Consider the following 53,731-nt stretch of genomic DNA (forward strand, 5'->3'; position numbering starts at 1 on the left):
CGGTGCTGGGGGGCTTGGCGCACGCCCCGGATGCCCGCGGGGGCGGGGCGGGGCCCGGCCCCCCCCCCCCCCGCCCCGCCCCCCCCCCCCCCCCCCGCCCCCCGCCCCCCCCCCCCCCCCCCACGTCCACGTCCCCGAACTCACGGAGCCGGCTCAGTCCGACATTGCGGCCACCGGGGCAGCCGAGGTTGTCGTCCAGTTCGATGACGGTCACCTCTCCCGGCAGGCCGAGGCGTTCGGCGAACTCGGGCAGCGGGCAGCCGTTGCCGACGATCACGATCCGGGTGGGCGCCACATCCTGCTTGGCCACGGAGGTGAGCAGTGCGTCGACCTCGACGGGCCGGTTGCCCATGGTCACCACGGCAACGGCGATCCGCGGCCCCTCCTCCGCCTGTGACACGACACCCACCCCATCCCGGCCGACAACTGTGCCGCGATGCTAGTCGTTCACCGGGATGACTCCTCAAGTACGCCCACACGTCCGCCATGTGTACGTCCTGATCTACGGGCATACGTCCACCGTCAGGGGCGCCGGTTCTCCTTGCGCCGTACGAATTTCAGTCCCGACCAGTCCTCCCCCAGCGCCGCCACCTTCACGTCGACGACACCGAGGGGCAGGAAGAGGTCCCGCAGATCGTTCTCCGTGATGTCGCTGCGATGCCCGGCCGCACGGCGGGGCCAGGCGATCCAGAGCATGGCCGTGTCGGACAGGTCCCGGACCAACCCGGCGGCCTGTGCCGCCAGTTCGGCGTGTTCCCGGAAGAAGGCGACGGTGACGTCCGCGCCCTTCGGGCCGCCGTCCTCGACCGCGCAGTCCTCGGGCAGTCCGGGGATCTCGAAGCCCCGCGGCCCATGGGTCAGCCGGACCGACTGCCCCGCCTTGATGCCGATCTTCCGGGCGAGCGGCGTACCGGAGTATCCGCCGCCCGCCGCGCTGGATCCCGTCATCCCTGAAGGATGGCACCGTGTGGACCGGTCGGCCCGCGGGGCCGGAAAGAGGGTGGGAGGCGTTCCACGCGGGGCGGCGGACGCTCGATTACCGGTTGTCGGCGAGCGGGTTCATGCTGGTGGGAGCGGCCCGGCGTCCCCGGACTCCCCTGGTGTTCCCGGGGATGCCCGAGGTCTCCGGAGCCGGGAACAGCGGGCGCCCCGTCCACCGACATACGGGCGCAAGAAGGTTCCGGAGGGCGCCATGAGCTCACCAACCGTCCCGCCGCCCGCACCGTTGCCCCCACAGGGGCCCGGGGCCACGGACAAGGGCCTCAAGGGCGGCGCCCTGGGCCTGTTCTCCAGCATGGTGATCGGGCTGGCCTCCACCGCCCCGGCCTACAGCCTCGCGGCGACCCTCGGCTTCATCGTCGGAATCGTGGGCTTCCAGTCACCGATCGTGATCGTGCTCGCCTTCGTCCCGATGTTCCTGATCGCCTACGGCTACAAGGAACTCAACCGGGCCGATCCCGACTGCGGCACCACGTTCACCTGGGCGGCCCGGGCCTTCGGCCCCCGTACCGGCTGGCTGGGCGGCTGGGGCATCGTCGCGGCCGACATCATCGTGATGGCCAACCTGGCCCAGATCGCCGGCTCGTACGGCTTCCAGCTCGTGGGCGCGGACGGACTGGCGCAGGACACGTTCTGGGTCACCCTGGTCGGCGTCCTGTGGATCGCCGTGATGACCCTGATCTGCTACATCGGCATCGAGCTCTCGGCCAACCTGCAGAAGTTCCTGCTCACCATCGAGATCGTGGTGCTGTGCCTGCTGGCGGTCACCGCACTGGTCAAGGTGTACGGCGGTACGGCGCCGAGCGTCTCGTCGGAGGTCTCGTGGTCGTGGTTCAACCCCTTCGAGATCAACTCGTTCGACGACCTGACCAAGAGCATCCTCGCCGGAGTGTTCATCTACTGGGGCTGGGACACCGCGGTGTCCGTGAACGAGGAGACCCGCGACCGCGACCGCACCCCGGGCCGCGCCGCCGTCCTGTCCACCGTCATCCTGCTGCTCGTCTACCTCATGGTCACCACGTCCGCGCAGGCGTTCGCCGGTGTGGGCGAGCACGGCATCGGGCTGGGCAACCCGGACAACTCCGGAGACGTCCTCTCCAGTCTCGGCTCCGAGGTCTTCGGCACCGGAGGCTGGGGCACGGTCGCCACCAAGCTCCTGATCGTGATGGTCCTCACCTCGGCGGCGGCCTCCACCCAGACGACCATCCTCCCCACGGCCCGCACCACCCTGTCCATGGCGGCGTTCAAGGCCATCCCGCAGCGCTTCTCCCGCATCCACCCCCGCTTCCTCACCCCGACCTGGTCCACCGTGGGCATGGGCCTGGCCTCGATCGCGTTCTACGTCCTGCTGACCCGGGCGAGCGAGGACGTCCTGGCCGACTCCATCGGATCGGTCGGCCTGATGATCGCCTTCTACTACGGCCTCACCGGCTTCGCCTGCGTCTGGTACTACCGCAGGGTCCTGACCCGCAGCCCGCGCGACCTGTGGACGCGCGGGATCATGCCGGGCCTGGGCGGCGCCATGCTGCTCTACTTCTTCATCAACGCCTGTGTGGTGTACGCCGCCGCGGACTACGGCAGCACCTCGTGGACCATGCCGTTCCCGCCGCACTGGCACCTCGGCGGCGTCTTCGTCACCGGCATCGGCGCCCTCCTCCTCGGAGCCGTCCTGATGCTCCTGTACAGCGCGTTCCGCCCGGCCTACTTCCGCAAGGAGACCATCCCGGTCTCGTCCCACGACGTGGACGGGAACTGACGACACCCGCCTCCGGTGGATCCGGAGGCGGGTGATCGCGGGTGTTCTCGGGGGATCGCGGGTGATGGTGCCGGACAGCGGGGAGCCGCCCCGGTGGCGCGGGGGATGAGCCACCGGGACGGTGTTCCGGGGGGCGGCGTCAGGCCGATGCGCCCACCGCGACGTCCGGCGACCCGTCGGGCCGCACCTCGCCGTCCTCGTCGACGTCCGGCGGAATGGTCGACAGCGCGCTGGCGTGCAGGTCCTTCGTACGCAGCATCGTGAAGCCGATGACCGCGGCGACGAACCCGAGGATCGCGCTCAGGGTCATGGCGCCGTGGAAGGCGCTCATGAACGCGTCCTGCCCGGTGGCCAGCACCTTGTCGCGCAGCGGCCCCGCGGCCTGGGCGACGGCGTCCAGGGAGCCGGCGCTGATGCCGTGGGCGGCCTGCTCAGCGGCGTCGTTCCCCATCTGCTTGCCGACCGCGGAGGACGTGAAGTCCTGGGACACGCTGTGCTGGAAGTACGCACCGACGCCGGCGATGCCGACCGCGATACCGACCTGCTGGAAGGTCTCGTTGATGCCGGAGGCGACACCGGCCTTGGCCGGTTCGGTGACGCCGATGGCCAGCGCGGCCCGGGCCGGGTTGAAGGCGCCCATGCCGAAGCCGGAGATGACCAGCGCCGGAACGAGCACGGTCCAGGACGAGTCGGCCTCGGTCAGGTTCAGGAACAGGATGCCGATGGCCATGACCAGCGTCGAGCCGCCCAGCAGCACCCGGAAGGGGACCTTGCCGATCAGGCCGCCGCCGAGGGCACCGGCCACGAACATCGCGCCGGTCAGCGGCAGGAAGCGCAGCCCCGTGCCCCAGGCGTCCACGTGCAGCATGTTCTCGAGGTAGCTGGTCTCGAAGAACACCGACGGCAGGGCTCCGGCGTTGCCGATCATGGCGACGAGGGAGATGCCCACGAAGGTGGGGCTGCGGAAGAACGCGAGGTCGATCAGGGCACGCTCGCCCATCCGCCGCTCGATGACCACGAAGAGAACCAGGAAGAGCGCGCTGGCCGCGTAGAGGCCGAGCGTGGTGCCGCTGGTCCAACCCTCCACGGGTCCGCGGATGGTGGCGAAGACCAGTGCTCCGAGCGCGAGGCTGAAGGTGGCGAGACCGGTCCAGTCCGTGGGGTGAGCCCGCTTGTTGAGCGACTCACGGACGCGCAGGGCACCGATGAGGATCGCGATGATGCCGACCGGCACGTTGATGTAGAAGATCCAGCGCCAGGACAGCGTGTTGATCAGCGAGCCGCCGATGAGCGGGCCGGTGGCGACGGCGAGACCGACGGCGGCGCCGAACGCGGTGAACGCGGTCGCCCGCTCCTTGCCGTGGAACTCGTGGCTGAGCATCGCCGGACCGACCGCGAACATGACGGCGGCGCCGACACCCTGAATGGCGCGGAACCAGCTCAGTTCCCCGGAGCCGTCGGCCAGACCACAGGCCAGGGAGGCGGCCGTGAAGATGGCGAAGCCCACCTGGAAGAGCTTCTTGCGGCCGATCCGGTCGGCGAGCGAGCCCGCCGCCACCAGGAAGATCGCCAGCGTGAGGGCGTAGGCGTCGAACACCCACTGCAGGTCGGCGAAGCTGCCGCCCAGGGACCGATGGATCTGCGGGAGCGCGATGGAGACCACGCTCAGATCGAGCATCAGCATGAACGAGCCCAACGCGACGATCCCGAGTGTCCACCACCTCGTGGGCGATGGTGCGCGTTCTGCGGACATTGCGGGAACCTTCCAATCAACGGGATCTCTAGATGATGGAAATCTAGATGATTGGAAAGCCGTACGTCAATGGTCGTGACGGTCGGTAGCGGCCGACGGGGTGACCGATCGGCATCTCACCTTCGGCTCACAGGTGGCCACCTGGAGTGACGGCCGCAGCTACGACGAAGCCCGCGGCGCCGTTTCACACGGCGCCGCGGGCGTCTTCGAGGATGAGTGCGTCAGTCGGAACAGACGGACGCGGGCCAGCGGCCCGCCAGCAGTACGCCGAGCATCTTGCGCAGCGCCTCGCGCTCGTCCTCCGCGAGCGCGCCGAAGAAGGCCGACTCGACCTCCGTGGCCACCCGGTCCGCCGTCGCGAGCGCCTCACGGCCCGACTCGGTGAGGATCAGGTTGTAGCGCCGCCGGTCGGCCGGGTTGCGCCGGCGCTCGACGTGCTGATTGCGCTCCATCTCGTCGATCACCGTCACGACCGTGGTCGGATCGAGGTTGAGCAGTCGGCTCAGGTCCTGCTGGGAGAGTTCGGGCCCGCCGGCGAGGGCGGCCAGCACGAAGAAGTAGCGGATGCGCATGCCGACCGCGCCCAGCGCCTGCTCCACGTCCTCCACCAGCACCAGCCCCGCCTTGTGGAGCAGGTAGCCGGGACGCTCGGCGATGGGGAAGTCCTTCCGGGGGGACACCCCGTGTTGCTCGGCGTTGCCGCTGCGCACCATGAGCCGACTCCTTCGATCGTGGCAGTCTCCACCATCGAAGATACAACGATTCCCGGGCAACGAACCCATACCCCCGAGGAGATCGTCCCGGCCGCGGTCCGCCGGCACGAGGCCGCGGTCCGCCTCGCGGCGGGTTCCGAGCCAGCAGGAATTCACCGCTCCGCAATCATGTGCAATCGGCGGCGGAACCTCGTCCCGTTACATCGACGCAAAATTCACCGGAACGTAGCGGTCCGCATTCCGCCAAATGGAACCGGTCATTCTCCGGAGACGGGCGAGGTCAGCCCTTCGATGATCTCTTGCGAAATCCAACATTCGAGCATGATTACCGAGAACCCCTGTGACCCGGACCACATGGGTCGAAGTTGCGCGCCTGCTAGGCTCCAGAAGTGCGTGGCCAGAACATTGCTATCAGCGACCAGGGTCACGCAAACGGGGAAAGAAACGCGCTTAGCGCAACGGGGGAATTCAGAGTGGTTTACCTTACTATTAGATCTTGTCGCGGACAACGCTGACGTCGAGGAGCGAGCGCGCATTCGCGCTGGTCCGACACCGCTGGTCCGACACCACCGGCTCAAAGCCGCTGGTCTGACCTCTTTTCGCACTGCACCGACCGCGCTCACCTCGCGTCGCGCCGTGCGCTCTTTTGTCCTGCACCCCTCCATCACCACGGACATTTGACGGACAAGGCTGCCGTACGGCGCCCTTGTCCTCTCAAGCATGGAATGGAAGCGTTCAATGGAACTGTCAAGCACTGCCGTCGCGGAGGCCCTGGAGGACTGGCTCGGCGACCCCGCGGTGGAGTCGAACTCCTTATCCTTCGCCGGAGCCCTGGAGCTCGACGAGCGGGATGAATTGCCGGTCGCCGGAATCGATCAAGTCCGTGCTTTCGGATTCAACCGATATTTCGTTCCCGAGCGGCTGGGCGGCGATCTCCGGGCCACCGAGGACATCCTCATGCTGACCCGGGTGATCGCCCGCCGGGACATGAACGTCGCGGTGAGCGAGAGCACCCAGGTCTGGATGATGCTCGCCTGGATCGGCGGCGACGCCGAACAGCAGGCGAAGTACGCGGCCACGGTCCTGCACGGCGGGGTCATCCCGTGTCTGGCCTACTCCGAGCCCGGGCACGGCGCCGACCTGGCCGCCAACCGGTTCACCGCCACCCCGGACGGCGGACAGTACGTCCTGTCCGGCGAGAAGTGGCCGATCAACCGGGGCCGGACCTCCACCCACGTGGTGCTGCTCGGAACCACCGGCGACGAGGAGACACCGGCCAAGCGCCAGCAGTCCATGTTCCTCGTGGACCGCTCGCAGGTCATCTCCGGCGAGGTGACCGGGGTCCCCCGCGTCCCGACCTACGGTCTGCGCGGCTGCGACATCAGCGGAGTCGCCTTCGACGGCGCCCGGGTGGACGCCTCGGCCCGGCTGGGCTCCGAGGGCGAGGGACTCGAACTGGCCCTGCGGGGACTCCTGATCACCCGGACCTTCTGCACCGGGCTGTCCCTCGGCACGGGCGACACCATGCTGCGGACCGTGGCCGGATTCCTGTCCGACCGGGTCCTCTACGACGGCCCCGCGAACGAGATCCCGTACGTCACCGAATCCCTCGCCAACGCGTACCTGAGCCTGCTCGTCGCGGAGTGCGAGAGCCTCGTGGCGATGCGCGGACTGCACCTGTACACCGAGCAGTTCAGCATCTGGGCGAACCTGGCCAAGGTGCAGGTGGCCCGCCTGGTCGACTTCAACAGCAAGGTCCTGTCCCGCACCCTGGGCGCCCGCTACTTCATGCGTTCCGCCGAACACGTGGGCACGTTCCAGAAGATGCTCCGCGACGGTGCCGTCGTGTCCGTCTTCGACGGCAGCGAGCCGGTCTGCCTGGACAGCCTCGCGCTCCAACTGCCCGCCCTGGCCAAGGCACATGGGCAGGACGCGGACGAGGACTGGCGGCCGCTGTACGACCTGCGGGCCGACCTGCCGCCCTTCGAGCCGGACCGGGTGAGCGTGTTCGGGCGCGGCAGGGACGCCACGTTCGCCAGCCTGCCCGCGCTCATCAGCCGCCTCGCCGGGCTGTCGCCGTCCACCGGCTGCGACGAGGACCGGCTCGCCGTCCTGCGCGGCCAGACCGAGGAGCTGCGGCAGGAGCTCGACGCGCTGCTCGCACGGGTCCAAGAGGTGCGGCGGTGGGCGGCCGCCCGGCCCGCGCGGGCCTCGGCGTCCGCCAAGTCCACCCCGCCCCGGCTGATCCGGGTGGCGGAGGAACTGAGCGCCCTGCACGCCAAGGTGGCGGCCCTCGGCATCTGGCTGTTCAACCGGGATCACCTCGGTGAGTTCTTCGCCGACGGCGAATGGCTGCAGGCCGCGCTGGCCCGCAGGCAGGTCCACCAGTACGAGGTCGGTGACCTCGACCCGGCGACCGCCTGGCGGCTCTTCAGCCGGATGAACTCCCAGCACGCCGACAACGAGTTCTTCTCCGTCCGCCGGATGCGCATGGCCGAGCCCGGTGCGCGCGCGGCGGCCAAGGACCACGCGTCGACCGCCGCCTGAACATCCCCCCACCGCCGAACACCGAAAGGTACCGACCCGCTATGAACACCAAGATCATGACGATCGACGACGTCAAGAGGGTTCTCCTCGAAGCGGTTGCCACCGAAGCCGGGATCGCTCCCGACGAGCTGGCGACCGACCGGCCCTTCACCGACTACGGCCTGGACTCCATGGCGGCGCTCACCGTCGGCATGGAGATAGAGGACGCCTGCGGCCTCTCCGACCCGCCGGTGGATCTGCTCTGGGACCACCCGACGGTGGACACCCTGGCCGAGGCGCTGTGGAACCTGATGAACGCCGAGCCCGTCTCCGCGGCCGCGGACGGTCAGCGATGACGACAGCGCACGCGGCCACGACGACGGATCCGAGTGATTCCGTGAGCTCCGTCAACGCACAGCAGGCCGGCCTCTGGTTCATCCACGAGACCGACCCTGAGTGCTCCGCCTACCACATCGTGTTCGGCGCGGAAGTCACCGCCGACGCCGCACTCGGCGTCCAGGTGGGGGACATCCTCGCCGACCTCACCCGTGAGCACGACGCCCTCCGCGTCGGCTTCCGCTCCGGCCCGGACGGGCCGGAGCAGTTCGTGCGGGACGCGTTACCGCTCGACATCCGCCGCACCGACGCACGGGGAACGGACCCAAAGACGCTGCGGGACCGGGTCAGGACGGACACCCGGACCCCGTTCGACCTGTCCCGGCCGCCGCTGTGGCGCGTACACCTCTACCGCACCGGCGAACGCACCTGGGTGTTCACCCTCGTGATGCACCACATCGCGGCCGACTTCTGGTCGCTTGCCCTGCTGCTCTCCGAGGTGCGCAGCCGACTGGAAGGCACGCCGAACCGGTTCACCCTCGACGGCGGTGCCTTCGCCGCGTTCGCCGAGCGCCAGCACTCCTTCCTGACCGGCGAGAAGGCGCGGGCGCTCCTCGACGGCGAGGAGAAGCGGCTGGCGGACGTACCGCCCGGCCTCGATCTGTACGGCGACCGGCCGCGACCGCCCGCGCCGTCCTACGACGGCGGCTCGGCGCCCTTCGCGCTGTCCGCCGCCGCGACCGAAGCGGTACGACGCCTGGCGCGGGAGACCTCGGCGACGCCGTACACGGTGCTGCTGTCCGCCTACTTCGTCCAGCTGAGCCGGCTGAGCGGCCAGTCGGACATCACGGTCGGCACCCCGACCTCCGGACGGCTTCAGCGGCAGTTCCGCGACGCCCTCGGCAACTTCGTCAACACCGTCGTCGTACGCGGCGAGGTCGACGAGGAGTCGACGTACCGTCAGCTGCTCGCGGCCTCCCGTGAGCGGGTGCTCGAAGCGATGCGGGCGCAGGAGCTGCCCTTCCCGTGGCTGGTGCGGGAACTTGCCCCGCCGCGCGACCCGAGCCGGACGCCGCTGTACCAGGCGGGCTTCGCCTGGGACCGGCTGCCGTTCCTCAACGACATGGACGCGTTCTTCCTCCTGGAGCCGGGCCCGGACGCCGAGTTGGGCATCGCGGGCGCCACCCTGCGGCCGTATCCGCTGCCGCAGCAGGAGGGCCAGACCGATCTGTGGATCGAGATGGGCGCGGAACGGGACGGTGCCTTCGCGGGTGTCCTGCGCTACAACACCGACATCTTCGGTGCGGGCACGGCCCGGGAACTGGCCGCCACCTTCGTCACCACGGTGGAGACCCTGGTCGCCCGGCCGGACGAACCCCTGCGCGATCTCGTACGGGGCGACGAACGGCAGCGGGCGCGGCTCGCCGAATGGGGCTCCGGACCCGAGCGCGAGATGCCCGCGGCCCGGCTGCCGGAACTCTTCCGGGACCAGGTCCGGCGGGCTCCCGACGCGACCGCGCTCGTCACCGACGCCGAGGAGTGGAGCTACGCCCGGCTCCTGGCGGCGGTCGAGGAGACCGCGACGGCCCTGCGGACGGCCGGTGTCGCGGCGGGTGACCGCGTCGCGGTGATGGCCGAGCGCGGCGCGCCACTGGTGGCCGCACTCCTGGCCGTCCTGGACGTCGACGCCGCGTACGTCCCGCTGGACCCGAAGCTCCCCGTCGAGCGGCTGACCTACATGGCCGAGGACTCCCGCGCCCGGCTCCTGATCAGTCAGACCGACCTGAGCGACAGCCGGCTGCCCGGCCTTCCGGTGCTGAACCTGGACGACCTCGGCGCCGGGCTGCTGAGCGCCGACGCCGATGTCGACGGCGGGGACGAGAACGCGACGGCTGCCGCACCCTCGGACCCGACGGACGGTCCCGCCGACCTGGCGTACATCCTCTACACCTCGGGCTCCACAGGCCGCCCCAAGGGTGTGGCGATCCCCCATCACGCGCTGACGAACCTGCTCCTCGCGATGCGGGACGACACCGGGTTCACCGCGTCGGACAGCCTGCTCGCGGTCACCACGATCTCGTTCGACATCGCCGGCCTGGAGCTGTACATGCCCCTGGTGGCCGGCGGCCGGGTCATCGTGTGCGACAGCGGGACGGCCGCCGACGGTGCCGCCCTCGCGGCCCGGATCGACGATTCCGGCGCCACCTGGATGCAGGCGACCCCCACCTCGTGGCGCATGCTGCGCGACGCCGGCTGGGGAGGCTGCCCGCGGCTCCACGTGCTGTGCGGCGGCGAGGAACTCCCCCTGGACCTGGCCGAGTTCCTGGCCGGCCGGGTGACGAGCCTGCGCAACGTGTACGGGCCGACCGAGACGACCGTATGGTCCACCGCCGGTCTGGTGGAGCCCTCGTCCGGCATCGACATCGGCGCGCCCCTCGCCAACACGCAGCTGTACGTCCTCGACCCGCAGGGCCGTGGCGTCGAGCCGGGCTTCCCCGGCGAGCTGTGGATCGGCGGCGACGGCCTGGCCCTCGGCTACTGGGACCGGCCGGAACTGACGGCGGAGCGGTTCGTCACCGGACTGCCGGCCGCCCCGAGCCGGCGCCTCTACCGCACCGGTGACCGGGCACGCTGGACCAGCGACGGCCGGCTGCTGCACCACGGCCGCCTGGACAACCAGATCAAGCTGCGCGGTTACCGCATCGAACTCTCCGAGGTCGAGGCCGTCCTCGGAGCGGTCGACGGCGTCTCCACGGCCGTCGTCGTGGTCCGGGACGACCGGCTCGTCGCCTATCTGGTGGCGGAGCCCGGGGCCGAGTTGCGGACGGCGGACGTCAAGTCGGCCGCGGCGGTGTCCCTTCCGCCGTACATGGTGCCCGGCATCGTGATGGTCCTGGACGAACTGCCGCTGACCGCCAACAAGAAGATCGACCGGGGCCGGCTGCCGGAGCCCGTCCTCGCCTCGGACGCCGGTTTCGAGAAGCCGCGCGACGCCACGGAGATCACGCTGGCGCGGATGTGGACCGAGATCCTGGGGATCTCCCAGGTCGGCATCCGCGACAACTTCTTCGACGTGGGCGGCCACTCCCTGCTCGCCGTCCGGCTCAGCTCGGCCATCCGCGCCGAGTGGGACGTGGAGGTACCGATCTCCGTCATGCTGCGCCAGGGCACCATCGCCGAACTGGCCGCCATCGTGCGGTCCGGTGGCCAGGAGACTTCGCGCGCCCCGCTCGTCACCCTGCGGGAAGGGGACCCGGAGCAGCGGCCCGTCTTCCTGTTCCACCCCTTCGGCGGCACCGTGTTCTGCTACGTCGAGCTGACCCGCCACCTCCCGCCGGGCAGGCCGGTCCTGGCGATCGAGGCCCCCGGCATCCAGAACGAGGGCGAGGCCGAGATCAGCGTGGAGGCCATGGCCACCCGCTACATCGACTACCTCAGGGAGGTCCAGCCGGCCGGCCCGTACGCCCTCGGCGGCTGGTGCTTCGGCGGCGTGATCGGCTACGAGGTGGCCGGACAACTGCGCGCGGCGGGCGAGGAGATCGAGTTCCTCTTCGGCATCGACAGCCGGGCGCCGATCGAGGACAACATCCCCGAGTCCGCGGACGACTCGACGATCCTCTCCTGGTTCGCGCGGGACCTCGCCGTTCCCGCCGGGAAGACGCTCGACATCCCCGCGGACGATCTGCGGGCACTCGGCGGTGACGCCGCGTTCGACCACATCCTCCAGCGGGCCGCCGCCATCGGCGTCCTCGCCGAGGACGCGGACCGCGCTCAGATCCTGCGCTACTTCGAGGCGTACCTCGCCAACGGCATCGCCCTGCAGACCTACCTCCCCGAGCCCGCCGACCTGGACCTGGTGCTGCTGCGCGCGGCCGACGAGCCGGCCGAGTACGGGCCGAAGCTCGGCTGGGAGGCGCTGATCAAGGGCTCACTGCACGTCATCGACGTCTCCGGGGACCACAACTCGGTGATGTATCCGCCGCACGCCGAGATCGCCGCCCAGGCGATCGCCGCACACATGGAAGGACCCACCGACGATGGCCAAGAGTGAGCTGGTGAAGGCCGAGTACGCGTTCCACCTCCCGGTGCCGCCGAAGGAGGCGTTCGCACTGATCTCGGACCCGGTCCAGGACCCCGTGTGGCAGGCGGCGTGCGTGGACGTGAAGCTCCTCGACGGGGAGCCGCGGCCGGGCGGCCGGTACGAGATCACCTTCCAGCTGATCGGCAAGCGGATGGAATTCACCGTCGAGATCAGCGAGTTCGAGCCGGGCCGGCGCTCGAAGTTCCACACCCTGCAGGGACCGTTCCACTACGTCGGCACCTACGACTACGCCGAGAACGGGGACGGGACCACCACCGTGCACTGGACGTTCGAGGTGGAGCCCGGGGACTACTTCGGGATCATGCCGAAGTCCCTGCTCCGGAAGGTGCTCATCAACTCGGTCAAGAAGGACTCCGGAAAGCTCGCCGCACAGGTCGGACAGGGAGCGCACAACCGATGAACACACGTCAGGAAGAGACCACGAACGTCGTCGTCACCGGCCTCGGGGAGATCACCCCACTCGGCGGGGACGTCGCGAGTACCTGGGACGCGATGCTGCGGGGCGAGAGCGGCTTAGGCCTGCTGGACGAGGAGTCCTGGGCCAAGGACCTGCCACCCCTTCTGGGCGGGCGGGCGAAGGTGGAACCCGGTCAGGGGCTCGACCACCAGCAGCGCCGCCGGCTGAGCCGCTCCGCCCAGTTCGCGATGACGGCCGCGGCGGAGGCGTGGGCGGACGCTGGCCTCGACGGGGTGTCCGTGGCCCCGCATCGGGTCGCCGTGGCGGTTTCGGCCGCGCTGGGCGACATGACCTCGATCATCGACGGCTGGGAGGCGCTGAAGACACGGGGCTGGCGGCGCGTACCCCCGATGACCGTGCCGATGTCCATGGGCAACGGCTCCGCGGCGGCCGTCGCCCTGCTGGTCAACGCGCGCCTCGGCGTGCACGCCACGGTGAACGCCTGCTCCTCCGGAACCCAGGCGCTGGTCACGGCGGCCGACCTGATCCGCCGCGGAGACGCGGACATCGTGGTGGCGGGCGGCGCGGAGGCGCCCCTGCATCCCTTGGTCCTGTCCTCGTTCGCGGCCATGCGGGCGCTGTCGCAGCGGGTGGACGACCCCGCGTCCGCCTGCCGCCCGTACGACGCGGAGCGCGACGGGATGGTCCTCGGCGAGGGGGCGGGCATCCTCGTACTGGAGTCCGAGCGGCACGCGCGGGAGCGCGGCGCCCGGATCTACGCCGAGCTCGCCGGGGTGGGTATCTCGTCGGACGCGTACCACATAGTGCAGCCGGAGCCGAACGGCACCGGCACCGTCGCGGCCGTCCGCTCCTCGCTCGCGGACGCCGGGGTGACGCCCGCGGACGTCGCGCACTTCAACGCCAACGGCACGGCGACCGGGCCCGGCGACGCGGCCGAGGCACGCGCGGTACAGGCCGTGTTCGGGGACGCGGACCAGGGTCCGGCGCTCACCGCGAACAAGTCGATGACCGGGCACAGCCTCGGTGCGGCGGGCGCGATCGAGTCGATCACCACGATCCTCAGCCTGTACCACGGCCTGGTGCCCCCGACCCGTAACTTCACCCGCCTCGACGAGGGGCTCTCGGTCGACGTGGTGCACGGCAGCCCGCTGAAGCTCGGGCCCGAGCAGATCGTCGCGGTGAAGAACTCGGCCGGGTTCGGCGGCCACAACGTGGCTCTGACCTTCCGCGGCCTGGTCAGCCGCGCCCCCGACACCCTGGCCGAGAAGGGGAAGTGACGTGTCGCTGACCCTGGAGGCCGACGGCACAGCCACCGCCACGACGCACCGCACCGGGCACCTCCACGCCTCCCTGACCGTCCGGGGCAAGGACCGGCCGGGCATCGTCGCGGCCGTCGGCTCGGTGCTCGGCGAGCACGGCGCGAACATCGTCTCCCTCGACCAGTACTCGGACAATCCGCAGGGCGGCGCGTTCTTCCAGCGGACGGTGTTCGGTCTCGACCACCTCAGGGCCGCCCTGCCCGCGATCGACGACGGACTGCGGCAGCGGCTCGCCGGGGACTTCGAGCTGGAGTTCACGTTGCGGGACCTGTCGGTGCCCAAGCGGGTGGCGATCTTCGCCTCGAAGTCCGACCACTGTCTGCTCGACCTGCTGTGGCGGCACCGGCGTGGGCAGCTGCCGGTGACCGTCGCCATGGTGATCTCGAACCATCCGGACACCGCCGAGGAGGTCCGCTCGTTCGGGATCCCCTTCTTCCACGTCCCGTCCGCGGGCCCGGACAAGTCCGCCGCCGAGGCCCAGCATCTTCGTCTGCTGCGGGGCAACGTCGACTTCGTCGTCCTGGCCCGCTACATGCAGATCCTGTCGCCGGACTTCATCGAGCAGGTGGGGGTACCGATCATCAACATCCACCACTCCTTCCTGCCCGCGTTCATCGGCGCCGGCCCCTACGCCAGGGCGAAGGAACGCGGCGTCAAACTCGTCGGCGCCACCGCCCACTACGTCACCGAAAGCCTCGACGAGGGCCCGATCATCGAGCAGGACGTGGTCCGTGTCAGCCATGCGGACACCGCCGCCGACCTCCAGCGACGCGGCGCGGACGTGGAACGGGCCGTGCTCACGCGCGCGGTGCAGTGGCACAGCGAGGACCGGGTGATCCGCCATGGCAACCACACGATCGTCTTCGCATGAGCGGCCGACGGACCGGGAGAGGACGGCGATGAGCCGAGACTGCGGCGTACTCGTGACGGGGCTGGGCGCCATGACACCGCTCGGAGGGAACGCGGCCGACTCGTGGCAGGCGTTGCTCGACGCACGGTCGGGTGTGCGCTCCCTTTACGAGGGCCACACGGGGCACGAGGGCCGGCCCGAGGAACTGCCGGTGCGGATCGCGGGGTCGGTGTCCGCCGACCCGGTCGAGGTGCTCGGCCGGGTGCACGCCCGCAAGCTGGACCGCGGGGAGCAACTGGCCGTGGCGGCCGCCCGGGAGGCCTTCCAGGACGCGGGCCGGCCCCAGGTGGAACCGGAACGGCTGGCGGTGGTCGTCGGCACCGGGATCGGAGGCGTGCTGAGCACGCTCGGACAGAACGAGGTGTACGAGCGGTCGGGCATGCGGAAGCTGTCCTCGTACGCGGTCCCCATGCTGATGCCGAACGGACCGGCGGCGTGGGTCAGCATCGACCTGGGGGCGCGAGGCGGCGCGCGCTCCCCGGTCAGCGCCTGTGCCTCGGGCGCCGAGTCGATCGCCCTGGGACTGGACCTGATCCGTCTGGACCGCGCCGACGTCGTGGTGGTCGGCGGTACCGAGGCGAGTCTGCATCCGTTCATCGTGGCCGCGTTCGCGCAGATGAAGGCGCTGTCGCGGCAGGAGGGCGACCCGGCCGCCGTGTCCCGGCCGTTCGACGCCGCCCGCTCGGGGTTCGTGATGGCCGAGGGCGCCGCCGTCCTGGTCCTGGAACGCGCCGAGTTCGCCCGGGCCCGGGGTGCCCGCGTCTACGGCGCGGTGGCCGGCGCGGCCGTCACGTCGAGCGCCCGGCACATCTCCGCGTCCGACTCCGAGGGGCAGGTCCTCGCGATACGGGCGGCGCTGCGGGACGCGGAACTGGAACCGCGCGACATCGGCCATGTGCACGCCCACGCCACCTCGACCCCGGGCGGCGACCTCGCCGAGGCCGAGGCGGTCGCGAAGGCACTGGGTGACCACCCGGTGGTGACCGCGACCAAGTCGATGACCGGTCACATGCTCGGCGCCTCGGGAGCGTTCGGGGCGATGTCCGCCCTGCTCGCGCTCCACCACGGGGTGGTTCCGGCCACCCGCAACCTCGACGAACTCGACCCGGGCGTCCAGTTGGACGTGGTCAGCGGCGAGAACCGTACGGGCCGGTGGGACGCGGCGCTCGCGAACTCCTTCGGCTTCGGCGGCCACAACGTCAGCCTGGTGCTGACGCGTACGGCATGAGCCAGGACCAGGAGCGGAGGAGCGCTGCGATGACGATCGGGGTACTGGGAACGGGCGGTATCGCCGTCACCCTGGCGACGATGTTCGCCCGGGCCGGGCACGAGGTGCGGCTCGGCTCGGCCACCGGAGCGAGCGGGGCGCCCGGAGTGACCGGCGGGTGCTGCGAGGAGGTCGTCGCACAGTCCTCGGTGGTGATCCCCGCCTTCCTCGGCGTGCAGGGAGCGGTGCAGCAGCTCGGGCCCTGGCGCGCCGGTCTGCGCGGGAAGATCCTGGTGGACATCACCAACCCGTTCACCGGCGGTCACGTCGACTTCGTGGGCCCCTGGGCGGCCGGCGGCACCGAGGACCTCGCCGCCGCGTTCCCCGAGGCGCGGCTGGTGGGCGCCTTCAAGAACGTGTGGTGGGAGGCGTTCGACGGGGGCCCCGACTCGGTCGTCCCCGACATCCGCGTGATCTCCGACGACGCCGACGCGAAGCGGACGTTCCTGCGGCTGTGCGCCGGCACTCCCTTCACCTACGTCGACGGCGGCGGCCTTGACCAGGCACGGCGGGTGGAACGAATGGCGTTCTCCGGAGTGAGCTCCGCCGGACTGTTCGCGGCCTGACCCGGCCCGCCGACCCGTCGCGGCCGTCCCCACCCCGGTCGGGGAGTGGGGACGGCCACCGGTGTTCAGGCCGCGCCCCCGGCAACACCTTCTCGACCGGCCGGAGCGCAAGGGCCCCGCGTCCGGCGAACAGAGCCCACCGCGTCCGGAAAAAGCAAAAGCCCCAGGTCACGGCGAGTGAGTCCTGAGGCTTCCACAGAGCCGCCTTCGGGATTCGAACCCGAGACCTACGCATTACGAGCTGTCCGATCTAGGTCCATGTACGTCCGAGGGCATCTGCGAAGTAGGCGTTCTCCCTGATCAGAGAGATTCGCAAACATCCTTGGACCCCAGTGAACGGTGCCGGACCAAGTATCAAATGGGACTGCAACTGAGACTGGCCCTGAACTCTCATCACGCGCGACGAGCAGTCCGCCATCGGTAGCTGGAGACGGCTACCGAAATAGCCAGACGCGCTCGGCCCCGTCCGACAGTCCATACAGAACGGGTGCACCGGTTCTCAAGATCGTCGAGCACCTATTCCACAGATCAGGTGAGACCTGGACTCTTCCCGACTGCGCCTTGTGGTCTCAGGCCGTGTCCGCGGGGACTGCCTGAAGAAGGTTGGGGACGCCGCATGCGTGGGCGAGAAGGTCGGCGTAGGCGGTCAGGGTGGCACGGGTGTCACGCAAGGCGATGCGTAGATCGGCGGCGTCGTTCCAGGCCTGTTCGTGCTCGCGGCGGCCACCGTCGGTGGAGCGTTGGCTCTCCCAGTCCTCCAGGGCAGGATGCCAATGGGCGAGCAGGGGGCGGATGCCGTAGTTGAGCATGGCCACGGCGAGGTAGCCGAAGTTGTACTGGCCGTTCTTCTTGGGTTCGGCGACCTCGGGGCCGTACTTTCGCAGGATCTCCCGGGTGGTGGTAAACAGGGAGTACAGGCTGCTCAGTGCTTCCCGTAGCAGTCCCTCATCGGCACGCAGGGGCACGACCGAGACACGGGTGACCAGCTCGACGTACAACTCCCAGGCGGCTCGCCGTTCAGCGTCGTTGGGCTCCCAAGTACCCGAGATCTCCACCACACGCAGGTTCAACTTCACGTCGATGCATTTTGGCGCCCGCACCATGCTCTGCCTCCCTGTGCCCAAGTTTCTAGATTCACGCCCAAGTCCACCGTATAGGCATGACCATGGGTGGGCGTCCGTGGCAGACGCGCGGAGACACACGTACAAGGGGGACTGACGATGTCGGAGCCAGCGGAGTCGGTATTCGTCAGCTACGCCGGAGCCGACGGGGCCTGGGCGGAGTGGGTGACGTGGCATCTGCGTGAGGCCGGCCACCGCGTGGAGCTGGACATGTGGGACTGGCGCACCGGCGACAACTTCGTCGAGCGGATGGACCAGGCACTTCGGCGGGCCACCGCTGTGGTGGCGCTGTTCTCCAACAACTATTTCGACCCCGCGCGCTGGACTCATGAGGAGTGGACCTCTGTCGTGGCGGGGAGGCGCAGGCTCGTCCCGCTGACGATCGCACCCCTCAGCGGCATCGAAATCCCCGACATCCTGACCGCGGCAATCCGCAAGGATCTGCACGGCTTGGACGAACAGGCCGCAATCACCGCGCTGCGGGACGCCGTCGACGGCCCCACCGGCCCGCTCACACCCCCGCAGTTCCCCGGCACGACACCAGCGTCTGCCCCCGGCGGACGTCCGCGGCTGCCCAGCAGCGCGGACATGCCGGGGGTATGGAACGTGCCGAGCCGCAATCCGCGTTTCACCGGCCGCGAGACTTCGATGACGCGGGTCCGGGAGAACCTGCTGGACGGCGGGCAGGCGGTGGTGCAGGCCGTGCACGGCATGGGCGGGATCGGCAAGACCCAGCTCGCCCTGGAGTACGCCCACCGTTTCGCCAGCCAGTACGACATCGTGTGGTGGATCGACGCCGAGCAAGCCGACCAGATCCCCGTCCACTACACCGAACTGGCCACCCGGCTGGGCATCGCCACGCCCGAGGCCGGTACCGGCCACAGCACCCATTCACTGCTCGAATATCTACGCACCCGGGATCGCTGGCTGATCGTCCTGGACAACGCCGACGACCCCGGCGCCTTCAAGTCAGTGCTGCCCACCGGACCCGGCCACGTTCTGATCACCTCACGCAACCCCGGCTGGAAGGACACAGTCCTCAGCCACGGCCTGGACGTGTTCACCCGCAGCGACTCCTTGGCCTACCTGACCACCAGCATCCCCCGCATCGGCGCACAGCAGGCCGACGCGCTCGCAGACGACCTCGGCGACCTGCCCCTGGCCCTCGCCCAAGCCGCCGGCATCATCACCACCGGCATGACCCTGGACCGCTACCGCCACCTGCTCACCAGCAAGACCACTGCCCTGATGGGCAACGGCGGCCCGCCCAACTACCCCGCCTCCCTGGCGGCCACCGTGGACATCGCCACCGCGCGACTGGCCGACGAGCACCCCCAGGCCGCCGACTTGCTGCGCTTGGCCGCGTTCCTGGGCCCCGATCCCATCCCCACAGCCTGGCTGGAGACCAGCCGTGACCGGCTGGCCACGCTCACCGTCGACCCCGACGACTTCATGTGGCCCCAGACCGCACTTCAGCCCCTGGCCCGCTTCGGGCTGGCCAACGTCGACCACGAAACCTTCCAGATCCACCGGCTCACCCAGGCCATCGTCCGCGACCACACCAGCGAAGCCGACACCACCGCGGCAGAAAACGACGTCACCGCCCTCCTTACCACCATCGCGCCAACCGACACAGACGCCCCGGCCACATGGTCGACGTGGGCCTCCCTAACCTCCCACCTCGCCGCCCGCCTGCACGCCATCGCCCAGCACCCCTCACTGCACCAGACAATCATCAGTACCGTCGGCTACCTCTGTGTGAGCGGGCAGGCACCCGCCGGCCGCGACCTGGCCAGAACTCTCCGCCCCCTCTGGACGGCCGACCTTGGCGAGGACCACCCCGACGCCCTCTCCATCACCTTCGCCCTCGCCACGACCCTGGCCCACCTTGGGGAGTACGAGCAGTCCCACCGCTTGCACGAGGACACCCTCGAACGCCGCCGCCGCACCCTGGGCGACGACCACCCCGACACCCTCAGCTCCGCCAACAACCTCGCCAGCACCCTGAACCGTCTCGGGAAGTACGAGCACGCCCACCGCTTGCACGAGGACACCCTCGAACGCCGCCGCCGCACCCTGGGCGACGACCACCCCGACACCCTCCAATCCGCCGGCAACCTCGCCAGCACCCTGAACCGTCTCGGGAAGTACGAGCACGCCCACCGCATGGACGAGGACACCCTCGAACGCCGCCGCCGCATCCTGGGCGAAGACCACCCCGACACCCTCATCTCCGCCGGCAACCTCGCCACCACCCTGAACCGTCTCGGGAAGTACGAGCAGTCCCACCGCTTGCACGAGGACACCCTCGAACGCCGCCGCCGCATCCTGGGCGAAGACCACCCCGACACCCTCAACTCCGCCAACAACCTCGCCGGCACCCTGGACAGTCTCGGGAAGTACGAGCAGTCCCACCGCTTGCACGAGGACACCCTCGAACGCCGCCGCCGCATCCTGGGCGAAGACCACCCCGACACCCTCACCTCCGCCAACAACCTCGCCAGCACCCTGGACAGTCTCGGGAAGTACGAGCAGTCCCACCGCATGCACGAGGACACCCTCGAACGCCACCGCCGCACCCTGGGCAACGACCACCCCGACACCCTCCAATCCGCCGGCAACCTCGCCAGCACCCTGGACCGTCTCGGGAAGTACGAGCAGGCCCGCCGCATGCAGGAGGACACCCTCGAACGCCGCCGCCGCATCCTGGGCGACGACCACCCCGACACCCTCAACTCCGCCAACAACCTCGCCAGCACCCTGGCGAGTCTTCGGCAGTTCGCAGAGGCAGAGCAGCTCCTCAGGGACACTCGCGCGCGGTGCCGTCGCGTCCTGGGCGTAGACCACCCCGACGCTCAAAGGGTCACCCAGAACCTCGCCCAGGTACTTACCGCCCTGGGCAGACCATTTGAAGCTCAAAAATTGCGCGCATCCGGTAGCAAGGAAGGGCAGCGCCGAGCGCGGCGGAAGCACCGGTAGCGAGCCCTGACCGCCGTACTGACGCGCTTGAGCAGAGAATCGGGGTGTATCGGTTTCCTGTGGTCCCCGGAAAACGCAATCTCAAGATCGCCTTCAGTGTTCCCCATAGGAGCAGGGCAACTGTGGTGCGGGTTCTCTGCTCTGGCATCCACACGTGTCACCACGCATCGCGGCTGACGGCCGGTAGGCAAGGGGGACCAACACTTACGCATTACAAGCTGTCCGGGCTTGTTCCGGAGTGGTCCGGGGACGTCCGACAACGGGCTCGCGCTGCAGGTCAGGCGACGTGCCATACGTCCACGGACGAGGGCGTACCGCACCGGATTGAGCGGCAATGGAGACTAAAACTGAGACTAAGGTCCATCTCAGAACCCGAGCTTTGCTTGCGCCTCAGCCGCACCCTGCACATCCCCCGCAAGGCCCCGCCACTGGGCGAGGTCGCGCCGGACGGCGAGGATGTCGAGGTGATCCGGGCCCAGCCCCAGGATGTGGTCGGCCAGCAGCACGGCGGGCGCGTCGACCGTACCCCGCGCATCCTGGAGGCGAGGTCAGCAGATTTACAGAGGGCTGGCTACATACCCGCTGACCAGCCCAGCGCCTCTAGGCGCCCCACGCGGGGGAAGAGAGATTCGCGCTAGAACTCAGGCCGCGACAAGCTCCTTTAGCGGACGAGCCGCTACCACAGGACGAGCAGGCAGAACAGGCTTCGATGCCTACTCCCGAGTATGAGCCCAGCAACCGTCTGCCATGTGGTAAGCACTCCGAGTGACAAGCACAGGGGATCGTCAGCTCTTCCACTTCACTCACATACGCAACCTGCCGGGCATTCTCAACGACAAGTGCCTGGTCTCGGACTCCGAGATGCAGAGCCGCGGCGGCGTGCCAATGGAGTGCGGCGACACTGAGATCAAGTCCCAGCGACGCCTTCGGCCGATCAAGGTTTCGCCTGGCGGTGTGCCGGCCGACTACGTGCCCTTCTATTACGCACCGCGATCGCCGATGCTGTACCGCATCAGCAAGGGCGGCGTGCGCACTTATCCGGACGGCCAGCCCCCGCTGGTCTACCTCGTCAGCAACGTGGCGGCAGCATCAGGCGTCGGCCAGCCGTATGTCGTCAGCGATGGCAACTGCGCGAGCGCGATCACCGATCACTTCAACAGCCTGGAGTCCATGGAGCAGGTAGTCGACTGGTCCATCATTGGGGCACAGATCTGGGCAAATACAACCAATGATGGCGACCGCATGAGGCGTCGCATGGCGGAGTTCCTCGTCTATGAGCAGCTTCCCGTCTCGGCCCTGACCGAAGTTGCGACGTACGATCGAGAGCACGCCCTGCTGGTTGAGCGGCTCCTGGACGATGCATCCGTTGACTTGCCTGTGACTGTCAGACGCGAGTGGTACTACTGACGAACGGGCACACTGAAGACCCAGGCGTAAGGAAGGGACGACATGATCACCCGCGGCACCGGCAATCTGCTGATCGCAGACGTCGATGCTCTTGTTAACACGGTCAATACCGTGGGAGTCATGGGCAAGGGCATCGCCTTGCAGTTCAAGCGCGCATTCCCAACAAACTATGCCGACTACAAGGAGGCGTGCGAGCACGGCGAAGTGACAGTTGGGCGCATGCACGTGCATGAGCTTCCGCAATTGGGAGGTCCCCGCTTCGTCGTAAACTTCCCCACCAAGCGCCACTGGCGCTCACCTTCCCGCCTAGAGGATGTGACAGCGGGACTCACCGCACTGCGCGACGAAATCGTGGAACGTGGAATCAAATCCATCGCAGTTCCACCTCTAGGCTGCGGCAACGGCGGCTTGAACTGGGCCGACGTAAAACCCATGATTAATCAAATTCTGGGGACTATCCCCGGAGTTGAAGTTCGCGTCTGGGAGCCAGCCGGGGCCCCTACGGCAAAAGAAATGCCGAACGCGACACCCACACCTCCGATGACTCGCGAGAGAGCGTCATTCATTGTCGCATTGAGTCGCTATATCGATGCCGCCGTGGAGCGCGGAATGGCGTTCGATCCTCGCGTTTCACTGCTCGAAGCACACAAAGCAGCATACTTCCTGCAAAAGTTCGGATTGCCGCTCGGCCTTCATTTCGAAAAAGGAATCTACGGCCCCTACTCACCCCAGTTGGACCGAGCCGTTTCCACCATGGAAGGCCACTTTCTCCACGGCTACGGCGATGGAACCAGTGGCGCGCAGGCAATCCTTGAGCTGGACAAAGAAGCCGTACACGAGGCCAAACTCAGGCTTCAGGATTCCGCTGAATTCGACCGTATCTCCCGCGATTTTCAGTCACTCACCGCAGGCTTCCAAGACGCCTTCGGAATGGAGCTCCTGAGCACGGTGCTATTCGCGGCCGATGAGCTAGTGCCTCCCCCTGCGACGTCAGAGAAGGTACTATCCTGCATCCAAGGCTGGAATCACCGAAAGAGTCGGATTTTTACGGATGCCCACATCCAAACCGCATGGAATCGGCTACGCGAAGCTGGGCTAATCGAAGGCGCCCCGAACGCCTAAGGTCCGAAATTGAACCCGTCACCAGACTTCGATCCCAAGCAGATGCCTGATGACTGCGCCCGAAGGACGCAGTCATCTTTCTATCGACATTCCTTGATTTTTCGACCTGCCGGGTCTCATCTACACGCGGTAGGTGCCCTTAACCTAGGCGCCACTTTTCATGTCGCAACGTGCTACTTTTTGCCGCTGCAGTCCAGTTCGCCAGAGGCGCTGTCCCTCTTGACGTCGACGCTGGCAACCACACGGGCTCCCGGTAGCCACTTGCTGCTCGCAACGTCGTAGAGCGAACGCTTGTCCTTGACGGATCGCAACCAGTCCGCCGCTTCAGGGCCGACGAGGACCGCGTCGAGCTCGCGCTGTTGCATGCGATCCTGCTCACGACCGATGGAAATGCTCGCCTTATAGGAGCCATCCCCGGAGGAATCCATCGGTTCCACTAGTGCCTTACGTCCACGCAGGTTCGTGCCGAGCCATAGCTCCTGACCTTCGGGTACATCTCCAGCGACGTGCACAGTTACTGCAGTACAACGCCTCACGGTGACTGGCTGATCTTTCAGGGAAGGACTCTTGAACGAGTAGGACGCATCCTCCTTGCCAAGATCTTGAAGCTTCGGGACCAGATCGTCTTTGATGGTGTATCCGGTCGCCGCACTGACGGCACCGATGCAGGCGAAGATCACAGTAAGGATCGTTACCCCCCGCGTAAACGCCTTCTTCCCTGTGGCGGGTTCTCCTTCACCGGCAGGGATACTCTGCGATGGGTCTGGTTCCGGTGCACCCGGCATAGCATCCGGCGACTGAGTGGTCGTCACTTCTCCCCCTCGAACTCGATCGCGAGGAGGTTACCCGGTTCATACCCGTGAAGTAATCACAGTTTCCAAGCTATTACACAGCGAACGGAAGACGGCCGGGCTCCGGTGTCCGATCTACGAATCCGTGATGAGCCGGACGAGCGTCACGTTGTCCCAGCCACCCGGACACCCTAGGTCCGCCGTTCACTGCAGCACCTTCAAAGACGGTACGGATATGCGCGAAGCCGTGGGCGCGGTAGTACCGCTGAAGCCCTGCGTTTGTCGTCCAAGCGTCCAAGCGAAGCCAATGCGCACCCGCTCTGTGTGCCCGGTCGCCAGCCCAGTCGAGTAGACGGCCGCCGAGGTCTTGCCCGGCGTACGCACGGCCGACGGTCAACTTGTTGACGAACATCGACGGTTCCGCCAATTCATCCTCTGTCCAGAGGCCTTGTTCGGCGTCCGGAGTGAGCGTGATCGTGCCAGCCGTCGTGCGTCCATCACGGAGCATAAACACGACGCCCGCTTCGATCGTTGCCAAGAGCCTGTCTGCGGGATACGGCCGGCTCCACTGGTCAGACCCAAGGGCCCGCAACCACGCTGCGGCTTCCTCGCGAAAGGCGAGCAGCTTGTCCACGTCGTGCGGTTCCGCGAGAGCGATGATCACGCGGTCTCGTTTCGGGCGGACAGTTCACCGATCTCGTAGTTCATGCGGTTTAGGTCCCCTCGGAACGTCGTGATCGTGCAGCGGATCGGACGGTCTGCGGAGTAGCCCGTACGCGTCCAGAGCATCACGGGCACACCGGCTCCGATCTCCAAAAGCCGGGCTTCCTCCGGCGTGGGCATCCGGGCGGCGATCTCATCGAAGTACCCGACCTGCTCGATTCCTCGCGATGCGAGATAGCGAGTCGTGCCCTCCTCGATGTCTCCCGGCTCAGCCAGTCGCGGTGATGCGTCGACCAGCCACGACGGATAGTAGGTCGCCTGTGTGGACCACGGAACGTCGTCCACATAGCGATGACAGAACCGCAATACAGCCGTCGTACCTGCGGAGACCTTGAGTCGCTCAGCGACATCATTAGGCGCCGGGAGCATCTCCACTCGGAACGTCTGGTGAGGCCGGCGGCCAGCATTCGTTACGTCGGTGCTGTAGGCGTCGCCGCTCTGCGGGAACTCCAGGTTTTCGAAGCGGGACGCGTTCAGCTCGAAGACCTCGTGCTTTGCGACCTCATATCCAAGCCCTTGGCTTGAGGTGATGAGCCCCTGCGCGACCAGCAGCGAGAGACCTGAACGCACAGTGTTCCGCGACGCGTCGAAGCGGGCTGAAAGCTCACTCTCCGACGGCAGTCGAGACCCCGGCGGATGGGTGCCGTTGTCGATCTCACGGCGCAGGGCGTCGGCCAACTGCCGGTACTTCGGCTGCTTGCTCATGCCCCCATCATGGACCACTCGCGCAACTTGTTGGTACATGCGGTTCCCCAAACGCTTGACGACTCACCCTCCGTGGGTGCAGCATCACTGCATCAGCTTGTACCAACAAGCAGAGCAGGTGGTGCAACACCATCGAGTGTGCACTGCCTGCACTGACAGTGCTCGGTGAGTACCCGTGAAGACGGGAGCCTCTGATCAGGGGGTTACCAGGCTCATCGGAGCGGCCGTTCTTTGACAACTGAATGGGGATCACGCCGCCTCTCCTCGGCCAAGTAGGCGGCCTCGCAGGTTCTCCCGCGTGACGTACAGCGCAAATCGACCTCTCCGCAGCTCACCTGCTGCGGGCCAGCTGCCTCCGCTGCTCGTCTCGTACGAGCAGCGCTGAGGGGAGCCGGATCTACCGACTTCAACGGCGCGCGGCCCCGGTGCTGGAACACCGGGGCCGCTGTTCGGGCCGTTCCTGTGTGAGAGGAACACGACCCAATGAGTCCCATCGTCACTGTTCAGGAAGCTGTTACCGCGTTCGCCGACTTCATGGAGCCGACGGACGCGGAGCTGGACGCGATCGAGCTGGAGATGCCCGCGATCCTCGCGGACGTCGACCTGATCGACGCGCAGATCATCGCCATTGACCACGTCCCGAACGAGGTCGACACCCGCCGGGTGCGCCGGGCGCTGGCCCGGGTGCTCGCGGAGCGGGCCAAGCTGGCCAACCGCACGGCCGGCACGATCCCGGCGGGGGTGGCGTGATGGCCCGTCCGACCGCTCTGCCCGCCGTCGCCGTGACGGCGGTGTCCCTGGTCCTCACCCTGGCCGTGGTCGTGATGTGGCTAGGGTCGGCGATGCCGTGGCCCGTCGCTCTCGTCGTCGGTCTGGGCATCGACGGGGGATGGCTCGCCACCCTCGCCTACGAACGGCGTCTCGCCGCCCAGGGCGACCACTCCACTGCCGTGACGGCGGTCGGCTGGTCGTTCGGGCTCCTCGCCACCGCCGTCCTAATCGCCCACGCCCTCACCGCCGAAGCTGACACGGGCGCCTGGCTTGCGGTGGCGTGGCTGCCGCTCGCGGCGAAGGCGCTGTGGCTGGTGCACGGATTGTGGGAGCGGACCGCGCTGACCTCGAACGCGCTGAACGCCATCACGGGTATCCAGCAGAAAGCCCGGGATGAAGCGGCCGTGGCTCGTGCCCGGCTGCGGGCCGAAGCCAGCACGGAGGAGACGCGGCTGACGGCCGTGACGCAGGCAGGGGCGCGCGTCGCCCGGGTCCAGGCCGAGACCGCCAAACGGCTCTCCGACGCGTGGTCGACGCTGGAAGCGGCCCGGAACGGCGAGGACACCGGACGGGCCTTGACCAGCGTGACGCACCGCGTCACACCCGACGTCACAGCCCAATGGGAGCTCCCCATCTGGGGGCCCACCGAGCCGCTTACCGCACTCGAATCCGGACCCGCTCTCAGCGACGCCGAACTTGATGCGGTCGTGGACGAGATCCGCACCAGCCGCGTTCCGGCCCTGTCCTACCGCGAGATGGCCACCCGCTTCCGCACCGCCGGCCACTCCGCATCCGAAGTCCGCCTGCGGGCGGCATGGAAGCGCGTCGCGTGATGGCGGCGCTGCCGGTGTTCCGGTGGCGCCTCGCCCCGGACGGCTACGCCACCCGCCGCCAACTCCGCGCCCGCGGCCTGCGCCCCGGTGGACAGGCCGTGGCGGCGCAGCTCGAACGGCCGCGCCGCCGCCGTGGACCGCTAGTCGCCTACCTCTACCGGATCGATCTCGCCCGGCCGGTGCGCCCGATGACGGCCGCGAAGTGGGCGGCAGTGGCCAAGGCCAACGCCGCCCGCCGCACCTGCCCGCAGTGCCGCACCGACGCCGGATACGTCATCCCCACCTCGCTCGGGACCTGCGTGCCCTGCGCCTACCCCGAAGACCAGTGCACCGCCTGAACCCTCCGTCCACACCTTGGAGTTCCGCTGTGACCAGCACCAACGCTGTTCCGACGGTCACGTACGCGTGGCACGCGCATGTGACTGTGCCGGGCGAGGGCCGCGCGTTCGCCCACGGCACCGTCACCGTCCCGCTCGACTACTGCTGGGACCGCGTCACCCGCGAAGTTGCGGCGTGGCTCGGGTCCCAGGGCGCGACGGGCCAGCTCGCCGACATCCACCTCATCCTCGCCCCCGACGCCGGAAAGGCGGTCTGACCATGTCCAAGCCCGACACCCGTCGCCTCGACCGGGCGATCCGCGAGACCAATCGCAAACTCGAAGCCGTCCGCCGCGGCGAACTGTGGCCGCTCACCGGCTCCGAGCGGCGCCAGATGCTCGCCGCCGTCGCGGGCGGTTCCTACCGGGTCATGCGCGGCAAGAGCACCGGCCGCGCCGAGAACCGGATCGACTCGGTTTCGACCTCGGCGGAGACGCGGCTGATCGCGGAGATGACCGCGTTGCAGATCGAGCGTCAGCGCGTCGTCACCGAGGCCGCCCGCGCCAAGGCCGCGAAGAAGTCGTCCGGCTGGTGGTGACCCGCACCGCGCCACGCGCCCGGCCCGCACGGCATTCCTCCCCTTCACTTTCACCCCGTTCCGGGGCAGTCAGGAGTCCGTTTCACCATGAGTGAGAACGTAGTTCACCTGCACAAAGACACCAACCCGTCCGCCGTGACCACGCTGACAGTGGTCCCCGAACCGGCACCCGCGCCGCCCGTCCCGCTGTGGGTCCGCTCCGGCCGCGCCATCCGCACGGCGGTCATGCACGAGACCACCAAGACGACCGCCCGCGCCGTTGCCCGGCACACCCTCTACGTCGCCGGCGGCGCGAAGATTGCGGCGAGGCGGACGTGGGACGGGCGGACCGCCTCCCGCTACGAGCGGATGCTCCGCGCCGCCGAAGCCGCCGGGAACCACGAGGTCGCGGCGGAGTGGGAGGAGCGGGGCCAGCACTTCCGCGAGGCCCGCCACCGCCGCCGCATGGACCTCCTTCACTCGCCTCTGGACGCGGCCAAGGGCGTGGCCGTTACCGCTGGCATGGGTGTCGGGTCGTTGGTCGCGCTCGGGGTCGTGATGGCGATCGCGACGAAGGACGTCACGCAGGTCGTCACGCCGTTGATGGCCACGATCGAGTTCATCAACCTGATCATCACCATCGTTCAGGTCGTGTGGGGCCCCGCCCTCGCCATCGGCCCGTTCCTGGCCCTGCTCGCCTTATGGGCCGTGGGCAGCAAGCAGCAGGCCGCACCCCAGTGGGCCCTTCCGGCAAACGTCCGCGACAGCGAGGGTGAGCCGATCACCCCGTCGATCGTGGTCAAGGCCCTGCGCGACCTCGGCGTACCCGCGCTCCGCAACGCCATCAAGGACATGGGCGACGCCGGCGCGTCGATGCTCGGGCCGATCCGGATCGCCGGATGCGGCGTCGAGGTCGACGTCACCCTCCCGTCCGGCGTGTCCACGATCGAAGTGCAGAACCGCCGACGCAAGCTCGCGGAGAACCTGACCCGCCACGAACACGAGGTGTTCATCACCATCCCGCAGGCCGCCCGCACGGTCCGCCTGTGGGTCGCCGACTCCGGGGCGCTGGACGAGCCGATCGGCCCGTCCCCGCTGGTCACAGACGAGACGATGACCGCCGACTACGCCAAGGGCCGCGCCCCCTGGGGGCAGGACCTGCGCGGGGATGCCGCCGCCCTGTCCGTCTACCAGCGGCACCTTCTGATCACGGGTCTGTCCAACCAGGGCAAGACCGCCGCACTGCGAGCGCTGGCCCTGTGGGTCGCGCTGGACCGGTCGGTGGAGTTCTGGATCGGTGACCTGAAGGGCGTGGGCGACTGGGCCATGTTCGAAGGACTCGCCACCCGCTTCATCCAGGGCCCGACCGACGACCACGTCATCCAGGTCACGAAGATGCTGGAAGACGCGGTGGAGGAGATGAACCGGCGTCTGATGGCGCCGCCCGGAACGCAATTCCCCGCCCTGATCGTGAACGTGGACGAGGCGCAGGTCGCGTTCATGTGCCCGCTCAAGGACGAGGACAAGCGGCCTTACGGCGGATCGTCGTCCAACTCCCGCTACTTCATGGCCGCCCGCAAGATTCACAACCAGGGCCGTGCCGTGAACGTGCTGCTGTGGCAGGGAACGCAGGACCCGACCGACCAGAACCTTCCCAAGCTGGTCCGCGAGGGAGCCCACACCCGCGCATCCCTCGCGCTGGGCACCGAGTCGCAAGCCCGCATGGCACTCGGGGACAAGGCCGTGAACGGCGGCGCCGCCCCGCACCTTCTGCGCCCCGGGCTCGACAAGGGAACGCTGGTCGTCGCGTCCGACGGCATCCAGGCCCCGGCCGGGCAGTCGTCCATCACGGTCCGCACGCACTACATCAGCACCGAGGAAGCGACCGAGATCGCCGACCGTGCCAAGGCCCTGCGGGACGGAGTCACCACCCTGACCGTCATCGAGCGGGGCGAGGACCGCGACCCGCTCGCCGACATCCTCGCCGCCCTCGGAGACGCCCCGAGGGTCCGCACCAAGGACGTCCTCAAGCGGCTCGCGACGCTGAACGAGCAGGCATACGGCGGCTGGTCGTTCCTCGACCTCAAGCGCGTGCTGGACGACGCTGGCGCGGAGCCCCACAAGTCCGACGGGGTCATGGTCGTCAGCCGCGACCGCGTCGCCCAAGCGCTCGCCAACCGCGATGGGGACGGTTCCGCTTCCATCGATGGATGACAGGGAGCCAACCCCGCCCGGGTCAGGGAGGCAGGGAGAACTCCCTGACCGCCTCCCTGACCGCCTCCCTGGCTCTGAGCTGCATAAATGATCGCTCAGGGAGTCAGGGAGGCACCCCAGGTCAGACCCCGAAAACCCCCTCCACAGCCCACCCCCAAGGGTGTGCCTCCGCCTCCCTGACCGAGCACCGGAAGGGATTCCGCATGTACCCCGAACACCCCGCCACCAGCAGCCCCGTGACCGCCGTGGAAGTCCACCAGCCGACCCCGTTGGCACCCGTCGCCATGGCGCCGGCGCCCCTCGTGCCGGTGCAGCCGGGCAGCGTCCCGACGGTGGCGAGCGTGGTCCTGCCCGACGGACGGGTCGTCACCGGATACGCCATCAACCCCGTCCAGCCCGAACCGCTCGCGGCCAAACCGGCCGTGTCCCGCACGGCAGTGAACATCGCCCTCGGCGGGATCGGGTTCGCCGCCGTGTGCGGCGGGCTGCTGGTCCTGACGACGTTCATCGCCGCACTCACCGCGCTCATCACCCAACTGATCACCCTCGCCGCCGTCATCTTCGGCGGCTGGATCGCCGTACAGGTCTTCTCCGCGCCCGGCCCCAAGCGGGGGACCACGGTCAACATCCGCAAAGCCGTGATCAAGCGCAACCGCTTCCACAGCTAGCTACGCCAAGGGCGGCCCCCACTCCGCCAAGAACCGGGGCCGCCCTTGCTCACCAGCAACTCATCAAGGAACTGGAGACATCCAGCATGACGCAACTGACCGACATCCGGCGAGCACTCGTCTTACAGCTCCGACGCGGAGACGTGTTCCGTGTCCTGGACGCCTACTCGTGCATCGGCGGAGCCACCACCGGCTACCGGCGCGCGTTCGGCGCCAACTGCCACATCACCGGCGTCGACATCCAGGCACAGCCGGACTACTGCGGTGACGCCTTCCACCAGGGCGACGCCATCGAGTACATCCGCACGCACGGCCACGAATTCGACTTCATCCACGCCTCCCCGCCCTGCCAGGGCGAGGGCGCCCCGACCAAGGGCACCAACGCCGCCCGCAACGCCGCGATCGGCCGGACCTACCCCCGGCTCATCGCCCCGACCGGCGCCGCCCTGGAAGCGACGGGCCGGCCGTACGTGATGGAGAACGTGGCTGGCTCCGACGTCCGCAAGGACATCCGCCTGTGCGGGGAACAGTTCGGGCTCGCGGTGCTCATGCACCGCTACTTCGAACTCGGCGGCTGGACGTTCCCGCAGCCCGTCCACCCCCGTCATCGCGGCTACGTGCGGGGCTACCGGCACGGAGTCTGGCGTGACGGTCCGTACGTCGCCGCGTACGGCAAGGGTGGCGGCAAGGCCACCGTGGAGGAGATCCGCACGGCCAAGGAAATCGACTGGTCCACCGACCACTTCCGCCTCCGCGAAGCCCTCCCGCCCGCATACACCGAGTGGATCGGCGCTGCCTACCTCACCACCCTCGCCCCCCGGCTGGACGTGGCCGCATGAGCGAGCACCTGCTGAACGCGGCCCTGGCCGCCGCCGCTCGCGGCTGGCACGTCTTCCCCCTCCGTCCGGGCGTCAAGTTCCCCGCGCTGCACGGGGAACGGATGTGCACCGGCACGGGACCGTGCGAGAACGGGCACCGGAAGTGGGAACAGCGCGCCACGACCGCCCCCGACCGCATCCGCGCCACCTGGTCCACGGGGCCGTTCAACGTCGGCATCGCAACCGGTCCTTCAGGTCTGTTGGTCGTCGACCTGGACACGCTCAAGCCCGAAGACCCGAAAGGAACGCCTGACGGCGCCACTTCCTTTGCAGCGCTCTGCGAGCGCGCCCGGCAGGCAGCACCGGACACCTACCGGGTGCGGACCGCACGCCGAGGGGAGCACCTGTACTTCACCCAACCCCCCTCAATCCGGCTGCACTCCACCAAAGGACGCCTCGCCAAAAAGATCGACACCCGAGGATGGGGCGGATACGTCGTCGCCGCCGGCAGCACCACCCCCACCGGAGGCTACGAGCCGCTGTGCGGCCCTGAGACGGCCTGTCTGCCCTCGTGGCTCCAAAGCATCCTGCAACCCGCTCCCAAGCGGCCCCAGGCGTCTCCTGTGGCCGTAGCGGGGCAATCGCGCCGATATGCGGATGTAGCGCTTGCCGCTGAGGTACGGAACGTCGCGACGGCTCAAGTCGGTGAGCGGGAGGCGAAGTTGTTCCGGGCTGCACGCGCGGTGGGGCGGTTCGTCGCGTGGGGCGACCTCCCCCGGCACGTGGTCGAGCAGGCTCTTCAGGAGGGGGGCGAGGCGGCCGGACTGTCCGCGTCCGAGTGCCGCTCCACGATCCGGAGCGCGCTCGACTGGTCCGTCGCCCACAACCAGCGTCGCCGGGATGCGGCATGAGCAACCGCCAGCATCCCCATCTGAAGAGCATCACCACCACCCCGGACGGTCCGCCGGCCGCTGCACAGCCTGTGGACAGTCCGGCCGTGGGCGAGCCGACGGGCGTCGCCGAAGGCGTCCCCATTGCTGTTCGCCCTGACCCGAGGAAGGACGACGGGCGCCGCTCCGCGGCCTGGCTCCACATCGTCGCGCCGCCCTCGTGGAGTGTCACCCCGTCCGCCCGTTCCTGGTGCACCTGCGGCTACGAGCGGCACGCCATCGGCCGTGCCGCCGTGCTGCAACTGGTCGCCGCACACGGCGAACACCGCATCGCATGCCCGCTGTTGACCCCCGACTCGGAAGGCAGGACCGCCGCATGACGACCAACGACGTACGCGCGGATCTGTGGGAAGGGTTCGAGGACATCGAACCCGAGCAGATCACCGGCCCCGCCTGGGACGAACCCGTACCCCTGCGGGCGCGCCCGCCGCTCCCCAACTTCCCCGTGAACGCCTTCCCGGCTTGGCTGGGCGGCATGGTGCGCGGTGTCGCCGAGGAGACCCAGACCCCGGCGGACCTCGCCGGATGCCTGGCCTTGGCGGTCCTCGCCACCGCCGCCGGCGGACGCGTCAAGGTCTGCGTACGCGGGCACTGGCGTGAGCCCGTGAACATCTACACCGCCATCGCCCTGCCTCCCGGCAACCGGAAGTCGGCCGTGTTCGACCTGATGGTCAAGCCGCTGCTCGATGCGGAGAAGGCCCTGATCGAACTCTCCGGGCCCGTCCGGGCGGAGGCGGAGACCCTGGCCAAGCTGGCCAAAGCAGCCGCCGAGAAAGCCGCCGCCAAGGCAGCGAACGCGGAGCCCGAACACCGCGACGCCCAGACAGCCGAAGCCGTCCAACTCGCCCAGGACGCAGACAAGATGCGGATTCCTGCGGAACCGCAGCTCGTCGCGGACGACGTGACGCCGGAGAACGTCGGCACGCTCCTGGACGAGCAAGGCGGGCGCATCTCCTGCCTGAGTGCCGAGGGAGAGTTGTTCGACATCATTGCCGGCCGCTACACGGGCAAGCCCAACATGGGCATGTTCCTCAAGGGCCACGCGGGGGACATGCTCCGGGTCAATCGACAGGGCCGCAGTGCACAGCACGTCGACTCCCCGGCGGTCACGATCGGCCTGGCGGTGCAGCCGGAACTTCTGGACGCTCTCAGCCGCATCGACGGGGCCGACGGGCGCGGGCTCCTCGCCCGCTTCCTGTACTCCAAGCCCCTGTCCCTGGTCGGTTTCCGCAACCTGACGCCCGCCCTGCTGGACGAGCAGGTGGCCGCCACCTACGCCAAGTACCTCGCGGGCATGACGCTCGCCCTGGCGGACTGGACCGACCCCGCCCTGATTCAGCTCACCCCGGAAGCCGATGCGGTCTTGCTGGCCTTCCAGAAGGTCACCGAGTCGCGTCTCGGTCCGGACGGGAGTTTCGCTCCGATCGTGAAATGGGCGTCCAAGCGGGACGGCGCTGTCGCCCGCATCGCCGGGCTCCTGCACCTCGCCGGCCACCCCGAGGACGGATGGCACAAGCCCGTCGAGGCGTCCACCATGGCCGCCGCCACCGAACTGGGGGACTACTTCACCGCGCACGCACTGGACGTGTTCACCGTCATGAGCGCCGGCCCCGCCCACGAATCCGCGGTATCCGTCCTCGCCCAGCTCGTCTCCAGCAACCCCGCGCAGTTCACCAAGCGGGAGCTGTATCGGTCGCTGCGCCCGGCCGACTTCCCCGAGATCGGCGACCTGGACCCCGCGCTGGCTCTGCTCGAAGAACACGGCTGGATCCGCCAACTCCCGCCCCCGCCTCGTTCCAGCAAGGGCGGCCGACCGCCCTCGCCCCGCTACGAGACCCACCCGCGCATCGCGCGCGGAGCCTGACAGAACCCCCAGACCGCTGACAGAACTGACACAACCCCCCGCGCAAACCGCTGACCTGCGCGAACGACCATGATCGCGGTTCTGGCAGAACTGAGTCAAAACCTGACAGAACTCCCGGCAGCACCGCCGGGAGTCCTGTGACAGAACCTCCCCCGACGAGGTTCTGTCAGGTTTTAACTCAGTTCTGCCAGAGATCCAGAACTCGGCAAAACCGCAGGTCAACGGATTGCCGGGGAGGTTCTGTCAGTTCTGTCAGCGGATTGCGGCCCTTCCGTCAGAAATTGCCGAGGAGGCAAGCAGCATGAGCACCGCCGTTCGCCCCGTTGAGCCCCTTCTCTACACCCCCGAGGAAGCAGCCGAAGCCCTACGGCTGGGTCGGTCCACCGTCTACGAACTCATGGCTGACGGCGTCCTGGCCTTCGTCAAGCAGGGCCGGTGCCGCCGCATCAAGGTGGCCGTCCTCAAGGCCTACGTCGACAGCCTCTAACCCCAGCCCCCTCAAGGCGGCCCCGGACGATTCGTCCGGGGCCGCCTCTGTCTTGGAGAGCCACATGAGCCCCCGCAAGTCGAACCTGGAATCCACCATCTACTTCGGCGATGACGGCTGGTGGCACGGCCGCGTCACCATGGGCGTACTCCCCGACGGGAGCCCCGACCGCCGGCACCGCATGGCCCGTACGGAAGCCGCGGTGCGCCGCAAGGTCCGTGAGCTGGAGAAGCTGCGTGACGAGGGGCGTGCGACCAAGGCGGGCCGTAAGCCCACGGTCGGACAGTGGATGGAGACCTACCTGACCGACATCGCGAGCCTGAAGCTCAAGCCCCGGTCCCTGGACGACTACTGGTCCAAGACCCGCAACGACATCGTTCCCGGCGTCGGCAAGCACCGCATCGACAAGCTCGCCCCCGAGCACCTTGAGCAGATGTACCGGGCCATGCTCGACGCCGGGCGCGCGCCGTCCCACGTGGTCAAGGTGCACCGCATCCTGTCGCGGGCCCTGAAGATTGCCCACCGCCGACGGATGATCGGTGAGAACGTCGCCACGCTGGTCGACCCGCCCAGCATCGAAGAGACCGAGACGAACCCGTTCACCCAGGAAGAGGCGAAAGCCTTCCTGGAAGCGGCTGCCAAGCGGCCCACGTTCATGCGGTGGATCGTCGGGGTCGGAATGGGCTTCCGGCAGGGCGAGACCCTGGGACTGCGGTGGTCTTACGTCGACCTTGCGGCGGAGCTGTTCCATCCTCGGTGGCAGCTCCAGCGGCTCACGTGGCGGCACGGCTGCGGTGACGCGCACGCCTGCGGAGCGCGCCTGCACCGCTTCGAGCCCTGCCCGGCGAGCTGCGCCACGCACAAGGGCTACAAGCGTGGTTGCCCGAAGCCGTGCACCAAGTCGTGCACCAAGCACGCGAGCATCTGTCCCGACCGCAAGGGCGGAGGTCTGGCCTTCACCCGGCCCAAGACCAGGAAGAGCACGAACCCGGTACCGATCCCGCCCGCGTTCATCCCCTACCTGATCGCGCACAAGGCACAGCAGGACGAACTGCGGGAGGCGGCCGGCGAACTCTGGCAGGAGCACCAGGCCGTGTTCACGCGGTCCGACGGCCGGCCCATCGACCCGCGCGACGACTGGGAGGAGTTCAAGGAGTTACTGGCGGAAGCGGGCATCGGTGACCGTCGCCTCTACGACGGGAGCCGCCATACGGCGGGCACGATCCTGAACGAGCTGGGGGTCGACATGCCGACAATCATGGAGATCCTGCGGCACACCCAGATCAGTCAGACGCGCCGCTACGTCAAGGGCCGCTCTCATCTCTCGAAGGACGCGATGCGCCGCATGGGAGACGCCTTCATGCCCGCCCCGGAACCTGTCCCCGAGCCCTCAACTGAGACTAGGACTGAGACTGGAGACCGCCGCGCGGCTCGTGCCCGCGCCCGCCGCCGCATCCGGTAAAAGCAAAAGCCCCAGGTCACGGCGAGTGAGTCCTGAGGCTTCCACAGAGCCGCCTTCGGGATTCGAACCCGAGACCTACGCATTACGAGTGCGTTGCTCTGGCCATCTGAGCTAAGGCGGCGCGCTGCCCACACCTATGGTGCGATCAGCAACGTCGGTAAGTCTACACAGTTTCCGGGGGTGCTCCGCACACGCTCCGGGGCATGCGCTCCGGGGGTGCCCGGCAGGGCTATGAGCAGCGCTTTCCCTTCTGGGGAGGGGTGCCCTGGAGGAGGTAGCGATTGATCGTGGAGTCGATGCAGGCGCTGCCGCGGCCGTAGGCGGTGTGGCCGTCGCCGACGTAGGTGAGGAGGGTCCCGGAGGAGAGCTGGGAGGCGAGGGACCGGGCCCAGGGGTACGGGGTCGCCGGGTCGCGGGTGGTGCCGACGACGAGAATCGGCGCCGCGCCCTTCGCCTCGATGCGGTGGGGTTCGCCGGTGTTCTTCACGGGCCAGTACGCGCAGTTCAGGGAGGCCCAGGCCAGACCCTCGCCGAAGACGGGGGACGCCTTCTCGAAGGCGGGCAGTGACTCCTCCACCTGGTCCGGGCCGGAGAACGCGGCCGGCAGGTCGAGGCAGTTCACCGCGGCGTTGGCGGACATCAGGTTCGCGTACTGGCCGTCGGCGTCCCGCTCGTAGTAGCTGTCGGAGAGGGCGAGCAGACCCGAGCCGTCGTTCTTCCTCATCGCGGAGGTGAGCGCGTCGCGCAGCTGCGGCCAGGCCGTCTCGTCGTACATCGCCGCGATCACCCCGGTCGTCGCGAGCGCCTCTCCGAGCTTGCGGCCGTCCGCGTCACCCGCCGGGATCGGCTCCTTGTCCAGCTGCTGGAAGAACGCCTTCAGGTTCCTGCCCACCTGATCCGGGCTCGTGCCCGCATCGCCCAACGGGCAGTCGCTGTGCCGCACGCAGTCCTTCGCGAAGGACTGGAACGCCGTCTCGAACCCCGCCGTCTGCTCCTCGTTCAGTTTGCGCGCGGTCAGGGACGGGTCCAGGGCGCCGTCCAGGACCAGCCGGCCCACCCGGTCCGGGTAGAGGCCCGCGTACGTCGCCCCCAGGAACGTCCCGTACGACGCCCCGACGTAGTTCAGTTTCTCGTCGCCCAGTACGGCCCGCAGGATGTCCATGTCGCGAGCCGCCTCGACCGTGGAGACATGCCGGAGCAGATCGGGCGAGTGCTCTCCGCAGCCCTCGGCGAACTTCTTGAAGGCGTCGACGAGCTGGTCCGTCTCCTTGCCGTCGTCCGGCGTGGTGTCCGTCTGCGCGAACGCGTCCATCTCACGGCCGTTGAGGCACTCGACCGGCTCGCTGCGGGCCACTCCTCGCGGATCGACCGCGACCATGTCGTAGCGGGCACGGACGTCCGCCGGGTAGCCGATCCCGGCGTACGACTGGAGATAGCCGACCGCCGAACCGCCCGGCCCGCCCGGGTTGACCAGCAGCGAACCGAGGCGCTTGCCGGGCCCTGTGGCCTTCTTGCGGGAGACCGCCAGCCTGACGTCGCCCGCGCCCGGCTTCGCGTAGTCGAGCGGCGCTTTCATCGTGGCGCACTCGAAGCCGGGGACGCCGCAGCTGCGCCAGTCCAGCTTCTGCCCGTAGTACGGCGACAGCGCCGTCGGCGTGGCACGCGGCAGCGCGGTGAGCACCGCGCTCGTCGTCGCGGCCGTCGTCGTGGAGCTCCCGGAGGAGCAGGCGGAGATGAGCAGCGCCGCGGCGGCCAGCAGCACGCCGCTCGCACGGAGGGGTCGGGTCGGCCGAGAACTGCGCCTCTTGTGCATCTCGCGAGCGTAACCTTGCGCGATCAATTGATCACCTTCCGTCGCGGAAGCGCCTCTTACGAGTGACTCGGTCAACCCGTCACCGGGCACGTCGCCGCCCGGCCGGGTGGCCGACGGGGCGCGCGCACGGGAATCAGCCCGCTCGCAGCGCCATCGTCATCGCCTCCACCGCGAGCAGCGGGGCGACGTTGCGGTCGAGTGCCTCCCGGCACGCGGCGATCGCTTCGATACGGCGCAAGGTCGACTCCGGCGAACTGCCGCGGGCCAGCCGCTCCAGCGTGTCCCCCGCCTCCGCGTTGGCGATGGCCAGGCGGGAACCGAGCTGGAGGGCGAGGACGTCGCGGTAGAAGCCGGTGAGGTCGATCAGGGCCAGATCCAGGCTGTCGCGCTGCGTACGCGTTCTTCGGCGCTTCTGCCGGTCCTCCAGCTCCTTCATGACGCCCGCCGTGCCGCGCGGCATCCGGCCGCCCTGCACCGCGCCCAGAGCCGTCTTCAGGTCCTCGGTCTCCTTGACGTCGACTTCCTCGGCGAGCTGCTTCGCGTCCTCCGAAGCCGTGTCGATCAGCTCCTGCGCCGCCTTGAGGCAGCCGCCGATGTCGTCGATCCGCAGCGGGAGCTTGAGGACGGCGGCGCGACGCTGACGGGCGCTCGGGTCCGTGGCGAGGCGGCGGGCCCGCCCGATGTGGCCCTGCGTCGCACGCGCGGCGGCCGCCGCGACGTCGGGCTCGATGCCGTCACGGCGCACGAGGATGTCGGCGACCGCTTCCACCGGCGGGGTGCGCAGCGTGAGCAGCCGGCAGCGAGAGCGGATGGTGGGCAGCACGTCCTCGATGGACGGCGCGCAGAGGAGCCAGACCGTGCGGGGAGCGGGCTCCTCGACGGCCTTCAGCAGGACGTTGCCCGCGCCCTCCGTGAGCCGGTCCGCGTCCTCCAGGACGATGACCTGCCAGCGGCCGACGGCGGGGGACAACTGGGCTCGGCGGACCAGGTCGCGGGTCTCCTTGACGCCGATGGAGAGCAGGTCGGTACGGACGATCTGCACATCGGCGTGGGTCCCGACCAGGCTCGTATGACAGCCGTCGCAGAACCCGCAGCCGGGGATCCCGCCGAGCGCGCGGTCGGGGCTCACGCACTGCAACGCGGCCGCGAAGGCGCGCGCCGCCGTGGAACGGCCCGAGCCGGGCGGGCCCGTGAACAGCCAGGCGTGCGTCATCTTGGACGCCTCGGGAAGCGGAGCGCCCGCGGTGACGGCCGTGACCAGGTCGTCGGCGTCCCGGGCAGCGGCGGCGAGCTGCTCGCTCACCTTCTCCTGACCCACCAGGTCGTCCCACACAGGCACGGGCTCCGCCTTTCCGTCGCATTTTGTCTCGCGTCGTCCATTGTGCGGGTCGCCACTGACAATCGGGCCCCGCCCGCCCGTTCGCCGGACGCCGCTCGCCGGACACCGTTCGCGGAACGCCGGGCATCAGACGTCAGACGTTGGACCGCCGGAGCCTGACGCGGGACGCCGGACTCGTGACGCCGGACGTCAGACGCGGGACGCCGGACGCCGGACGCCGGACCCCGGCGGGGCGTGACTCCGCACCCGCCGCGTCCGTCGGCCGGGTGCTAGCGTCGCCGCCCGCGCCCCTGCTCCTCGTCCCAGTCGTCGTCCTCGCGCGGGCCCAGCAGTTCGTCCGCCAGGGTCGGGAGGTCGTCGAGCGGGGTCTCCTCGGCCCAGTCGGGGCGGGGCCTGCGGCGCGGGGCGCCCGTCTCGTCCACCTGCGGCAGTTCACGCGTGCGGTCGACGGGTCCCTCGCGCCCCGCTGCCGGCCGCTCGTCGCGGAAGAAGCCCCGGGGCATCCGGTCCGCGGGGTCACCGGACGGCGCGTCGGCCCTGGCCCCCGCACCCCCGTCCCGTACCGGAGGCAGGACCGTCGTCTCGTCGGCCGCACCCGGACCCGGAGAAACGGGCGGCAGCACCGTCGTCTCGTCCGCCGCCCCGCCCGGCACCGGCGGCTTCGGCAGCGTGGCCGTGTCCTCGACGTCGGGGCGCGCCCCCGAGCGGGTACCCGCGCGACCCTCGCCCGGTCGGACCGGCGGCAGTACGGCGGTCTCGTCGGCGGACCCGCCGGACGCCGGACGGGTCACGACCGGTGTGGGCAGCGTCGTCTCGTTGTCCGACACGGAAGCCGCCGCAGGCCGTGCGACCGCAGAACCCGAGCCAAAGCCGGAGCCGGAAGCAGAAGCAGAGGCAGACGGCTTCGGGGACGGGGATGCCGAGGCGGACAAAGCCTCACCGGCATCGCGTCCCGTCCCGGCGCCGGCCCCCGAGCCGGTCGGAGCGCCGGCCCTCGGACCGGAACCGGAGCCGGAACCCGTCCCCGCGGTCGACACCGCGGCCTCGGCCGAAGCGGCCGCTGCCGCCGACGCGGCAGCCGCCTCCGCGGCGAGCCGTCGGGCCTCCTCGGCCCGCAGCAACGCCTCCTCGGCCTTCCGCTGCTTCTCCACGCGGCGCGCCTCGGCCTCGGCGCGCAGCCGCGCCTCCTCCTCGGCCTGCCTGCGCACCCGCTCCGCCTCGGCGGCGCGGGCCTGTTCCTCGGCGAGACGCCGGACCCGCTCCTCTTCGGCACGGCGACGGGCCTCCTCGGCACGCTGCCGGGCCTCCTCCGCCTGGCGCTCGGCCTCGCGCCGCTGGGCCTCCTCCAGCTCGCGCTGCTTGCGCTCCTCTTCCTCGGCGCGCAGTTTCGCGAGCTGTGCCTGGCGCTCGCGCTCCAGGCGCTCCTCCTCCGCCTTGCGGGCGGCCTCTTCCTCGGCCTTGCGCCGGGCTTCCTCCTCGGCCGCCCTGCGGGCCTCCTCCTGAGCCTTCACCTCGGCCTCGGAGAGGGGCAGCATCACGTCGAGCCGGTGCCGTACGACCGTGGTGACGGCCTCGGGCTCCTGTGCGGCGTCGACGACCAGATATCGGCTCGGGTCGGCGGCGGCGAGCGTCAGGAAACCGGACCGCACGCGCGTGTGGAACTCGACCGGTTCCGACTCCAGCCGGTCGGGCGCCTCGGTGAACCGCTCGCGGGCGGCTTCCGGCGACACGTCCAGCAGCACCGTCAGATGCGGTACGAGCCCGTCCGTCGCCCACCGGTTGATCCGGGCGATCTCCGTCGGGGACAGGTCGCGGCCGGCGCCCTGGTAGGCGACGGAGGAGTCGATGTAGCGGTCGGAGATGACGATGGCGCCCCGCTCCAGCGCGGGCCGCACCACCGTGTCGACGTGCTCCGCGCGGTCGGCGGCGTACAGCAGCGCCTCGGCGCGGTGCGAGAGGCCCGCGGACGACACGTCGAGGAGGATGGAGCGCAGCCGCTTGCCGACCGGCGTGGCGCCCGGCTCACGGGTCACCACGACCTCGTGGCCCTTGGCCCGGATCCAGTCGGCGAGCGCCTGCGCCTGGGTGGACTTGCCGGCCCCGTCGCCGCCCTCCAGGGCGATGAAGAAGCCGCTCGTCGCGGGCACCTGCGCCGGGTCGTCACCGCCGCGCAGCGCGTCCAGCAGGTCCTTGCGCAGCGGCACCCCGGAACGGTCGTCAACCTTGGCGAGCACCATGGCGGCGACGGGCAGCAGGAGCGCGCCGACCAGCATGAGGGTGAAGGCGGCGCCGCCGTGCGCAAACACGAACTTGCCGTTCTCCAGGCGGTGCGGGCCGATCGCGGCGGCCACCAGCGGCGCCACGATCGCGCCGACCGCCACGAAGACCCGTACGACCGCGTGCAGGTGCTCGGTCGTACGGGCTCGCCGGTAGTCCTCGGCCTCCTGGTCGAGGAGCGCGTGCCCGGTGTTGGCGGCGACCCCCGCGCCGATGCCCGCGAAGCCGACGATCAGCAGCACGGTGGTGACGTCCGGGACGAGCCCGGCGGCCAGCAGCGCGACCCCGGTGAAGGCGATCGCGAGCGCGAGCAGCCTGCGCCTCGACAGCGAGGGGAGCGTCGAGGGGGCGGTGCGGATGCCGACGACGACGCCGCCGGTCAGGGCCAGCACGAGCAGCCCGTACATCACCGGTCCGCCGCCCAGGTCGGTGGCCTCCAGGACGGAGACGGCGACGGCGGCCGAGATCGCTCCGGCGACCGCGGCGCAGGCCGGCACCAGGAGCGGGATCGCGCCGGTGCGGCCCTTGTCGATGCCGGTGCCGGTCTTCGGGCGGCGCAGTCCCTCGAGCGGCGACCGCGCGCGCGGGGTGCGGGCGTCGGGCAGTTCGAGGAAGGTGACCACCGACAGCGAGGCCGCGAAGAGCCCGGCCGCGACGTACGAGGCGAGCGCCGCCTGGTGCTGGTCGAACCAGTCGATCCCGGCGCCCAGCAGGTTGCTGACGAGGGAGACGACGACCAGGGCGACGGCCGCGATCGGCACCGCGATGAACGCCGTGCGCAGGGACAACCGCCGCAGTGCGTCCATGTGGTCCGGCAGCGGGCGTACCGTGGCGCCCTCCAGCGGCGGGGCGGGCAGCAGCGCGGGCGCCGCGCTCTCCCGGCACACGGTCCAGAACCGCTCGGCGACTCCGGTCACGAAGACGATGACGAGGAGGACGGCGAGCGCGTTGTCCGGGGTCCAGTCGATGAACAGCGGCGCGACGATGAGGAGCGCGGCCCGCAGACCGTCGGCTCCGAGCATGGTCCAGCGCCGGTCGAGGAGCCCGTCGGGCGAGGTCAGCGATGTCAGGGGTCCGAGGAGCACGGCTCCGAAGAGCAGCGTCGCGAGGACGCGTGCTCCGAAGACGGCCGCCACGGCGAGGGCGGCCCCGCGGTAACCACCGCCGAAGGAACCCTCGGAGATCGCCGCCTGGAGGGCGAGGACGACCAGGACGAGCAGGGCCAGCGCGTCCGCGACACCTCCCACGAGGTGTGCGCTCCACAACCGCTTCAGCTGCGGTTGACGCAGCAGCGCGCGGACGGCGCGCTCGCGTGAATCCGCGACCAGGGCGTCGTCGGGGGCCGAAGTGTGGGCCGTTGGCTGCTCGGCTCGCGTCATCCTGCCAGCCTATCCGGACCCACTGACTCCCCGAAGGGGTGCCCGAACATACGGACGCCCCCACACCGGGTGGTGTAGGGGCGTTCGCTCTCTGACATGGGTCCGAGCCCGGTGAAGGCCACCTAAATCGTGGAGATTTCGGAGGGCCGAGGCCCTGGAGCCACCCCACCTGCGGCCCGGGGCCGCGGGGTTCGGCCGGTGTCTCAGCCTTCGGAGGACGCCGTCTTCTTCGCGGCGGTCTTCTTGGCGGGCGCCTTCTTGGCAGCCGTCTTCGTCGCGGTCGTCTTGGCGGCGGCGGTCTTCTTGGCCGGTGCCTTCTTGGCGGGCGCCTTCTTCGCGGCCGCCTTCTTCGCGGTCTTCTTGGCCGGACCCTTGGCACGCTTCTCGGCGAGCAGCTCGTAGCCGCGCTCCGGCGTGATGTCCTCGACGCTGTCGTCAGAACGCAGGGTGGCGTTGGTCTCGCCATCGGTCACGTACGGTCCGAAGCGGCCGTCCTTGACCACGACCGGCTTTCCGCTGACCGGGTCCTCGCCCAGCTCCTTCAGCGGCGGCTTGGCGGCCGCGCGGCCCCGCTGCTTGGGCTGGGAGTAGATCTCCAGCGCCTCTTCGAGCGTGATGGTGAAGAGCTGGTCCTCCGCGGTGAGCGACCGCGAGTCCGTGCCCTTCTTCAGGTACGGCCCGTAGCGCCCGTTCTGCGCGGTGATCTCGACACCCTCGGCGTCCTTGCCGACGACGCGCGGCAGGGACATCAGCTTGAGGGCCTCGTCCAGGGTCACCGTGTCGGGCGCCATCGACTTGAACAGCGAGGCGGTACGCGGCTTGACGGCGTTCTTGCCCGTCTTCGGAGTGCCCTCGGGGAGCACCTCGGTGACGTACGGGCCGTAGCGGCCGTCCCTGGCGATGATCTGGTGGCCCGTCTGCGGGTCGGCACCGAGCTCGAAGTCACCGCTCGGCTTGGCGAGCAGCTCCTCGGCGAGTTCGACCGTCAGCTCGTCGGGGGCCAGGTCCTCGGGAACGTCGGCGCGCTGGTGCTCCTCGGAGTCCTTCTCGCCGCGCTCGACGTACGGGCCGTAGCGGCCGACACGCAGCACGATGCCGTTGGCGACCGGGAAGGAGGACACCTCACGGGCGTCGATGGCGCCCAGGTCGGTGACGAGCTCCTTGAGGCCGCCCAGGTGGTCGCCGTCGCCGTTGCCGGCCTCGGCGGCGCCGGTCGCCTCGCCCTCACCGAAGTAGAAGCGCCGCAGCCACGGCACGGCCTGCGCCTCACCGCGTGCGATGCGGTCGAGGTCGTCCTCCATCTTGGCGGTGAAGTCGTAGTCGACGAGCCGCCCGAAGTGCTTCTCCAGGAGGTTGACCACGGCGAACGACAGGAAGGAGGGCACCAGGGCCGTCCCCTTCTTGAAGACGTATCCGCGGTCGAGGATCGTGCCGATGATCGACGCGTACGTCGACGGGCGGCCGATCTCGCGCTCTTCGAGCTCCTTGACCAGCGACGCCTCGGTGTAGCGGGCCGGCGGCTTGGTGGCGTGGCCGTCGACCGTGATCTCCTCGGCGGACAGCGGGTCGCCCTCGCTGACCTGCGGGAGGCGGCGCTCGCGGTCGTCGAGCTCGGCGTTCGGGTCGTCCGCGCCCTCGACGTACGCCTTCAGGAAGCCGTGGAAGGTGATCGTCTTGCCGGACGCGCTGAACTCGGCGTCACGGCCGTCGGCGGCCCGGCCCGCGATCTTCACGGTGACGGAGTTGCCGACCGCGTCCTTCATCTGGGAGGCGACGGTCCGCTTCCAGATCAGCTCGTACAGCCTGAACTGGTCGCCGGTCAGTCCCGTCTCGGCCGGGGTACGGAAACGATCACCCGAGGGGCGGATCGCTTCGTGCGCCTCCTGCGCGTTCTTGACCTTCCCGGCGTACGTACGCGGCTGCGCCGGCAGGTAGTCGGCGCCGTACAGCTGCGTGACCTGGGCGCGGGCGGCCTTGATCGCCGTGTCCGACAGGGTCGTGGAGTCCGTACGCATGTAGGTGATGAAGCCGTTCTCGTACAGCTTCTGCGCCACCTGCATGGTCGACTTCGCGCCGAAGCCGAGCTTGCGCGAGGCCTCCTGCTGGAGCGTCGTCGTACGGAACGGCGCGTACGGCGAGCGGCGGTAGGGCTTGGACTCGACCGAGCGGACCGCGAAGTTCGTGTCCTGGAGGGCGGCGGCGAGCGCACGGGCGTTCGTCTCGTCCAGGTGGAGCGTGTTCGCGCTCTTGATCTGGCCCAGCGAGTCGAAGTCGCGGCCCTGGGCGACGCGCTTGCCGTCGACCGAGGTGAGACGGGCGACCAGATTGGACGGGTCGCTGGCGTCACCGGTGCGGCCGGTGCCGAAGGTGCCGTTCAGGTCCCAGTACTCGGCGGAACGGAAGGCGATGCGCTCGCGCTCCCGCTCGACGACGAGCCGGGTCGCCACGGACTGGACGCGGCCGGCCGACAGCCGCGGCATGACCTTCTTCCACAGGACCGGCGAGACCTCGTAGCCGTACAGACGGTCGAGGATGCGGCGGGTCTCCTGGGCGTCGACCATGCGCTTGTTGAGCTCGCGCGGGTTTTCGACGGCGCTGCGGATCGCGTCCTTGGTGATCTCGTGGAAGACCATCCGGTGGACAGGAACCTTGGGCTTGAGGACCTCCAGGAGGTGCCACGCGATGGCTTCGCCCTCGCGGTCCTCATCGGTGGCGAGGAAGAGCTCGTCGGAGTCCTTCAGCAGGTCCTTGAGCTTCTTGACCTGGGCCTTCTTGTCGGCGTTGACCACATAGATCGGCTGAAAGTCGTTGTCGACGTCCACACCGAGGCGGCGGACCTCACCGGTGTACTTCTCGGGCACCTCCGCGGCGCCGCTGGGGAGGTCACGGATGTGCCCGACGCTCGCTTCGACGACATAGCCGGGGCCGAGATAGCCCTTGATCGTCTTCGCCTTGGCAGGCGACTCGACGATGACGAGTCGGCGGCCGCCGTGTGCGGTGTCGCTGGTCGGGGACAACTTCGCTCTTCTCTCCGGTCGACGCGGAATCTCCTCGGGGCTTGGCTCCCGAGGGGTCGGGTCATGCTGACGCTGCGGAGTGTGACGGTACATCCCGCCCCCGTGTCAAACGGGAAAAGCCCGCAACGGCCACTCGAACGGTAACCCGACTACCGCCATTCCTGCCGCCCGGAGTGTCGACCAGCTCTTTCGGGCCTATCCGGAGGGTAACTTCCCAGTTACCGAAGTACCGGTTCTCACGCGCGGTCTCACACGCGCGTGAAGCACCACATTCCGATCGCCAGCGCCCCGCTTCCGGCGACGCCCGCGAGGGTCGCCGATGCGACGCGGTTCACACCGTGGGCGACGGACTCACCCTGGCGCACCCGGACCACGGTCCAGGCCAGAAGTCCGCCTCCGAACAGGGCGAACACCGTCCCCGCGAAGATCGCCGGCCCGCTTTCCATGGATCTGTCCTTCCGCCCGAGTCCTCAGGCTCGGGAGGCTGACACGCCCCGGCAGCGGTCGGGCGAACCCCTGGTGAACGCCGGGCGACCGGCGCCCCATGGGGCGCCCACACCGTACCCGGAGCCGCCGCCCACCCGGTCGTCCTCTTCTCATCGGCGCGGCCCACGACCCACGCGACTGTGGCGAATCCGTCGTTCCCGGCCTCGCCGTCGCCCAGCCGGCCGAACATCTTCGGCTTCGCCCCGGTCACCCGACTCGACGCGAACCCGTCGCCGCGACGCTTTCCCGACCGCCGATCTCCTTCCTCCGTGCATTCGTCCCGCCCATTCACCGCGTCCGTTTCTCACAGGCATTTCTCGCGCACCAAGCCCGTCTCCTATGCGTCTCCTATGCGTCCCCTTCTCCATCCGGGGCGGCGCGATGACGGAGGCGGATGCCATGGCGAGGGTGGCGGCCGTGGCTACTGCGCGTGGCGATGAGCGGGGGTCTGCGGACTCCGACCGAGGTGCGACACCGCGGTCCGCGAAAGGGGCACTACGCGCAACTGGGATGGCCGGAAGCGTCCACCATCGAACAGATGTTGGCCTGTTTCCCATCCCTGGACGACACCGATCCGGTGTCCGGCGGGGAGGGGCGGTGCCTGGGTGAGGCCTGAGCAATCCCTGGGCGAGGCCTGGGCGCGACGCCTGGAACGTGTGCGGCCGAGGGTCCGATCCCTGGGGCGTGCGCTGTGAACGACACCGATCCCTGGGGCGCACGTGCCGCCGGACTGGAGTAGCCGCCAGGCCGGAAGCGCCGCCGCACTTGACGGGCCACCGACCTCTCCTCGCCCCACAACCCCAACCCCAGTCCCGGGGCTCGGCCCCACTCCCAGCCCCGGGCACGACCCCACCCCCCAGTCCCGGGCGGCGCGGCCCGGCCCCAGTCCCAGGCGCGGCCCGGCCTCAGTCCCAGGCACGGCCTCGGCCGGTCACTCGACCGGTTCCAGGAATCCCTGTTCCACCAGCAGGCGGATCTGTGCGGGCGTCCGGTCGCGCAGCAATACCGGGTCCTCGCCGACGAGTTGGGCGATGGCGTCGAGAATCCGCCCCGCGCTCAGCGTGCCGTCGCACACCCCGGCGAAGCCCGCGCCGACCGTGTCCACCTTGGTGGCCCGGCGCATTCCACGGTGCTGACGCAGCACCACATGCTCCGGGTCCTCGGCACCGGGCAGTCCGACCTGCTCCTGCACGACCTCCGCCACGAGCTTGAAGTGACCGGCGAGCAGACCCGCGTCGTCGTGCTGCCGCAGATAGTCGACCCGGTCGAAGTGCGCGCGCACGGCCTCGCCGAGCGGCTGCTCGATCGAGTGCGGCCACTCCTCGACCGTGATCGAGGGCTCGGCGGCCGCCGTCCTGCGCAGCGTGATCCATCCGAACCCGACGGCCTTCACCTTGCGCGCCTCGAACTCGTCGAGCCACGCGTCGTAACGTGCCTGGTAGTCGGCCGGGTCGGCGCGGTGGTCACCGGCGTCGCGGAGCCACAACTCCGCGTACTGCGTGACGTCCTGCACCTCGCGCTGCACGATCCACGCGTCGCAGCCGCGCGGCACCCAGGAGCGCAGCCGGTCCTGCCAGTCCTCGCCTTCCACGTGCTGCCAGTTGGCCAGGAACTGGGCGTATCCCCCTTCGTTCAGCCGGTCCCCCGACTGCTGAACGAGCGTGCGGCAGAGATCGTCCCCGCCCATTCCCCCGTCGCGGTACGTGAGCCGGGCGCCCGGCGAGATCACGAAGGGCGGGTTCGAGACGATCAGGTCGTACGTCTCGTCGGCGCGGACCGGTTCGAACAGGGAGCCCTGGCGCAGGTCGGCGGCCGGGGCGCCGGAGAGCGCGAGGGTGAGCGCGGTGACGTGCAGCGCGCGGGGGTTCAGGTCGGTCGCGGTCACGCGCGTGGCGTGCTGCGCGACGTGCAGGGCCTGGATTCCGGAGCCGGTACCGAGGTCGAGCGCGGACTCGACGGGCGTGCGCACGGTGAGGCCCGCGAGGGTCGTGGAGGCGCCTCCCACGCCCAGGACGACACCTTCCTCCCGGCTGCCGATGCCGCCCGCGCCGCCGACGGCGCATCCGAGGTCGGACACGATGAACCAGTCCTCGCCGCCGGGCCCGCCGTAGGGCCGGATGTCGACGCTCGCCGCGACCTCGTCCGCGCCCGCCCGGGTCAGCCAGCCGCTCCCCAGGGCATCCCCGACGGGCAGCACGTCCGCCACCCGCGCGTGCGGCACGGGCTGCTGCAGCAGGAACAGCCGTACGAGCGTCTCCAGCGGTGTGTCCCCACGGGTCGCCCGGAGGGCGGGCACGGTCTCACTGCGCGCCAGCGCCGCGTACGCGGGGGCGCCGAGCAGGTCGAGGAGTCCGTCGGCGGTGAAGGAGGCGTCGAGCAGGGCGCTCCGCAGCCGGGCGGCGACGTCGGGACGATCGGACGAGGGCAACGGTGACAGGCTGGTGTGGCTCACGCCTCCCATTGTGTCCGCTATCACCCACCGGCACCCACACCTGTGGACAAGGCGGTGCCTGTGGACAACGCATGCCGAGAGCCCGGCACGCACGGCGCCGGGCTCTCTCGGTCGAGCGGGCGATCGCCGCCCTGGGGACTCCTCCTGCCGGCTCAGCCTCGGCCGCCTGCAGGGGCTCCCCCGACTCAGCTCCACGTCGCCGCCGGGGACTCCCCCGAGGACTCGGACCTACGTCGCCGCCGGGGACTCCCCGGGGCTCAGCTCTTGGTCGCCGCCGGGGACCCCGACGCCGACTTGCAGCTGTCCTGCTGGGCCATCGCCTTGCCCACGTCGCCCTCTTCGAGCTTCTTCAGGGCGTCGTTGCCACTCTGGCTCAGTTTGTCGAGCTGGGTCGCGACGTCCTTGAGCCCGTCGGCGAACTTGGCCTGGTTCTTGGTGTCGAGCTTGTCGACCTGCTTCTTCAGGGCGGCGTACGACGCGGAGATGTCGTTGAGCTCATTGACCGCGTTGGTCTGCTTCGTCTTGCCGTCGTCGACGTTCGGCGCTCCCGCGTTGTTGACGGCGGTGCCGATCGCCTTGTAGGCGTCGGACATGTCCTGGAAGGCCTGTGCGTCCGTCTTCTGGACGTCGTCCGGCGCGCTGTTGTCCGAGGTCTGCTTCTGGATCGCTGCGTTCGCGTCCTCGATCTTCTGTGCCTCCGGCTTCACCGCGTCACAGACCTGCTTGGCCCAGGAGTCCAGCTTGTCGTTGCCTTTGTCGTCGCTGCTGCATCCCGACAGCGCGAGTACCAGTACCGCACCGCCGGACAGTGCGGCCGCGAGCTTCTTGTTCACCGGTTTGGTCCCTTCCATGGCTCTCGGCCCCGGAACATACACGCCATGTGGGCGACACCTCTATGCCGAATGTCCGTTAAGACACTTATTAAAGCCATTTGCACCAAGAGAGAGAAGGCTCACGACGAAGGTGTGAACACACACAGGGCGGGCGCACAGCGCGTCAACACGCGCCGTACACCCGCCCGTTGGCCCTGCCCTGACCAGGCACGGAAGTCCGTGCCGCATCAGGCCCGGAACCTGTGAGCTACGAAACCACCGCCGGATCGGCGGACTTGGCGACCCCCTCGTCGTTGTCTTCCTCATCGCCCATGACGATCCCGCGCCGCTTGGAGATGTACACGGCACCCACGATCACAACGATCGCGACAATGGCGATGAACACCCGTACGCCGACGCTCTTGTCGTCGCCGTACGAGAACTTGACGATCGCCGGAGCGATCAGCAGTGACACGAGGTTCATGACCTTCAGCAGCGGGTTGATCGCGGGACCCGCCGTGTCCTTGAAGGGGTCACCGACCGTGTCGCCGATCACCGTCGCTGCGTGGGCCTCGCTGCCCTTGCCGCCGTGGTGGCCGTCCTCGACGAGTTTCTTGGCGTTGTCCCACGCGCCACCGGAGTTGGCGAGGAAGACCGCCATCAGCGTGCCGGTGCCGATCGCGCCCGCGAGGAACGAGCCGAGCGCGCCGACACCGAGCGTGAACCCGATCGCGATCGGCGTGAGCACCGCGAGCAGGCCGGGTGTGGCCAGTTCGCGCAGCGCGTCCTTGGTGCAGATGTCGACGACGCGCCCGTACTCGGGTTTCTCGGTGTAGTCCATGATCCCGGGGTGCTCGCGGAACTGCCGCCGCACCTCGTAGACCACCGCCCCGGCGGACCGTGACACCGCGTTGATCGCCAGCCCCGAGAAGAGGAAGACGACCGCGGCGCCCGCGATGAGACCCACCAGGTTGTTGGGCTGCGAGATGTCCATCATCAGGTTCAGCGGAGCACCGGCGCCGGAGACCTTCTCGCCCACGTCGCTCGCGGCCGTGGTGATCGCGTCACGGTACGAGCCGAAGAGGGCCGAGGCCGCGAGGACTGCGGTGGCGATGGCGATGCCCTTGGTGATGGCCTTGGTGGTGTTGCCGACGGCGTCCAGGTCGGTGAGCACCTGTGCGCCCGCGCCCTGGACGTCGCCGGACATCTCGGCGATGCCCTGCGCGTTGTCGGAGACGGGGCCGAAGGTGTCCATCGCGACGATGACACCGACCGTGGTGAGCAGGCCCGTTCCGGCGAGCGCCACGGCGAACAACGCCAGCAAGATCGACGTACCGCCCAGCAGGAACGCCCCGTACACGCCGAGGCCGATCAACAGGGCGGTGTAGACGGCCGATTCGAGACCGATGGAGATGCCGGCGAGGACGACGGTGGCCGCGCCGGTCAGCGAACTCTTGCCGATGTCCCGCACGGGACGGCGGGTTGTCTCGGTGAAGTAGCCGGTCAACTGCTGGATCAGAGCGGCCAGCAGGATGCCGATCGCGACGGCGACGACCGCGAGGATCCGCGGATCACCGCCCTTGGCCTTGATCGCCGCGTCCGTGACACCGTCCAGTTCGGCGTAGGTCGCCGGGAGGTAGATGTACACGGCCAGGGCGACCAGCACGAGCGAGATCGCCGCGGAGATGAAGAAGCCGCGGTTGATCGCGGACATGCCGCTGCGGTCGGAGCGCCGTGGCGCCACCGCGAAGATGCCGATCATCGCGGTGAGTACGCCGATCGCGGGCACGATCAGCGGGAACGCGAGCCCGGCGTCGCCGAACGCCACCTTGCCGAGGATCAGCGCGGCGACGAGCGTGACGGCGTACGACTCGAAGAGGTCCGCGGCCATGCCGGCGCAGTCGCCGACGTTGTCGCCCACGTTGTCGGCGATGGTCGCGGCATTGCGCGGGTCGTCCTCCGGAATGCCCTGCTCGACCTTGCCGACCAGGTCGGCGCCGACGTCGGCGGCCTTGGTGAAGATGCCGCCGCCGACACGCATGAACATCGCGATCAGTGCCGCGCCGAGACCGAAGCCCTCCAGGACCTTCGGCGCGTCGGCCGCGTACACGAGCACCACACAGGAGGCGCCCAGCAGACCGAGCCCCACCGTGAACATGCCGACGACGCCACCGGTGCGGAAAGCGATCTTCATGGCTTTGTGCGAGACGGCGGTGAGATCCCTTTCGGGCTCGCCCTCCGCCGGGGTCGCTTCCCGTGCCGCGGCGGCCACGCGGACATTGCTGCGTACGGCGAGCCACATACCGATATAGCCGGTGGTCGCCGAGAACGCCGCGCCGATCAAGAAGAAGATCGACCGTCCGGCGCGCTGATTCCAGTCGTCCGCGGGCAGCAGCATGAGCAGGAAGAACACCACGGCGGCGAATACGCCGAGCGTGCGCATCTGACGCCCCAGGTAGGCATTCGCGCCCTCCTGGATCGCCGTCGCGATCTCCTTCATGCTGTCGGTGCCCTCGCCGGCCGCGAGAACCTGGCGCACCAGGATCCCGGCGACCACGAGCGCCGCCACTGCGACGACCGCGATGACCATCACGATCAGACGGTTGTCGTCCGTCAGGACCGCGGCCGCGAAGGTTGTGGGGTGGTCAAACTGATGAGGGGTAGAAAGCCCCGCCATTCGTCCTCCTTGACGCTTGGGCTGAGCTCAAGATGTGGACGGATTGTAGGTACCGGAACCTGATCAAAACAGTGCGCGGTAAGCGGAATTAGTCTTCACATGCTCTTCAGCAAATGATCGACAGGCGTCCACGGAACCCAAAAGCAGTAATGCCCCAGAAGCGTTGACGCTTGATCCAATTATCGCGCGATTGATCGTGAATGAATTCACGAAACGCCGTGCACGATCATCTTATGGACACGAGCGAGGCCCCGGACATGCCGAAGGGCCCCACCGAGTAGGGCCCTTCGGGGCAAGAGAAGTCAGGCGGCTGTCAGGGAAGAGCCACGGCCGGCGGCGTAGTTGGCCAGCTCATCCTGATCAGTCCGCCGTGCTCCCCGGCAATGACTTCCACGTCGTCGACGAGGCCGCTGATGACCGCGAGGCCCATCTCGTCCTCCTCGGTATCCGCGTCCGAGCCACCGGAGGCGGCGCCGGACCCCGCCCCTGGCACCGAACCCGGCGCCTCGTCACCGACCTCGATGGAGAACTGCTTCTCCTCCTCGATCAGTGTCACCTGCACCGGCGCCGAGATGCCGCTGCTCTGGTGCAGCCCGACGGCACGAGTACAGGCCTCGCCGACGGCGAGCCTGACCTCGTCGAGGACGGCCTCGTCCACTCCGGCCCTGCGCGCCACCGCTGCCGCCACCAGTCGGGCGGTTCTGACGTGCTCGGGCAGCGCGCTGAAGCGGAGTTCAACGGTGGCCATGCATCCCCCTCTGAACTACGGGCGTGCTGTCAGGGGACCGGGCCGTGGGCCCGGACCCCCACTTCTGCGAAGCCGGGCCCACGACCCGGGAGACCGGTGGTCAGTCGGTCGCGTTGACCGCCTCCTCCACCGAGGTGTGAATCGGGAACACCTTGGTGAGACCAGTAATACGGAAGATCTTCAGAATGCGCTCCTGGTTGCAGACCAGACGCAGCGAGCCCTCATGGGCCCGGACGCGCTTCAGGCCGCCCACCAGC

42 protein-coding genes, 1 tRNA gene and 2 pseudogenes are annotated in these 53,731 nt (G+C 69.3%); 25 read left to right on the forward strand and 20 right to left on the reverse strand.

Translation table 11 applies throughout. From position 1 onward, the window contains the following. Window positions 1-121: 121 nt before the first annotated feature. Window positions 122-352: pseudogene (locus ABZX90_RS40650) on the reverse strand (glycosyltransferase family 2 protein); the annotation flags it as partial. A 170-nt stretch (window positions 353-522) separates the two neighbouring features. Continuing rightward, entirely contained in the window at window positions 523-948 is a 426-nt protein-coding gene (locus tag ABZX90_RS40655) for a DUF3052 domain-containing protein (protein ID WP_351126349.1), read from the reverse strand. Window positions 949-1,192: 244 nt separating this feature from the next. On the opposite strand from ABZX90_RS40655, the gene ABZX90_RS40660 reads away from it, so the two are divergent. Beyond that, a complete protein-coding gene (locus ABZX90_RS40660; protein WP_351126351.1) occupies window positions 1,193-2,755 on the forward strand; it encodes an APC family permease in 1,563 nt (520 codons plus the stop codon). A 139-nt stretch (window positions 2,756-2,894) separates the two neighbouring features. Here the strand turns inward: ABZX90_RS40660 and ABZX90_RS40665 are convergent, their stop codons facing one another. Together ABZX90_RS40665 and ABZX90_RS40670 are read right to left on the reverse strand one after the other, a co-directional pair. Continuing rightward, window positions 2,895-4,508 (reverse strand): MFS transporter, encoded by a 1,614-nt coding sequence (locus tag ABZX90_RS40665; protein ID WP_355213356.1) that lies wholly within the window; start codon window positions 4,506-4,508, stop codon window positions 2,895-2,897. A gap of 221 nt (window positions 4,509-4,729) precedes the next feature. After that, window positions 4,730-5,221 carry a MarR family winged helix-turn-helix transcriptional regulator gene (locus tag ABZX90_RS40670; RefSeq protein WP_351126355.1) on the reverse strand — a complete coding sequence of 164 codons (492 nt, stop codon included), beginning with the start codon at window positions 5,219-5,221 and terminating at the stop codon, window positions 4,730-4,732. 738 nt (window positions 5,222-5,959) lie between these two features. Between ABZX90_RS40670 and ABZX90_RS40675 the strand changes: the two genes are divergently transcribed. From ABZX90_RS40675 to ABZX90_RS40710, 8 genes are all read left to right on the forward strand, one after another. Next, window positions 5,960-7,768 (forward strand): acyl-CoA dehydrogenase family protein, encoded by a 1,809-nt coding sequence (locus tag ABZX90_RS40675; RefSeq protein WP_355213357.1) that lies wholly within the window; start codon window positions 5,960-5,962, stop codon window positions 7,766-7,768. A 41-nt stretch (window positions 7,769-7,809) separates the two neighbouring features. After that, a complete protein-coding gene (locus ABZX90_RS40680; RefSeq protein WP_355213358.1) occupies window positions 7,810-8,103 on the forward strand; it encodes an acyl carrier protein in 294 nt (97 codons plus the stop codon). 41 nt (window positions 8,104-8,144) lie between these two features. Beyond that, window positions 8,145-12,134, forward strand: coding sequence for an amino acid adenylation domain-containing protein (locus ABZX90_RS40685; RefSeq protein ID WP_355213359.1), 3,990 nt, complete (start codon window positions 8,145-8,147; stop codon window positions 12,132-12,134). Next, window positions 12,121-12,585 (forward strand): SRPBCC family protein, encoded by a 465-nt coding sequence (locus tag ABZX90_RS40690; RefSeq protein WP_355213360.1) that lies wholly within the window; start codon window positions 12,121-12,123, stop codon window positions 12,583-12,585. Before ABZX90_RS40685 ends, ABZX90_RS40690 begins: the two co-directional genes overlap by 14 nt. Continuing rightward, window positions 12,582-13,880 (forward strand): beta-ketoacyl-[acyl-carrier-protein] synthase family protein, encoded by a 1,299-nt coding sequence (locus tag ABZX90_RS40695; RefSeq protein ID WP_351126364.1) that lies wholly within the window; start codon window positions 12,582-12,584, stop codon window positions 13,878-13,880. Before ABZX90_RS40690 ends, ABZX90_RS40695 begins: the two co-directional genes overlap by 4 nt. Window positions 13,881-13,953: 73 nt before the next feature. Further along, window positions 13,954-14,793, forward strand: a complete 840-nt coding sequence (purU, locus tag ABZX90_RS40700) for a formyltetrahydrofolate deformylase (RefSeq protein WP_351126440.1) — start codon at window positions 13,954-13,956, stop codon at window positions 14,791-14,793. A gap of 28 nt (window positions 14,794-14,821) precedes the next feature. Next, window positions 14,822-16,060, forward strand: coding sequence for a beta-ketoacyl-[acyl-carrier-protein] synthase family protein (locus tag ABZX90_RS40705; RefSeq protein ID WP_351126366.1), 1,239 nt, complete (start codon window positions 14,822-14,824; stop codon window positions 16,058-16,060). A gap of 29 nt (window positions 16,061-16,089) precedes the next feature. Then, a complete protein-coding gene (locus ABZX90_RS40710; protein WP_355213361.1) occupies window positions 16,090-16,665 on the forward strand; it encodes an NAD(P)-binding domain-containing protein in 576 nt (191 codons plus the stop codon). A 569-nt stretch (window positions 16,666-17,234) separates the two neighbouring features. Here ABZX90_RS40710 and ABZX90_RS40715 read toward each other — a convergent pair. Then, window positions 17,235-17,768, reverse strand: coding sequence for a hypothetical protein (locus ABZX90_RS40715; RefSeq protein WP_355213362.1), 534 nt, complete (start codon window positions 17,766-17,768; stop codon window positions 17,235-17,237). 117 nt (window positions 17,769-17,885) lie between these two features. Here ABZX90_RS40715 and fxsT point away from each other — a divergent pair, with 117 nt between their 5' ends. Beyond that, window positions 17,886-20,765, forward strand: coding sequence for an FxSxx-COOH system tetratricopeptide repeat protein (fxsT, locus tag ABZX90_RS40720; protein WP_355213363.1), 2,880 nt, complete (start codon window positions 17,886-17,888; stop codon window positions 20,763-20,765). A 365-nt stretch (window positions 20,766-21,130) separates the two neighbouring features. Here the strand turns inward: fxsT and ABZX90_RS40725 are convergent, their stop codons facing one another. Continuing rightward, window positions 21,131-21,271 carry a hypothetical protein gene (locus ABZX90_RS40725; protein WP_355213364.1) on the reverse strand — a complete coding sequence of 47 codons (141 nt, stop codon included), beginning with the start codon at window positions 21,269-21,271 and terminating at the stop codon, window positions 21,131-21,133. A gap of 259 nt (window positions 21,272-21,530) precedes the next feature. On the opposite strand from ABZX90_RS40725, the gene ABZX90_RS40730 reads away from it, so the two are divergent. Beyond that, window positions 21,531-22,172 carry a DUF4433 domain-containing protein gene (locus tag ABZX90_RS40730; protein WP_355213365.1) on the forward strand — a complete coding sequence of 214 codons (642 nt, stop codon included), beginning with the start codon at window positions 21,531-21,533 and terminating at the stop codon, window positions 22,170-22,172. 42 nt (window positions 22,173-22,214) lie between these two features. Continuing rightward, window positions 22,215-23,294, forward strand: a complete 1,080-nt coding sequence (locus ABZX90_RS40735) for a macro domain-containing protein (RefSeq protein WP_355213366.1) — start codon at window positions 22,215-22,217, stop codon at window positions 23,292-23,294. Window positions 23,295-23,467: 173 nt separating this feature from the next. On the opposite strand, the gene ABZX90_RS40740 is transcribed toward ABZX90_RS40735, so the two are convergent. The 3 genes from ABZX90_RS40740 to ABZX90_RS40750 form a co-directional block, all read right to left on the reverse strand. Beyond that, on the reverse strand, window positions 23,468-23,974 hold the full coding sequence (locus ABZX90_RS40740; protein ID WP_355213367.1) for a hypothetical protein: 507 nt from the start codon (window positions 23,972-23,974) through the stop codon (window positions 23,468-23,470). 205 nt (window positions 23,975-24,179) lie between these two features. Beyond that, entirely contained in the window at window positions 24,180-24,749 is a 570-nt protein-coding gene (locus ABZX90_RS40745) for a GNAT family N-acetyltransferase (protein ID WP_355213368.1), read from the reverse strand. Beyond that, window positions 24,746-25,513, reverse strand: coding sequence for a GntR family transcriptional regulator (locus ABZX90_RS40750; RefSeq protein ID WP_355213369.1), 768 nt, complete (start codon window positions 25,511-25,513; stop codon window positions 24,746-24,748). The genes ABZX90_RS40745 and ABZX90_RS40750 overlap by 4 nt, the downstream gene beginning before the upstream one ends. Before the next feature lie 483 nt (window positions 25,514-25,996). On the opposite strand from ABZX90_RS40750, the gene ABZX90_RS40755 reads away from it, so the two are divergent. The 13 genes from ABZX90_RS40755 (at window position 25,997) to ABZX90_RS40815 (ending at window position 36,474) form a co-directional block, all read left to right on the forward strand. Then, window positions 25,997-26,263, forward strand: coding sequence for a DUF6284 family protein (locus ABZX90_RS40755; protein WP_355213370.1), 267 nt, complete (start codon window positions 25,997-25,999; stop codon window positions 26,261-26,263). After that, window positions 26,263-27,117 carry a protein spdB gene (locus ABZX90_RS40760; protein ID WP_355213371.1) on the forward strand — a complete coding sequence of 285 codons (855 nt, stop codon included), beginning with the start codon at window positions 26,263-26,265 and terminating at the stop codon, window positions 27,115-27,117. Before ABZX90_RS40755 ends, ABZX90_RS40760 begins: the two co-directional genes overlap by 1 nt. Continuing rightward, window positions 27,117-27,455 (forward strand): RRQRL motif-containing zinc-binding protein, encoded by a 339-nt coding sequence (locus ABZX90_RS40765; protein WP_355213372.1) that lies wholly within the window; start codon window positions 27,117-27,119, stop codon window positions 27,453-27,455. The genes ABZX90_RS40760 and ABZX90_RS40765 overlap by 1 nt, the downstream gene beginning before the upstream one ends. Before the next feature lie 29 nt (window positions 27,456-27,484). Next, window positions 27,485-27,712 (forward strand): hypothetical protein, encoded by a 228-nt coding sequence (locus ABZX90_RS40770; RefSeq protein WP_355213373.1) that lies wholly within the window; start codon window positions 27,485-27,487, stop codon window positions 27,710-27,712. A 2-nt stretch (window positions 27,713-27,714) separates the two neighbouring features. Continuing rightward, the gene (locus ABZX90_RS40775; protein ID WP_355213374.1) at window positions 27,715-28,032 is read left to right on the forward strand and encodes a hypothetical protein; all 318 of its coding nucleotides are present in this window, start codon (window positions 27,715-27,717) and stop codon (window positions 28,030-28,032) included. 87 nt (window positions 28,033-28,119) lie between these two features. After that, window positions 28,120-30,225: an ATP-binding protein gene (locus tag ABZX90_RS40780; RefSeq protein WP_355213375.1), complete on the forward strand. Its 2,106-nt coding sequence runs from the start codon at window positions 28,120-28,122 to the stop codon at window positions 30,223-30,225. Between the two features lie 203 nt (window positions 30,226-30,428). Further along, the gene (locus ABZX90_RS40785; protein WP_355213376.1) at window positions 30,429-30,893 is read left to right on the forward strand and encodes a hypothetical protein; all 465 of its coding nucleotides are present in this window, start codon (window positions 30,429-30,431) and stop codon (window positions 30,891-30,893) included. Between the two features lie 86 nt (window positions 30,894-30,979). Then, a complete protein-coding gene (locus ABZX90_RS40790; RefSeq protein WP_355213377.1) occupies window positions 30,980-31,732 on the forward strand; it encodes a DNA methylase in 753 nt (250 codons plus the stop codon). Beyond that, window positions 31,729-32,622 carry a bifunctional DNA primase/polymerase gene (locus ABZX90_RS40795; protein ID WP_355213378.1) on the forward strand — a complete coding sequence of 298 codons (894 nt, stop codon included), beginning with the start codon at window positions 31,729-31,731 and terminating at the stop codon, window positions 32,620-32,622. The genes ABZX90_RS40790 and ABZX90_RS40795 overlap by 4 nt, the downstream gene beginning before the upstream one ends. Beyond that, complete coding sequence (locus tag ABZX90_RS40800; protein WP_355213379.1) at window positions 32,619-32,981, forward strand: hypothetical protein; 363 nt, start codon at window positions 32,619-32,621, stop codon at window positions 32,979-32,981. The genes ABZX90_RS40795 and ABZX90_RS40800 overlap by 4 nt, the downstream gene beginning before the upstream one ends. Beyond that, window positions 32,978-34,525: a YfjI family protein gene (locus tag ABZX90_RS40805; RefSeq protein ID WP_355213380.1), complete on the forward strand. Its 1,548-nt coding sequence runs from the start codon at window positions 32,978-32,980 to the stop codon at window positions 34,523-34,525. The genes ABZX90_RS40800 and ABZX90_RS40805 overlap by 4 nt, the downstream gene beginning before the upstream one ends. Before the next feature lie 301 nt (window positions 34,526-34,826). Further along, window positions 34,827-35,012 carry a helix-turn-helix domain-containing protein gene (locus tag ABZX90_RS40810; RefSeq protein WP_190171268.1) on the forward strand — a complete coding sequence of 62 codons (186 nt, stop codon included), beginning with the start codon at window positions 34,827-34,829 and terminating at the stop codon, window positions 35,010-35,012. 64 nt (window positions 35,013-35,076) lie between these two features. After that, window positions 35,077-36,474, forward strand: coding sequence for a site-specific integrase (locus tag ABZX90_RS40815; protein WP_355213381.1), 1,398 nt, complete (start codon window positions 35,077-35,079; stop codon window positions 36,472-36,474). Between the two features lie 47 nt (window positions 36,475-36,521). On the opposite strand, the gene ABZX90_RS40820 is transcribed toward ABZX90_RS40815, so the two are convergent. The 11 genes and pseudogenes from ABZX90_RS40820 to bldG form a co-directional block, all read right to left on the reverse strand. After that, window positions 36,522-36,595: transfer RNA gene (locus tag ABZX90_RS40820), tRNA-Thr, on the reverse strand. A gap of 108 nt (window positions 36,596-36,703) precedes the next feature. Further along, window positions 36,704-38,287, reverse strand: a complete 1,584-nt coding sequence (locus ABZX90_RS40825) for an alpha/beta hydrolase (RefSeq protein ID WP_355213382.1) — start codon at window positions 38,285-38,287, stop codon at window positions 36,704-36,706. Between the two features lie 133 nt (window positions 38,288-38,420). Next, window positions 38,421-39,626, reverse strand: a complete 1,206-nt coding sequence (locus ABZX90_RS40830; RefSeq protein WP_355213383.1) for a DNA polymerase III subunit delta' — start codon at window positions 39,624-39,626, stop codon at window positions 38,421-38,423. A gap of 269 nt (window positions 39,627-39,895) precedes the next feature. Next, complete coding sequence (gene tmk, locus ABZX90_RS40835) at window positions 39,896-43,282, reverse strand: dTMP kinase (RefSeq protein ID WP_355213384.1); 3,387 nt, start codon at window positions 43,280-43,282, stop codon at window positions 39,896-39,898. Window positions 43,283-43,485: 203 nt separating this feature from the next. Further along, entirely contained in the window at window positions 43,486-46,299 is a 2,814-nt protein-coding gene (gene topA, locus ABZX90_RS40840; RefSeq protein WP_351126376.1) for a type I DNA topoisomerase, read from the reverse strand. A gap of 248 nt (window positions 46,300-46,547) precedes the next feature. Further along, window positions 46,548-46,745, reverse strand: coding sequence for a hypothetical protein (locus tag ABZX90_RS40845; RefSeq protein WP_351126378.1), 198 nt, complete (start codon window positions 46,743-46,745; stop codon window positions 46,548-46,550). 971 nt (window positions 46,746-47,716) lie between these two features. After that, the gene (locus ABZX90_RS40850) at window positions 47,717-49,246 is read right to left on the reverse strand and encodes a class I SAM-dependent methyltransferase (protein WP_351126380.1); all 1,530 of its coding nucleotides are present in this window, start codon (window positions 49,244-49,246) and stop codon (window positions 47,717-47,719) included. A gap of 248 nt (window positions 49,247-49,494) precedes the next feature. Next, window positions 49,495-50,088 carry a small secreted protein gene (locus ABZX90_RS40855; protein WP_351126381.1) on the reverse strand — a complete coding sequence of 198 codons (594 nt, stop codon included), beginning with the start codon at window positions 50,086-50,088 and terminating at the stop codon, window positions 49,495-49,497. Between the two features lie 229 nt (window positions 50,089-50,317). Then, window positions 50,318-52,726, reverse strand: coding sequence for a sodium-translocating pyrophosphatase (locus tag ABZX90_RS40860; protein WP_351126383.1), 2,409 nt, complete (start codon window positions 52,724-52,726; stop codon window positions 50,318-50,320). Between the two features lie 313 nt (window positions 52,727-53,039). Beyond that, window positions 53,040-53,474: an ATP-binding protein gene (locus tag ABZX90_RS40865; RefSeq protein WP_351126385.1), complete on the reverse strand. Its 435-nt coding sequence runs from the start codon at window positions 53,472-53,474 to the stop codon at window positions 53,040-53,042. A 100-nt stretch (window positions 53,475-53,574) separates the two neighbouring features. After that, window positions 53,575-53,731, reverse strand: a pseudogene (bldG, locus tag ABZX90_RS40870) (anti-sigma factor antagonist BldG); the annotation flags it as partial.

Origin of the sequence: Streptomyces sp. NPDC002935, from assembly GCF_040611295.1 — a bacterium.
In the GTDB taxonomy this organism is placed as follows: domain Bacteria; phylum Actinomycetota; class Actinomycetes; order Streptomycetales; family Streptomycetaceae; genus Streptomyces.

Bases quoted from the DNA above. Each gene is read 5' to 3' on its own strand.
- ABZX90_RS40655 (WP_351126349.1), bottom strand. From the start codon at position 948: ATGACGGGATCCAGCGCGGCGGGCGGCGGATACTCCGGTACGCCGCTC.
- ABZX90_RS40660 (WP_351126351.1), top strand. From the start codon at position 1,193: ATGAGCTCACCAACCGTCCCGCCGCCCGCACCGTTGCCCCCACAGGGG.
- ABZX90_RS40665 (WP_355213356.1), bottom strand. From the start codon at position 4,508: ATGTCCGCAGAACGCGCACCATCGCCCACGAGGTGGTGGACACTCGGG.
- ABZX90_RS40670 (WP_351126355.1), bottom strand. From the start codon at position 5,221: ATGGTGCGCAGCGGCAACGCCGAGCAACACGGGGTGTCCCCCCGGAAG.
- ABZX90_RS40675 (WP_355213357.1), top strand. From the start codon at position 5,960: ATGGAACTGTCAAGCACTGCCGTCGCGGAGGCCCTGGAGGACTGGCTC.
- ABZX90_RS40680 (WP_355213358.1), top strand. From the start codon at position 7,810: ATGAACACCAAGATCATGACGATCGACGACGTCAAGAGGGTTCTCCTC.
- ABZX90_RS40690 (WP_355213360.1), top strand. From the start codon at position 12,121: ATGGCCAAGAGTGAGCTGGTGAAGGCCGAGTACGCGTTCCACCTCCCG.
- ABZX90_RS40695 (WP_351126364.1), top strand. From the start codon at position 12,582: ATGAACACACGTCAGGAAGAGACCACGAACGTCGTCGTCACCGGCCTC.
- ABZX90_RS40705 (WP_351126366.1), top strand. From the start codon at position 14,822: ATGAGCCGAGACTGCGGCGTACTCGTGACGGGGCTGGGCGCCATGACA.
- ABZX90_RS40710 (WP_355213361.1), top strand. From the start codon at position 16,090: ATGACGATCGGGGTACTGGGAACGGGCGGTATCGCCGTCACCCTGGCG.
- ABZX90_RS40715 (WP_355213362.1), bottom strand. From the start codon at position 17,768: ATGGTGCGGGCGCCAAAATGCATCGACGTGAAGTTGAACCTGCGTGTG.
- fxsT (WP_355213363.1), top strand. From the start codon at position 17,886: ATGTCGGAGCCAGCGGAGTCGGTATTCGTCAGCTACGCCGGAGCCGAC.
- ABZX90_RS40735 (WP_355213366.1), top strand. From the start codon at position 22,215: ATGATCACCCGCGGCACCGGCAATCTGCTGATCGCAGACGTCGATGCT.
- ABZX90_RS40750 (WP_355213369.1), bottom strand. From the start codon at position 25,513: ATGAGCAAGCAGCCGAAGTACCGGCAGTTGGCCGACGCCCTGCGCCGT.
- ABZX90_RS40755 (WP_355213370.1), top strand. From the start codon at position 25,997: ATGAGTCCCATCGTCACTGTTCAGGAAGCTGTTACCGCGTTCGCCGAC.
- ABZX90_RS40760 (WP_355213371.1), top strand. From the start codon at position 26,263: ATGGCCCGTCCGACCGCTCTGCCCGCCGTCGCCGTGACGGCGGTGTCC.
- ABZX90_RS40765 (WP_355213372.1), top strand. From the start codon at position 27,117: ATGGCGGCGCTGCCGGTGTTCCGGTGGCGCCTCGCCCCGGACGGCTAC.
- ABZX90_RS40775 (WP_355213374.1), top strand. From the start codon at position 27,715: ATGTCCAAGCCCGACACCCGTCGCCTCGACCGGGCGATCCGCGAGACC.
- ABZX90_RS40780 (WP_355213375.1), top strand. From the start codon at position 28,120: ATGAGTGAGAACGTAGTTCACCTGCACAAAGACACCAACCCGTCCGCC.
- ABZX90_RS40785 (WP_355213376.1), top strand. From the start codon at position 30,429: ATGTACCCCGAACACCCCGCCACCAGCAGCCCCGTGACCGCCGTGGAA.
- ABZX90_RS40790 (WP_355213377.1), top strand. From the start codon at position 30,980: ATGACGCAACTGACCGACATCCGGCGAGCACTCGTCTTACAGCTCCGA.
- ABZX90_RS40795 (WP_355213378.1), top strand. From the start codon at position 31,729: ATGAGCGAGCACCTGCTGAACGCGGCCCTGGCCGCCGCCGCTCGCGGC.
- ABZX90_RS40800 (WP_355213379.1), top strand. From the start codon at position 32,619: ATGAGCAACCGCCAGCATCCCCATCTGAAGAGCATCACCACCACCCCG.
- ABZX90_RS40805 (WP_355213380.1), top strand. From the start codon at position 32,978: ATGACGACCAACGACGTACGCGCGGATCTGTGGGAAGGGTTCGAGGAC.
- ABZX90_RS40810 (WP_190171268.1), top strand. From the start codon at position 34,827: ATGAGCACCGCCGTTCGCCCCGTTGAGCCCCTTCTCTACACCCCCGAG.
- ABZX90_RS40815 (WP_355213381.1), top strand. From the start codon at position 35,077: ATGAGCCCCCGCAAGTCGAACCTGGAATCCACCATCTACTTCGGCGAT.
- ABZX90_RS40825 (WP_355213382.1), bottom strand. From the start codon at position 38,287: ATGCACAAGAGGCGCAGTTCTCGGCCGACCCGACCCCTCCGTGCGAGC.
- tmk (WP_355213384.1), bottom strand. From the start codon at position 43,282: ATGACGCGAGCCGAGCAGCCAACGGCCCACACTTCGGCCCCCGACGAC.
- ABZX90_RS40845 (WP_351126378.1), bottom strand. From the start codon at position 46,745: ATGGAAAGCGGGCCGGCGATCTTCGCGGGGACGGTGTTCGCCCTGTTC.
- ABZX90_RS40850 (WP_351126380.1), bottom strand. From the start codon at position 49,246: ATGGGAGGCGTGAGCCACACCAGCCTGTCACCGTTGCCCTCGTCCGAT.
- ABZX90_RS40855 (WP_351126381.1), bottom strand. From the start codon at position 50,088: ATGGAAGGGACCAAACCGGTGAACAAGAAGCTCGCGGCCGCACTGTCC.
- ABZX90_RS40860 (WP_351126383.1), bottom strand. From the start codon at position 52,726: ATGGCGGGGCTTTCTACCCCTCATCAGTTTGACCACCCCACAACCTTC.
- ABZX90_RS40865 (WP_351126385.1), bottom strand. From the start codon at position 53,474: ATGGCCACCGTTGAACTCCGCTTCAGCGCGCTGCCCGAGCACGTCAGA.